The following is a 45,111-nucleotide window of genomic DNA, read 5'->3' on the forward strand; positions in this document are numbered from 1 at the left end:
CCCGCCCCCCCCCCCCCACAGCAAGCCCACGATATCCGCCCCAGGTAATCTCGCGGGCCGCCCCGAGGGCAAAGCTACCACCGAGTTACCATTCTTCGTCGGGTATCGAGCCTACGGGCCTCCGCCTCCACTCCCCCGGCCTTAAATAGCGAATGCGCGCCAATCCGGAGACTGGCACGCATTCGCCGCTGAGTTAAGTGAATAGCCTTTGGCAGGCCGGGAGCCCCTGGTATAGAAGCTCTTCGTGTTGGACGAAGGGGTAGAAATCCGCGTTTTAGAAGCGGCATCGTCCAAATCTTGGGAGTTACCACCCGCGCACGGACGGTAACCACGGGCTTACGCCACACAGGACGTATCCCCGGGGGAAGGGCAGATGACACCACCCGGTCGCGGCCGACTCCTTGAGGATCCGTGCCGCGGAGTCGCCCTCCTACTCGTAAGTAGGCATGGCCGACTCGACGAGAGTCGCATGCAGCTGCAGGCAGAGCTTGCGAATCTTATCGGCTCGGTCCTGTGCCTGAGCCTGCGACGCCGCATCGCGACGGGAGGCCAGGGGGGCCACGGCGATTTCCACGAGGGAAATCTCGCGATCAGCGGCCGACTTGAAGGCGCGCAGGTGACGAGGCTGAATACCGTGCTGGGTCAGTTCCGCGCTAACGCGGGCAATCAGCACGTCGTAGTCGGTGTACTCGTGGTCCGCTCCGTCTTCCAAAAGACCGAAGTCAATCAGGTCACGGATGAGCTCGGGAGTGGTGTTCGCGTACTCGGCCAACTCGCGTAGGGTGTAGGTACGGCCCTCCTGTGCGTTGGTACCGAGGACGCTGTCCAGGACTTCCTCGCTGACGGTGGTCGGCATGGAGTTCAGGACTCGACCGGCCTCCAGGTCATCCAGGTGCTGACGGATTACCTTCAGCGGCATGTAGTGATCGCGCTGCATGGTGAGGATGTAGCGCAGGCGCTCGATATCCGTCTGGGAGTACTTGCGGTATCCGGTTTCGGTACGGCTGGGATGCACCAGGCCTCGCTCCTCCAGGAATCGGATCTTGGAGGCGCTGATCCCGGGGAATTCCAGGTCGAGCTGGCTTAGAACCTGACCGATGGTTCGGCTCTTCACCTCGCGCGGGTTACGGTCAGAGGCACCGTGCTCCGCGCTGTCCAGTGCGGCCTCAGACTTGCTGAAGCCATCATCGATGCGTGAGGTCATCTATGTCTTTCGGGTATGTACCGGCCGATTACGTTACGCACCGAGTTGAGTGAGTAGTGCGCCCTTTCGAGGAAAAGGTATCGCTTCGTGCCGGTTGTCTTTGCTTCTTGTGTTGAGAGTGTGATAGATCGGCCCATTTGTTTATCACGAAATGATAAACCGTGAACCTTCCAGATAATCTTATAGCCTCACAAGGCATTTCGCTATTCAGAAGGGTCATTTCAAGCCCTTCTGAACCCCAAAAATAACCACAAATTCAAACACAATTCCGCAGTAACGGTACCAATTTTAGCAAGAAACCCGAAAGCTAAACATACCCTCCAAATATTGGACTGCTTTACGAGGAAAATTTTATCTTCTCGCGATGGTTGAAGTTTTCATCACATTTAACCTAAAAGAGCCCCCCACTTGGGGTTTAGCACTATTTCACCCTCCTTCAACGACTTCATAAACCCTCGCGAAGAACCTTAAAGATGCCCGTTTATTTGCGTTTGTGTGCATTTTAAAAGAAAAACGGCGAGACCAATCGGTCTCGCCGTCTCACCACTACATACCTCTTATCCGAGGCCTATAGAAGGTCTTAGAGTCTATCGACTTAGAGCTTGTCCAGCTCAGCCTTGTACGCCTCTGCATCCAGCAGGTTCGCCAGGTCATCAGCGTTCTCGGGGCGAATCTCAATGATCCAGCCCTCGCCGTAGGGATCGGAGTTAACCAGTGCGGGGTCATCCTCCAGGCCCTCGTTCACTGCGACAATCTCGCCCGCAATGGGAGCGAAAAGATCAGAGACAGACTTGGTGGACTCAATCTCACCGAAGCTATCCTCAGCAGCTACAGAATCGCCGACAGAGGGAAGGTCGACGTAGACGACGTCACCCAGTGCATCCTGAGCGTGGTCGGTAATACCAACACGTACGGTGCCCTCGGCGGTGAGAGCGGAAACCCACTCGTGCTCAGAAGTGTACGAGAGTTCTGCGGGAACGTTGCTCATAGCAGCGGTGTCCTTTCAGTGTGTTCTTGCGTAGCGCGGACCGTCCCGCGCACGGTGTCGTTCCGTATGTGGGATGACGGAACGTCCTACACCAATTATCACATAAGAAGTAACGCGGGGCACGTCCAAACACCCCCGTACCACTTCTATGACACTATATTTTCCTTATCCTATCTAACCGCTCAACAAGCGCCCCTTCCCAAGGCCCTAGAAGCACCCCTATTACTCACCTCCAGCAGGGAGCCATCAGACACACCAAAAGGCTCAGGGCCCCACACCATGATGGTGCAGGGCCCTGAGCCTTAGGCTAGAGAGCTAAACTCTCACAGCGCCTTAGCGGGAAGAAATGACGCGCTCGGAGAAGCGGTTCGGGTTACCGAAACGGTGTGCGGTAATCGAAACAGCCTGCTCGCGGAGGAAGGGCAGCATCTCGATACGGCCAGCCTCGGTGACGGGTGCGAAGTACACTGCAACGTCCGGGCGACCACCCAGTGCGGTGTAGAGGGACTTCTCATCGTTACCGATGTAGCGGATACGGGTGCCTTCCAGCGGGGTACCAGCCAGTGCGCGAACCGGGGTCTTAGCGTTCGAAGCCAGGTACTCGCGGAACTGAGCGTCCGACTTGACTTCGTACTTGATGCCCTTGTTCTCGAGGACGCCACGGACGTCGACCGGCAGGTCCTTACCGACGGACAGAGCAACCGGTGCGTTAGCTGCCAGACCGGCGAGCACAACGCGCAGGGTCTCTGCTGCGGATGCGGACTCGTCTGCACGAACCAGAACCTGGGTGGGTACGTAGCGCAGGATGTTGCGCTCCACGCCCAGCTTCGAGGGATCGTGGCCGAAGCCGAACTCGGTGTCCCAAGCGTGTGCGTCAGAGGAGACACCGCGCTTGATGAATGCGAAGTCCTCGCGCTTGCCCAGCTCGGAGTTCTCGATGGTAGCCAGGGTCTCGCGGACGGTCACGGACTGGGTGACAGCGGTTGCGGTTGCCTGTGCGGGCTCCCAATCGGACAGAGCGATCAGGTAGCTGGGGCCACCAGCCTTGGTACCGGAGCCAACGGTGGACTTCTTCCAACCGCCGAAGGGCTGACGCTGAACGATTGCACCGGTAATTGCACGGTTGACGTACAGGTTACCTGCCTGGACCTTGGAGAGCCACAGCTCGAGCTCGTCAGCATCCAGCGAGTGCAGACCTGCGGTCAGGCCGTAATCGGGTGCGTTCTGCAGCTCGATTGCCTCTTCCAGGGTGTCAGCGGTCATGATGCCCAGGATGGGGCCGAAGTATTCGGTCATGTGGTACTCGGAACCGGGCTTGACGCCTTCGCGAACACCGGGGCTCCACAGGCGACCGGTCTCGTCCAGTTCCTTGGGCTGGATGAGCCAGCGCTCGCCCGGGCCGAGGGTGGTCAGACCGCGCAGCAGCTTCTCTTCCGGCTTCTGAACAACGGGGCCCATCTCGGACTCGATGTCCTGCGGGTGTGCCACGTGCAGGGAGCTGACAGAGTCAATCAGCTGACGACGGAAACGCTCGGACTGTGCAACGGAGCCAACCAGGATGACGGTCGAACCAGCGGAGCACTTCTGACCTGCGTGACCGAATGCCGAGTAGACGACGTCCTTGACGGCGAGGTCGATGTCAGCGTTCGGGGTGACGATGATGGAGTTCTTACCCGAGGTCTCACCGAACAGGGGCAGGTCATCACGCCAGGAGCGGAAGAGCTCAGCGGTCTCGTAACCACCGGTCAGGATCAGGCGGTCAACCTCGGGGTGCGAGATGAGCAGCTTACCTGCAGCGCGGTCAACAACCTTGACGAGCTTCAGAACTTCCTTGGGAACGCCTGCATCCCACATGATCTCTGCGATCAGGGCACCGGTGCGAGCGGTGATGGTTGCGGGCTTGAAGATGACAGCAGAACCTGCAGCCAGACCAGCCAGAACACCACCGGCGGGAATAGCGGTCGGGAAGTTCCACGGGGGAACAACCAGGGTCAGGTCAACAGACTTGGGCTTTGCGCCGTCGATCTTCTCGAGGTCCTCAGCCAGCATTGCGTAGTAGTATGCGAAGTCGATTGCCTCGGAGACCTCGGTGTCGCCCTGCTCCAGGGTCTTGCCAGCCTCAGCTGCCATAACCTCCAGCAGGTCACCGCGGCGCAGTGCGATAGCCTTACCGACCTTGCGCAGAATCTCTGCACGCTCGTGGCCGGAGAGCTTGCCCCATGCCTTACCAGCTTCCTCAGTTTCCTTGATCAGCTTCTCAGCGTCAGCTTCGCTGGTCAGCTCGTTAGCCTTGAGGGTTTCGATGCCCAGCTTGGTGGTCTTGGAACGCTCGAGGATTGCGCGGCCCCACTCGCGGTTACCGGAGAGTGCAGGGTCGGTGTCGGGGGTGTTCTCGAAGCGGCCTGCCGGTACGAAGACGTTGTCCTCGTTCTCGGTCAGACGGTTCTGGGTGCGCTTGGATGCGGGAACCTCGTCGGTGACGGAGTTCAGCGCACGCATGAAGCGGTCCTCTTCGCGCTTGAAGATGGACTCGTCGGTTGCCAGGTCGAAGATACCGGACATGAAGTTCTCGGAGGAAGCGTTCTCCTCGAGACGACGGATCAGGTATGCGATAGCAACGTCGAATTCCTTGGGGTTCACGACGGGCACGTACAGCAGCAGGTGGCCAACGCGACGGCGGATGATCTCTGCCTGCTGCTCAGCCATACCGATCAGCATCTCGAACTCGACGCGATCCTTAACACCGCGGTCCTCGGACAGCAGCAGTGCGAAAGCAACGTCGAAGAGGTTGTGGCCTGCAATACCGAGGCGGATGTTCTTCACGTGCTCGGGGCGCAGTGCGTAGTCCAGAACGCGCTTGTAGTTGGTGTCAGCAGCCTGCTTGGTGTCCCAGGTGGTCAGCGGCCAGCCGTGCATAACAGCTTCCACGATTTCCATGGAGAGGTTTGCACCCTTAACCAGACGGACCTTGACGCCTGCGCCGCCAGCAGCAACGCGCTTTGCAGCCCACTCCTGCAGGTGCTGCATTGCAGCCAGGGTGTCGGGCAGGTATGCCTGGAGCACGATGCCTGCTTCCAGGTCCTTCAGCTGGGGCTGGTCCAGGATCTTGGTGAATACCTCAATGGTGAGGTCCAGGTCCTTGTACTCCTCCATGTCCAGGTTGATGAACTTCTTGGGGGAGGAAGAAGCAGCCAGCTCGTACAGCGGGGTCAGGCGGCGAACAGCAGTCTCAACAACCTCGTCGAATGCCCAGTGCTGGTGGGGGCCGGAAACTGCGGACACCTTGATGGAGACGTAGTCAACGTCGTCACGTGCCAGCAGGCGCTTGGTCTCAGCCAGGCGGTGCTCTGCTTCCTTGTCACCCAGAACTGCTTCACCGAGTAGGTTAACGTTCAGGCGGTTACCGGTCTTGGTCAGCTCTGCGATAGCGTCGCCCAGCTTCTCCTCAGAAGCGTCAACAATCAGGTGACCGACCATCTCGCGCAGCACGCGACGTGCAACGGGAACGGTGGGCCATGCAACCTTGCCAGCCAGCTTGCCGCCGAAGCCAACAGCGGACTTCATGTACCAGGGCAGGAAGGAAGGTGCCAGGCCAGCGATGCGGGACAGGTTACGACCGGAGACGTTGTCATCCTCGGGGCGAATCACGCCATCGACGAAGCCGACGGTGAAGGGAAGACCGTTCGGGTCCTTCAGAACGCCTGCCAGCTGCTCAGCCGCGAAGGTGGGCTTGATCGACTGGGACTCGTTTACCCACTGACGAACAAGCTGACGAGCTTCCAGAGCCATCTTCTGGTAGTGCTCAGATGCGAAAGGATGGGTCATCCTTGACTCCTAACTATCTTACTGTGTGCGGTGCACACCACGTTTGGCGATGTCTCTATTTCACCACAAAAGGGTAATAAATACCTCATTAGAAAAACTGAATGTTTTTTCCAAAATTCATTTAGATTTTCTTAATGATTGTGCGGTGAGGTTTTCACCCCGCGCCCCTTACGAACCTCCTGCTCGAAGAGACGAGGTGAAGTTTGTAGCGACATCGCTATCCATCCCTCTCAGGCTAGCACTTTCAGAGCGCAAATATCGAACCCATTTCGCAACAAACGAACACCTCAAAACCATTCCCAGAAGCATCTTCACCCCCGAGGATCATCCCATCAACGCGAAAATACTCGCTACACAAGCCAACATGCCACCATCCCACTTCAAGCGTCTCAAAAAGAGCCGGCCGAAAGCCCGCGCGGTACCATAGACAAGAGTCCACGATGAGAGACGCGCCACGGAAGAGTTCGGGAGCACAACCCACCCGAACAACCGGGCGCACCAGGGAGGAAAAACGTGTCAATCTACGATATCCGACGCATGCAAATGCTCCTCGAAATCCAAGAACGCGGCACCGTCATCGCCGCAGCCGAAGCACTCAGCCTCACCCCCTCCGCCGTCTCCCAGCAAATCGCCACCCTCGAAAAAGAAACCGGCACCCCGCTGCTGCAGCGCATCGGCAGGCGCGTACAGCTCACCAGCGCCGGACTCATCATCGTCGACAGCGCCCGCAGCATCCTGCGCGAACTCGACCGCATGCAAACCTCCGTCGCCAACCTCACCGGCGAACCGGCTGGCATGGTACGCCTCGCCATCTTCCAGTCCGCCGCCTTCGCACTGCTACCGGAAACCCTCAGCTACCTTGCCGAACACGCACCCGCACTCACCCTGCAGGTGTTGCAAATCGACCCCGAAACCGGCACCTCCCTAACCCGAAGCCGCGAATACGACATGGTGCTCTCCGAAGCTTACCCGCACCACCACATCCCCGAATACCCCGAACTACACTCCGAACTGCTCACCGAAGACCCACTCAGTCTCATCGTGCCCAGTACCTCCACCATCACCTCAATCGAGGAAGCGCACGCACTGCCCTGGGTTCTCGAAATGGAACAGAACACCTCCCGCAGCTGGGCGCTCAACCAGTGCCGCACCGCAGGATTCGAGCCGGTCATCCGCTACAGCGCCAATGACATGATTACGAACTCCAACCTCGTCAAAGCAGGATTCGCCGTCACCATCGTGCCCGGATTCATCCTCTCCTCCCTCTCCACCACCGAGGGGCTACGCATCGTAGAGCTACCCGGCAAGCCCTGCCGCAAAATCTTTACCGCCGTACGCCGAGAGTCCGCCGCCAACCCCGCCATCGCCATGGTGCGCGAAGCACTGCACCACGCGGTCAAGGTAGCATTCGGCGAACACGAAAAGACCGAAACCGTATAGGAAAAATCAGCCGCCACCCATGCCGGCGCGCTAGACGACACAAAGGTCGGGGCCGTTCCCACGAACGACCCCGACCTTTCACCATGCCTTTTTGAACAGGCGCCTATATATAGAGGTATAAAAGCACACAACAGCGGAGCTACTCCCCCGCCGTGCCCCTCCTTCGTAGGAGCCATAGGAGCCAGCTTAACTGCTAGTTCAGCGAAGCCACCACAGCCGGGCTCTGCACCTCGTAGAACGAAGAGGACAAACCGGCTGCCGTCATATCCAGCACAGCGCTCACATGAACCTGCTTCAACGCAGAACCGGCAACACCCGAAGCCACCTGATAATTCAGCTGAACATCCAGGCGATGACCGCGAGGAATAGCGGTACGCAACTCCAGAACATTCTCGCTACCGGCACCAGCCTGACCGGTCTGCTCGCTACGGCGCACCGCATCAAGATTCAGAGCATCCACAGGAGCCACCAAAGCCGAAGCGCCCAGGATACCCGAAGGCAACACCGCCTGACCCGAGGTAACACGAAGAGTCACCGCGGGATTCAACAACAAACCGGTCTTCGGATCCTGCGCGCGAGCGCGCACCATCAGGCGAGTACCCACCGGCAGCGTCGAATTACCCTCGTTAATAATGCTCAGGCGAGTCGGCAAATTCCGGAAAGCAACAGTACGCGCCGGCTGACTCTGCATAGACACAGCCTGCACACCAGACGTTGCCTTCAACTCCAGGCGGATGCACGACTCGTTATAGCGCATCGGCACCTGCATCAGCGCAGAACTCGCCGCGCCACCGTGCTGTCCACCGCCGCCGCGCTGCCCGCCACGCTGTCCACCAGGACGCTGGGTCACCGGGCTCACGCGAGCGCGCTTACCGCCCGAACGAGTTGCCGCCTCCGCAGCACTCACGCCGCCAGCCACGAGGGCAGCCGAAGCGCCCGCAACCTTCAACGCGGTACGGCGAGAAGCGTTCATCAGATTATTCTTAGTCATTTTCTACTCCCCTAAGCCTTCGCGATACGGTACACGCCGCTAATCGTGCCCTGCCACCAGGTGCCGTAACGGTCAATCGTGCCCACCATCTGCAGGGTGTCACCACCGCCAAGCAGCAGGCTCACGTGCTGAGGCAGGCGCTGCTCGTGCATCGTCTTACCGGTTTCCATGTCCAGCGCGACAGCCCACGCGTAGGCGCCATTCGCCAAACCAGCCGGACCGCGGCGACGCTCACAGGTGTAAATCAGCCCGTCGGCGGCGGAATAGCGAGGAACAGCCGAAGAGTACACATCCTTACGATCCCAAATCTTACGCAGACCGCGGTCGGTAATATCCCAACGCTCCATACCGGGAGCAAAAAGCGCGTTCGCAGGCACCGACGGACCGGCGCCCTCCGGGTACTTCGGGTAGGGGTAGCCGTAGGTGCTTGCACCGACCATCGTGTTACCCACACCGATCATGGAGTTCTCAGTGCCAGAGGTACCGGCAGTAAACAGGCCGGCGCTACCGACCTTCGCGCCATTATTGGTGCGGTACACAATGACCGACTCCTGAATATCAGAGTTATCGGTCAGCATCACGTAATCGGAGCCGTTCGGACCAAAGAACGTCGGGGAGGCACCGGAGCCCCACGCGAGCTTACCCGGCTTGCGGGCGCTACCGCGGTCATAGGCATGCCACCATTTGAGGACGGGGGCACCGGTTGCGGTAGCGTTCAGCATATAAATCGCGTGGGAGGTCACCACGCTCACACCCTGCGGGCACGCCGAAATCGAGTTATCGATACGCTCACCAGCAATCGACGCCTTATTCAGACGCATAGAACGAATCGTGCCGCGGGCAGAGTCAATCACCGCAATGTAACCGTTCTTCGTGGCAACCCAAATGCGACCGGACCAGTCGGGCACCAGGCCAACCACAGCGTCATTGGCGCTCTGGGCGAGCATGCGGCTCAGGTCAATACGCTCATCAACTCGGATGCTGCGTCCGTCAGCAGAGTGGGAGAGGCGCAGCAGGCACTGAGAGCCATCCACCAGAACCATGCGGTCCTGCGCGTCAAGGTAGGCATACACACCACCGAGCAGCGCGCCCTTCGGGATGTCCAAGTGGGAGAGCTCGCGGCCGGTATGAGGGTCAAGGATAGAGAGCTTCGGGGTGATGAACTCGCCGTGGGCGAAGACCTGGGTGCAGAGCACCTGAATGAAGCCGTCGCGTCCGGCAAGGATCGTCGGGCAGGCGCCGCCGAGCTTCGTGCCGGTAATCTTCCAGTCGCCAGCGCCGGGGCCGGCAAGAGGAGTAGCGTCAGAGGACTGGGCATCACCGTGCATCGTGGTAATGCCGGGTGCGCCCAGGTGCGGATTCGCCTGGGCGTTATAGGTGGGGGTCATGGTTGGTTCTTTCTAACGGTGAGTGGCGCACACCTTCATTGGATTCAATGGAGTGCACTAATATGCACTTTCACATGCGCAAACGTTTCACATTGTAGGGTCAGAAAACAGTTTTTGACGACACTAAAGGGCACCTTGAAACATTGTTCAGGCGGCGCTTGAGAGCTTCACCAGGAAAACTCTCAGCACTACCCTTTCAGATCAAGGTGCCCCTTTAACCCATCACTACGGGCTCTCATACCCGCGGCGATTATTTTTAGCTACTTCTCCATGAGCGCCTTTGCCAGGGCATCATCAAGAACCAAATCGGTAATCGCACCCGTACGCAACGCACCGCGCAAAGCACGCACACGGTGAGTACCGGACGCAACGCAAATACGGCGCGGAATACGAGCCAGCTCCTTCGGAGTCGGACCAGACGCACGCTTATTCAACTCAAGATCAGCCCACGAGCCGTCCTCACGCAGAAGAATCGTGCACATATCCCCCACAACGCCCAACTCACGCAACTGACGCTGCTCCTGCACCTCAAAATAGCCACCCGAATACACGTGAGAAGGAATAGGTCCGCCAAAAGCACCCACGCCAAAAATAGCAAGGTCAACATTCTGCTGGGCATGCAGATTCTTCTGCACGCTACGCTCACGCCACATGGCAGTCTTCGTGTCCGCATAGTCAAAGAACGCGGGAACCGGAAAATGGATAGTCTGCGCATCATAGGCATTCACCAGCTGCCCCAGCAGGGAACCCAGGTACGGAATGCCCGAATGGTGAGCGTTACCGGCACCGTTCATCTGCACCACAGTCACGCCCTTCAGCGGGCGGCGCGGCAGATGACGAGAAATCTCAGTCATCGTTGAACCCCACGCCACACCCAGGCTCGTTCCATTGTCAACCAGGGAATCAAGTAGAGCCGCCGCAGTACGGGATACCTGGCTCATGCGGGCAATGGGGGTGGCGTCCGAACGGACATTCACGAGGGTAACGCGCACCTTATAGCGCTCACCGATGCGGCGCTCAAGCTCGCTACGGGCGCGGAAGGAATCATCTAGACGGATCTGCACCATGCCGCTTTCACGAGCACTTTTAAGGAGGCGCGATACAGTGGCGCGGGAGACTCCCAGACGAGCCGCGATAGCATCCATCGTCATGTTGTGGATGTAGTACAGCTGCGCTGCCTCATAGGTATGGTTAGCGCGTTCGTTCATCTGCCACAGACCCCCAGTGAAAATCCGTTCATACTGCTTGGTTATTATTTCACCATTGGGTTTTACTAAATGCAAGATGAAACCCCCACGCCGCACAAGCGGCAATACAGGAAAGAGCAGTACATGAGCTCCCAGCACATTGCACAGCAGTCTCAGCTGACCGCCGAGTCCCGCGCCAAGGCGCTCAAGAGCATGGTCAACGAAGAACTCGACATCTTGGTCGTCGGCGGCGGCATCACCGGTGCAGGCATTGCCCTCGACGCAGCAACCCGCGGTCTGCGCACCGGTATCGTCGAAGCAGGCGACTGGGCTGCAGGCACCAGCGCATGGTCTTCCAAGCTCGTTCACGGCGGCCTGCGCTACCTCTACAACCTCGACTTCAAGCTCGTGACCGAAGCACTGACCGAGCGCGGCCTGCTGCTGAACAAGATCGCACCCCACCTGGTGCACGCACAGCCCTTCCTGTGGCCCCTGAAGATGCCCGTCATCGAGCGCGCATACTCCGCAATCGGCATCGGCATGTACGACACCCTCGCATTCCTCGGTTCCCGCGGCAACAAGGGCGTCCCCTCCCAGCGTCACTTCACCAAGACCGGCACCAAGGCCGTCTTCCCCGACATCAAGGACTCCGCATTCAGCGGCGCAATCCAGTTCTACGATGCACGCGTTGACGACGCACGCCTCGTCATCGACGTCGTCCGCACCGCTGCAGGCTACGGCGCACTGGCTGCATCCCGCACCCAGGTTGTCGGCTTCACCAAGGATGCATCCGGCCGCGTCATCGGCGCAGAGCTGGCAGACTTGGAGACCGGCGAGCGCCTGAACGTACGCGCAAAGCACATCATCAACGCAACCGGTGTGTGGACCGAAGAGTCCGAGTCCCTGGCTAACCCCGATGCAGGCCTGGAGGTTCTCGCATCCAAGGGTATCCACATCGTGGTTCCTCGCGACCGCATCAACGCAACCAGCGGTATCTTCACCAAGACCGAAAAGTCTGTTCTCTTCATCATCCCCTGGCAGCGTTACTGGATCATCGGTACCACCGACACCCCCTACACCGAGGACCGCGAGCGCCCCGTCGCCACCAGCAAGGACATCGACTACGTGCTGATGCAGGCGAACAAGCTGATCGCTAACCCGCTGACCCGCGAAGACATCATCGGCACCTACACCGGCCTGCGCCCGCTGCTGCAGCCCAAGGTAAAGGACGGCGCAGCATCCACCAAGGTTTCCCGCGAGCACACCGTGACCGAGGTTGCACCCGGCATGAGCGCAATCGCAGGCGGCAAGCTCACCACCTACCGTGTCATGGCTGCCGACGCTGTCGACTTCGCGCTGGGCGAGCAGGCTAAGCAGAACCCCTCCGTGACCGCCAACATCGGCCTGGTCGGTGCAGACGGCTACCACGCAATCGCTGCTAACCGTGCACGCTACGCAGAGCGTTACGGCTGGGATGAGGACCGTATCACCCACTTGCTCGAGCGTTACGGCGCGCAGATTGAGGACCTCGGCGCTCTCATCGACGCTGACCCCTCCCTCGGTGCTCCCCTGGCTAAGGCACCCCAGTTCCTGCGTGCAGACGTCGTCTTCGCTGTCCGCTACGAAGGCGCCCTGCACCTGGAGGACGTGCTGGTCCGCCGCGTACGCCTCGACCTCGAGCAGCGCGACCGCGGCCTGGCAGCAGCAGACGAAATCCTCGACATCATGCGTGCCGAGCTCGGCTGGGACGACAAGAAGGTCAAGGAAGAGCGCGACCTCTACGCCGCACGCGTGCAGGCTATCCGCGAGGCGGAGTCCACCTCCACCGACGCCGAGGCTTCGGCCAAGATTGAGGCCGTCCCCGCGGTTGGTCCCCGCATCAAGCTCTAATCGCTAGAGATTCCACACCCCTCGTAACCGGTTCACCCGGTACGAACCTGCCGCCCTCCCCTCACAGGGCATGGACTAGTCCAAATCCTGTCAGGGGAGGACGAAAGGTGAGGTAACCGTTACGATATTCCCCTTACTAAAACCCCAACTCAAGAAGTAGAAACCCATCAACGGGTCCGTTCCCCAGATACATTCTGCTTCTTACCCCATTTTTACCAACTTGTTCGTAGCAATCCGCTACGTATATCAGCACAGCGTTGTGCCCCGATCCGCCCGTGCGGTGAGGACGCACGGGAATGCGCAAGCAAAGGTTCGCTTGCCTTCCAGACGCTTCGTCTTCAAGGAGCATCAATGTCTCTTCTTGCTTCCGCAGGAACTGTACTTGCAGCCGGCTCTTCCGCTCTCGTGGATGCATCCGGCGCCCCCACCACCCTCGGAATCTTCGCTTCCGAGTTCTTCGGTACCTTCATCCTGATTCTGCTCGGTGCCGGCGTATGCGCCGCAGTGACCCTCAAGAAGTCCTACGCTAAGGACGCAGGCTGGGGTGTTATCACCTTCGGATGGGGTCTGGCAGTGTTCACCGCCGTGTACCTCTCCTTCCATTCCGGTGCACACCTGAACCCCGCAGTGACCGTCGGCCTGGCAACCGCAGGCCGCGACCTGGCAACCGGTGTTCCCGCAACCGCAGGCAACATCGCCCTGTACATCATCGCTCAGATGCTCGGCGCAATGGCCGGCGCAACCGGAGCGTACCTCACCTACAAGAAGCACTTCGATGAGGACCCGGGCGACCGCCTCGGCATCTTCGCAACCGGCCCCGCCATCAAGTCCTACGGCTGGAACTTGCTCACCGAGATTATCGGCACCTTCGTCCTGATTGGCTGGATCATCGCATCCGGTAAGACCCCCGCCCAGACTGGCCCCTTGGCTGTTGCCCTGGTCGTTGTATCCATCAGTATGAGCCTCGGTGGCGCAACCGGTTCCGCTATCAACCCCGCACGTGACCTCGGCCCCCGTATCGCCTACACCTTCCTGCCCATCCCCGGTAAGACCGGTTCCAACTGGTCTTACGCATGGGTTCCGGTTGTTGGCCCAATCATCGGCGCTATCCTCGCAGGCCTGATCGTTCCGGCAGTTCTGCCCCTCTAAACCTCTCTAATACCCCCGTTCTTTTGTTCTAAGGAAAAATCAATGACGACTTCTCTGCACTCCGCAACCCTCAACGTCGAACGCAAGTACATCCTCTCCATCGACCAGGGCACCACCAGCTCCCGCGCGATCCTGTTCAACAAGGCGGGCGAGAACGTGGCTCAGGGCCAGCTCGAGCACGAGCAGATCTTCCCCAAGGCCGGCTGGGTCGAGCACAACGCAACCGAAATTTGGCAGAACGTCCGTAAGGTCGTAGCAATGGCTATGGCAAACGGCGAAGTCAACCACCACGAAATCGCTGCAGTCGGCATCACCAACCAGCGCGAAACCACCGTCGTGTGGGACAAGAACACCGGTGAGCCCGTCTACAACGCAATCGTCTGGCAGGACACCCGCACCCAGGAAATCGTTGAAGAGCTCGCAGGCGAAGAGGGCGTTGGCAAGTACCACGACATCGTCGGCCTGAACCTCTCTACCTACTTCTCCGGCCCCAAGATCAAGTGGATCCTGGACAACGTTGAAGGCGCACGCGAGCGCGCAGAACGCGGCGACCTGCTCTTCGGCAACACCGACACCTGGCTGGTCTGGAACCTGACCGGTGGTGTTGACGGCGGCGTGCACGTCACCGACGTAACCAACGCATCCCGCACCCTGCTGATGGACATCCGCACCCTCGAATGGGATCCGCAGATTGCTGCAGATATGGGTATCCCCATGAGCATGCTGCCCGAGATCAAGTCCTCCTCCGAGGTGTACGGCTTCGGTCGCGCAACCGGTCTGCTCAGCGGCACCCCCATCGCGGGTATCCTCGGCGACCAGCAGGCTGCAACCTTCGGTCAGGCTTGCTTCGAGAAGGGCATGGCGAAGAACACCTACGGTACCGGTAACTTCATGCTCATGAACACCGGCAACGAGCCCGTCTTCTCCAACAATGGTCTGCTGACCACCGTCGCATACAAGATTGGCGATGCAGCACCCGTCTACGCTCTGGAAGGCTCGGTCGCAATGAGCGGCTCCCTGATCCAGTGGCTGCGCGACAACCTGCGCATGATTGAGCACGCTGCAGAGTCTGAGGAACTGGCCACCTCCGTCAAGGACTCCGGCGGCTGCTACGTTGTTCCCGCATTCTCCGGCCTGTTCGCACCTCACTGGCGTTCCGACGCTCGCGGCGTCATCGTTGGTCTGACCCGCTACGTGAACCGTGCACACATCGTGCGTGCGGCGCTGGAAGCAACCGCATTCCAGACCCGCGAGGTTCTGGACGCAATGAACGCTGACTCCGGTGTTGAGCTCTCCGAGTTGCGCGTGGACGGCGGCATGACCGCTAACGAGTTCCTCATGCAGTTCCAGGCTGACATCCTCGGCGTTCCCGTAATCCGCCCGAAGGTTGTTGAGACCACCGCTCTGGGCGCAGCATACGCTGCAGGTATCGCTGTTGGTTTCTGGAGCGGCGAGCAGGACGTTGTGGACAACTGGGCTGAGGACAAGCGCTGGCTGCCCTCCATGGAGCCCGCCGAGGTTGAGCGCCAGTACCGTCTGTGGAAGAAGGCTGTCTCCCGCACCCTCGAGTGGGTTGACGAGGACGTTCCGACTGCCTAATCAATCTGGAGCGCTGGCGTTCGTTTAGCGCTCTTTCCCTCAAGCATGTGCTAGGGCCGGGCACCCGCTACGGGTGCCCGGCCCTTTCGCATACCCTTTCAACTGTGGAAGGCACCCCGCACTGGGGCCTAGGACCGAGAGAGCGGCCGATGTCCCAGTGCCTCAGCGCCAGACCTTTTATGACGTAGCGTTTAGCGTTTGTTGCAAGGCAATTTCTAATACTCTCAATGCCGTTGTAACGTTAGTGAATGTAGATGTAGCATCTTCCGGTGATTACATAATGCTGCGCTGTTCGTGAGGTGTCAGTGTCGCACGGGTCTTTTGCATGGTTTTCATGCGTTTCCCCGCTGGATTCACCGGTTCGCGCTATTGCTGCATGTACAGCTCCTATCGCCGTCCGCCGCGCCGTCTCGTACGCCGCGGCGGACGGGTCTTTAACCGCCCGGCCGGCATCACCCCGGGCAAACATTCCGCCTTCATCTTGCGATACGGACTGCCGCAACGGCCCGTCGTTGCCCGCCTTCTCTGTCTATTGAAAGCGCCGTACAATGGATATATCAGCAAATAGGGGCGCGCTCATGGTCATCGATAACGATAGGCGCGCACACGATGCATACCGATGTTTACCGTAGCGGAGCATAGGCTCCCGAAAGGAGGAAGCGGCTTAGGCCGCGCCACCCATGGTCGATGTTCGTCGCCGCAAGCTTGCCATTATCGCCATGAACGTTTCGGTTCTCGCCGCCGCACTATCCTGGCTACTCGTTATCTTCTCGCTGATTTATTCCGCCGCGGCCGTACCCTGGGCCCTTGGCGTGGCTATTGTTCTGAGCGTGATTGGTGCTTACGCCATCTACCGCTATTACTCTAAGTACTCGCATGTGCTCCCCGTTGAGGACCCCGATGCGCACGACGTGCTCGGTCACGATCTGCACTCGACTCACCTGCCGCACCTGCACCACGAGCATAAGGATGCGCAGCCCGAGCACTAGGATGACGGCGCACAAGTGCCCCTCCCCTATGATGGATGGAGGGGCACCGCCCTTTAACCGCGCCCGCAAGCCCACCGAGGAAGACCATGACCGAAGCGACCGCATCCCCGCACTCGCAGGATCCCCAGCCCGCCGATCTCCCAACGGGTGAAGCCCCGTCAGTCGAAAACCCACCCGCCGAGATTCAGCCCCCGCACATCGCGCCGCCGGCTTCGGAGGAAGAGGAAACTGCACGATGGTACACCCGGTACGACAGCCCCGTCGGCACGCTCTACATCGCGGCCAAGGCCGACGCCATCACGGGCCTCTGGTACGAGGAGCAGAAGCACTTCCCTCTCCCCCACGAGCTGGGCACACGCATCGAAAATCATGAGGCCTACCTGCGAGAACACGGCACGGTGGAAGATGACGAACCGGCCGGCGAATACGCCGCCGCACAGCTACTCGCGCTGGCTTGTACGCAACTGGACGAGTACTTCACCCGCGAGCGCACATCCTTTGACCTCCCTCTCGACCCGGAGGGCACGGACTTTCAGCTCATCGTCTGGGAGCATCTAAAGACCGTCCCGGCCGGGTACACCACCACGTACGGCGCCATTTCGCGGGCCGTGGGTCCGGGAGCCCCCGCGCAAGCGGTGGGCCAGGCTGTGGGCCGCAATAAGATTTCCATCATGATCCCCTGCCATCGCGTGGTTGGTGCCGACGGTAGCATGACCGGCTACGCCGGAGGCGTGGACCGCAAGCGTTTCCTGCTGGCTCTGGAGGAGCCCGCCGAGGTGCGGGAGGCGCGGCTCTTCTAACGCCAGCTGCGTTCGTCGGGCGAGACAGGGCTGAAGAAAGAATCCGCGCAGAGGGTGGGATGTACACCGCTTATCGGTGGGCATCCCACCCTTTTTGCCTACCCATATTCCTGCACTCGTATTCGATTCCAAGCCCTCACACAACACTGCATCGAATATACTTGCGAAATTACCGCGCGGAGCGTTAGTGTTTAAATAGAACATATCTCCGGAATAACTTTCGGGGCACGCGAATTGACCGAGATTCTCAGAGAGGAGCAATCATGATTTCGCAGGTTCCCAATAACGTCACCGCCAAGAGCTCCCCGAGCTACCCCGCGTGGGTCACCGATGAGCTCCTGCGCGACTACTACGACACGGAGTGGGGCGTTCCCGTCACCGATGAGCGCGGGCTCTTCGAGGCTCTCAGCCTCGAAGCGTTCCAGGTGGGTCTCTCTTGGCGTACGATTCTCGCTCGCAGGGAGGCCTTCCGACGAGCTTTTGAGGGGTTCGACCCCGAGCGTGTGGCTTTCTTTAACGAGCGAGATGTTGCGCGACTGCTCGAGGATGGGGACATTATCCGCAACGAACGCAAGATTCGGGCGGTAATTTCCAACGCCAAGCTCACCCTGCAGATGCGCGAGCTGGCCGAAGCTTCCGATAGCTTTCCCGCCGAGGGTATCCCGCTCCCCCTCATCGCATCTTCCTCCGCACCCAACGAGGCGGGCCGCACCGAACCTCCACAGGCCGAGGTACCGCGCACGGTTCGTCGCCGGGGCCGAACGCTAAGCATTGAAGAGCTGGAACGGATGCGCGAGCGCACCCTACCCGACGGTACGCGCGTTCCGGGTGGGCTCCCCGCATGGCTGTGGTCCTTTGCGCCGAACGAGACCATTGCACCGCGCACTCTGGAGGAGATTCCAACCGATACCGCCGAGTCCGCGGTGCTCGCCAAGTCTTTCAAAGCGTTGGGTGGGGTCTTCCTGGGGCCGGTGACCGCGTACGCGCTCATGTGCGCGGTGGGCATGGTGGATGCGCATCTGCTCGATTCGCACCGGCGCGGATGCTCAGGCCTCTTCAACTAGCCGCGCCTCTACACCCATGGTGCGATCAGCCGTGGCGCGACCGCGGAGGGCATAGAAAAACCGCGCGTCGCATCTTTCGATGCAGCGCGCGGCCTGAAGATTAGCGTTCCTCTGCGAGCCCGACAGGTCTTAGCGGATGGTCACGAAGAGGAAAATCAGGGACAGCAGCGGCGGAACCAGCTGAATCAACGCGGGCTTACGCTTAGCCGGGGAGGTCAGGAACAGGTAGATGCCGGCGATAGCCATGGCGCCCAGGCCCGCGAAGAGCAGAGCCACGCCAACCTGCGGGGAACCAAACCAGAAAGCCAGCAGGCCGGTTGCCGCAATCCACGCAATCATCAGGTTGTACAGGCCCTGGTTAGCCGCCATTTCCCTGGTGGATTCCGCGAATTCCTCGGTCATGCCGAAGATTTCACGGCCCTTGGGCTTGGTCCAGAGGAAGGACTCAATAACCCAGATGTAGATGTGAATTGCGATTGCCACGAAGGCGAAAACGGTGGTAACCGTTGCAAGGCTCTGCATCGCCGTCTCCTCATGCTAGTAGGTCGTCTGTCAGGTGTGCATCCATCGCAATATACGGGCGGGTAACTGTCTGACCGGCAGCCCGGCGGCCGCCTCCGCACCCGTCGTCTTCGGTGCATGGGCACAAGCACCCATTTTACTCTTCCCCGGTAATGCCTGCATTGCACCGCCGCACATGCTCAGATTCGGACATCCGAGCATACGGTGAACGCCCGCCGCTACGGCGTGTAGCAACGGGCGCTCGAGAAGCCTTCAGCCCTCGTACTTCTTCAGAGGAGAAGTCGGGGACGGGCTAGTGCATGAACAGAGAGAGGAGGTAGGTCCAGATGCACAGTAGCACCAGCAGGAAGAGGCTGTACTTGATGGTAATTGAGGTAACCTTCGACTCCTGACCGGCCTGGTTCACGGCGGCTACCGCCACCGCAATCGACTGCGGGGAAACGATCTTACCCATCACACCACCGGAGGTATTGGCGGCCACCAGTATAGCGGGGTCCACGCCAATCTGCTGCGCGGTGCTTGCTTGCAATCCGGCAAAGAGCACGTTGTTGTTGGTGACCGAACCGGTCACGAACACACCGACCCAGCCGATGGCGGGAGAGAAGAGCGGGAAGAATGCACCGGCGGAAGCTACCGCAAGCGCGATAGAAGAGGTCATGCCTGCGTAGTTCATCAGGTTTGCCACGGACATCACCAGGCAAATCATATAGATGGGCTTCTTCAGCTGCTGCCAGGATCCGTTGAGCTCCTGCAGGGTCTCACGCACGGTAATCTTCGAGGTCAGGGCGGAGAGCAGAGCCGCCACCAGAATCGCGGTACCTGCGGCACCCAGAATGTTCCAGTTGAAGACCGCGTGAATTGCCAGGCCCTCGCCATCACCAATCTGGTGGTGAATACCGGGCACGTGGAAGCTAAGGTTTGCAAAGCCCAGCGGCCCATTAGCGTCGAAGACGGGCTTCAGCACGGTGGACCAGAGCAGGATGGTCGCGGAAAGGAAGATGAAAGGGCTCCAAGCGCTGACAATTTCACGCAGGCTGTATACCGGGTCCTTCTTCCCCGCCAGCTCCTCCAAGGTTGGGGCGGTGGGCTCGCGGTAGATGTGCTTGGGCTGCCAGAAACGCATGACGGTCGCCAGGAAGACCAGACCGACCAGCGGAGGCAGAATACCGATGAGTTCGGGGGACTGAAGGACCCACAGCATGATGCTCTGCAGGCCGGAAATCACGATGCCGGTAGCCAGAGCAATCGGGCCGACTTCTCGGACGCCCCGCAGGCCGTCCTGAATGGCGACCACGAGTACGGGCACGAGGGCCGCAAAAATCTGCAGAACCCAGACCAACTGGTCGGAGAGATGTCCCAGGTCCACGTTACCGATGGCGGCACCGGTGGTCACCGGAATGCCGACCGCGCCGTACGCGCCCACGGTAGCGTTGGCGACCAGGGAGAGCATGGCGGCCTTGAGCGGGTTGAATCCCAGGGCTACCAGTAGCGCCACTGAGATAGCAATCGGGATGCCGAAACCAGCCGCGCCCTCGATAAATCCGGCAAAGCAGAGGGCGATGAGCAGCACCTGGATGCGCTGGTCCGGTGAAATAGAGGAAACCGAGGCTCGCACGACGGCAAATTTTCCGCTACGCACCGTGATGCGGTAAAGCCACACAGCCATGAGCACAATCCAGCCGATGGGCCAGAACGCGGAGAGGAAACCATAGAGGATTGAACCGGCCGCCGCCGTCACGGGTAGCCGAAAAACACCCAGTGCAATACCCAGGGTGAGGACAAGGGTAATCAGGGCTGATTTAATGCCGCTGAGTTTGAATACCGTAAGGCAGAGCAGAAAAAGAATGATGGGGGATGCCGCCACGAGTGCCGAAAGCACCGGGGCATTGAGAGGGTCATAGGTCTGAGACCACATATGCTGTCCTTCCCCGCCGCAGGAGTACCTACAGCGGCTTGGATGTCGCTTTAAGGTACGCCCGTTTACCGTTTTGGGGTGCGCGGAGACGCAACCTCACGCCGCCTCTGCTACTGCGATTTTCGCCCGGAAGGCGTAGCAACATCATGTCTGTGTGTTGGGCTCTGACGGAAGGCGTAGCGCGGGAAAGGATAGGCACGATATGGGGGCATCGGTTCTCTCGCCGGAGGCCTCGAGGCTAAAATCTCTTAGCCCGTAGCTCGCCTTCGGCGCCAATGCCCATATAGAAGGTTATCACCATCGTTTGTTGAATGTTAGGAGCTTTTACAGAGCGAAATATCATTTAAGTATCATTATCATTTATTGATTATCTATGCTCTGTATTCCGCGTCCCCGGGCTGGGAGTACCGGGCTGGGAGGGCAGCGCAAGCCTTACGCCATCTTCATACTCCCCGCTTCAACACGAAGGCCCCTTCCCGACCGTCGACGATTGGGAAGGGGGCCGGTGCATTGCGGCTTGTCGGGAGGCTATCGTGCCGCCGCCCCACAAGCCGCACCCATGAGCGGCATTAGCCCACCATGAGCGAGAGAGCGTAGGACCAGACACACACCAGGACCAGCAGAATAGCACTGTACTTGATAGACATGGAGGTAATCTTCGATTCCTCGCCGGCGCTATTCACAGCCGCCGCCGCAATGGCAATCGACTGCGGGGAGACGATCTTGCCCATCACACCACCGGCGGTATTAGCGGCCACCAGCAGGGTCGGGTCAACACCGATCTGGGTCGCGGTGGTGGACTGCAGGCCGGCGAAGAGCACGTTCGCGTTGGTCACCGAACCGGTCACGAACACGCCAATCCAACCGATGATCGGCGAGAGCAGCGGGAAGAGCGAACCGGCCGCAGCCAGCGCAAGCGCGATGGAGGTGGTCATGCCGGCGTAGTTCATCACGTTAGCCACGGACATCACCAGGCAGATCATGAGAATCGGCATCTTCAGCTGGTTCCAGGTGCCGCCAAGCTCCTCGAACGCCTCAGCCCAGCTAATCTTCGAGGTCAGTACGGTAATCAGTGCCGCCACCAGAATTGCGGTGCCGGAAGCCCCCAGGGTGTTCCAGGAGAAGGTCGCCGTTACGGTCTTACCCGCCCCGGTAACGATAGCTTCGTGCACCCCGGGAATGGGGAAGGTCAGGGTTGCGGCACCCAGCGGGCCGTTAGCAGCAAAGAGCGGCTTGAGGGCGGTGGACCACAGCAGAATGGTCACGGAGAGGTAAATAAAGGGGCTCCACGCCTTGACGATTTCACCGGCGGAGTGCTTGACGCCCTGCTGGGCCTTGACCTCTTCGAGGGTGGGAGCGGTGGGCTCGCGGTAAATGTGCCTGGGCTGCCACTTGCTCATGATCAGGGCCAGTACCACTAGGGCCAGCAGCGGCGGGATGATATCGGCCAGCTCAGAGGAACCCAGGAAGAGCAGTACGCCGACCTGTCCACCGGAGAAGATGACGCCGGTCAGCAGCGCTACGAGACCGACCTCGCGGATGCCGCGCAGGCCGTCCTGAATGGCGACCATGAGCAGGGGCACGATGGCCACAAAGATATGCAGGACCGGGACCATACCGGCGGAAAGGTGCGCGGTGTCAAGGTTGGCGACCTTAGCCGCGGTGGTCACGGGAATACCGATGGCGCCGTACGCGCCGGATGCAGCGTTAGCGACCAGCGCCAGCATTGAGGCCTTGAGCGGGTTGAAGCCCAGGGATACCAGCAGGGCGGCACAAATAGCGATAGGGATACCGAAACCAGCCGCACCCTCGATGAATCCGCCAAAGCAGAAGGCAATCAGCAGCACCTGGATGCGCTGGTCATCGGTAATAGACGAGACGGAGGCTCGCACGGTGTCGAAGTTACCGGCGCGCACGGCGATGCGGTAGAGCCACACGGCCATGAGCACGATCCATCCGATAGGCCAGGCGCCGGAGAGGAAGCCGGAGAGCACGGAGCCCGCGCCGGCGGCAATCGGCAGGCCGAAGACGGCGCAACCGATGACGAGGGTCACGACGAGGGTCAGGATGGCCGACTTGAGACCGCTGAGCTTCAGAACGGTGAGGCTCAGCAGAAAGAGAATAACGGGGATTGCTGCCACGAGTGCTGAGAGCACCGGTGCGTTGAGCGGGTCATAGACTTGCTGCCACATAGGGGCGGGGCGTTCCTTTCGGTCTGTGCTGTATGTGGCATCCTCCCCGCCGGGGCGCGTCTACCCGGGCTACCGGGTGTTCCGTGAGCGGTAAAGCAGGCGGTAAAAAGGCCGCATAAAACCGATGGCCCCGTCCTGTGCGTCGTGGACGGGTCCATCGGTAAAGCATGGTAATTAAGCACGCGATGGAGGCTTGAGCCGACGGCTCCGCGCCTCCGCTCAACCCGGGGCGACCGCCTCCGAGTTCTGGGTGCTTTTGACTTTATCCCCTAACGCTAACAGGTCTCATGGGCTACTTCAGGATAGGTTTACCTTAAATCTGCACAGATGGGGCACATCCGCATTTTTACGCCCGAATAGCTCCCGGTTTTCCTCTTCATTTTCTTCCCCACAGGGTGTTCAGCAGACATGTTCGCGCTCGCCAGAAATACCCCTACTCCCCCACCCGTGCACGGGTGATGGTCCTCCAATACGCGCGTGAGCCCCCGTCCACACAGGTGGACGGGGGCTCACGCCGCGGTTCTTAGGTTCCCGGCAGGGGTACCCCGAACCAATATTAGGAAGGCATAACCAGCGACAGCACGTATACCCAAACACAGGTGACAACCAGCAGGGCTGCACTGTACTTGATCGCCATCGAGGTAATCTTCGATTCCTCGCCAGAGCTGTTCACAGCAGCGGCCGCAATAGCAATCGACTGCGGGGACACAATCTTTGCCATCACACCACCGGCGGTGTTAGATGCAACCAGCAGGGTCTGGCTGACGCCAATCTGCTGTGCGGTGGTAGCCTGCAGGCCAGCGAAGAGGATGTTGTTGTTCACCACGGAGCCGGTCACGAACACGCCGATCCAACCGATGATCGGGGACAGCAGCGGGAAGATTGCGCCCACAGCGGCAACAGCCAGTGCGATGGAGGTAATCATACCGGCGTAGTTCATGACGTTAGCGACGGACATGACCAGGCAGATCATGATGATCGGGGTCTGCAGCTGCTTCCAGGTTGCGCCGAGCTCCTCGATGGCCTCACCCCAGCTGATGGAGGAGGTCAGGATGGTGATGATAGCAGCCACCAGAATTGCGGTACCGGAAGCACCGATGATGTTCCAGGTGAAGGTCACATCAAATGCCTTGGGTGCAGGAACAATCGGGGCAACCTGCTGGATGCTCTGGTGCAGCCCCGGAATGTTGAAGCTCAGGTTGCTGAAGGCCAACAGACCACCCTTAGCGAAGAGCGGCTTGAAGGCGGTGGACCAGAGCAGAATCACGACGGACAGGTAGATGAAGGGGCTCCATGCCTTGATAACCTCGCCGGCGGAAGCGCTCTTCTTGTTCTTCTGCTCCGCCTGGACCTCTTCGAGGGTGGGGGCGGTGGGTTCGCGGAAGATGTGCTTGGGCTGCCACTTCTGCATGATGAGGGCCAGGGCGACCAGGGCCAGCAGCGGCGGGATGACGTCGACGAGCTCGGGGTTGCCGAGGCCTGCAAGCAGGACGGACTGGCCGCCGGAGTAGACGAGGCCCACAATCAGGGCCACCAGACCGACCTCGCGGATACCGCGGATGCCGTCCTGAATAGCAACGAGCAGAACGGGGATGAGAGCCGCGATAATCTGGATGACCAGAACCAGCTCGGTGGAGAGGCCGTGCAGGTCAACGCCGCCGCGGGTTGCCGCGGTGGTCACGGGAATACCGATGGCGCCGTACGCACCGGAGCTCACGTTAGCAATCAGCGCGAACATTGCGGCCTTGAGCGGGTTGAAGCCCAGGGACACCAGCAGTGCCGCACAGATAGCAATCGGGATACCGAAGCCTGCGGCACCTTCGAGGAAGCCGCCGAAGCAAAAGGCGATCAGCAGCATCTGGATGCGCTGGTCGGTCGAGATTGCGGAGATGGAGGAGCGGACGGTCTCAAAGCCGCCGGACCGCACCGAGATGCGGTACAGCCACACTGCCATGAGGACGATCCAGCCAATGGGCCACATGCCCGAAAGGAAACCGTAGAGGATGGAGCCGGCACCGGCGGTCACGGGCAGGCCGAAGACTGCACAGCCGATGACGAGTGCGAGCGCCAGGGAGATGACGGCAGATTTAATACCGCTGAGCTTCAGGACGGTGAGGCCCAGAAGGAAGAAAATAATCGGGACTGCTGCCACGAGTGCGGAGAGAGCACTCGAGTGTAGCGGGTCGTAGACTTGCTGCCACATGATTGTATTGCGTTCCTTTCCACGCCCCGAGGGGCGGGATCGTTATGCCGTAAACCTGCCCGGTTCCCCGCCCTGCGGGATATACCGAGAGCGTCCTTCTCGTCGTGCCAGAAAGGTACCGTGCGAAGAGGTGTCTTCGCGTGGGTTTATGTTGGTTTTACGGCTGTGAATTCTGAGTGTGCCAAACCGTGTTTAGGTCACATAAACCTAAATATTCCTTGATATATCAAGGAAATCTAACCCCGGGAAGGGCGGTTTGCGTAACATTGAACACGGTTCCTTGATATCCAATGTACCATCGAATACCCACATATTCAGACGTATTCCAACATTTAGATTCAAGCTCATATTTACATTTCTACCCAAACTACCCGTACCATCGGCAGTTTTGCGGCTCGGGCTCTCCCTCCCCCATCCGAATCCGCGCCCGCAGGAGGTAACATAACGCAACATACACTTGGCACGCCAAGCGGCCGATACTCGCGAATCGGATAAATGGCCCGTATAAGATTCAGAGCATACAAAAAAGCTCCGGAAGGAAAATCCTCCCGGAGCTTTATCTGTCGGGTTGACAGGATTTGAACCTGCGACCCCTTGACCCCCAGTCAAGTGCGCTACCAAGCTGCGCCACAACCCGATTCGTTATTCACGATTAGCCCGGGGTTTCCCCCCGAACACTCGAATAACTATACCGGTGTTTTCGGCACCTCGCAAGCCAGATTCACAATTTTTAGAAAAAATCTTAAAAATCTTTTGGACGCGCCTGCTGTCGGTCCGCCGACCCCGTTCTCAAAAACGCAACCGGCGCCGAACGCGCCGCGCGCCGGGGCCACGGCACAACCCGTCACCCCGGCACACGAACCGTTCCGGTCCTAATGGGCCAGGCCTCCGCTAACGGCGTCCGCCCTTACCCTTCTTAGCCTTCGCGCTCTGGCGCTCCCCCAGGGTGCGGCGCTCACGCACGCGCATCGAAATCTCAATTGGGGTGCCGGTGAAATCAAAGGTCTCACGCAGACGACGCATGATGAAGCGGCGGTAGCCCGGATCCAGGAAGCCGGTCGTAAACAGCACAAACTTCGGCGGGCGCGAAGACACCTGAGTACCGAACAGGATGCGCGGCTGCTTACCACCGCGCAGCGGGTGCGGATGCGCGGCCACAATCTCACCCAGGAATGCGTTCAGGCGGCCGGTCGGAATACGCGAATCCCACGACTCCAGCGAGTGCTCCAGGGCCGGGACCAGCTTGTCCTTGTGCCAACCGGTCTTCGCCGAAATATTCACACGAGGAGCCCACTTCACGTGCGCCAGGTCGCGCTCAATCTCGCGCTCCAGCATCTCGCGGCGATCCTCGTCGAGGGTATCCCACTTGTTGAAGGCCAGAACCATCGCGCGGCCCGAGTCAATCACGGTCTGCACGATGCGCACATCCTGCTCAGAAATCGGCTCGGAAACATCCAGCAGCACCACGGCAACCTCGGAACGCTCCAGGGCGGTCTGGGTACGCAGCGAGGAGTAGAACTCCGCGCCCTTCGCCATGTGCTGGCGACGGCGAATACCCGCGGTATCCACAAAACGCCAGGGGTAGCCGCCCAGCTCGATGATCTCGTCAATCGGGTCGCGGGTGGTACCGGCCAGGTCGTTCACCACGGCACGCTCAGAGCCCGCCAGCTTGTTCAGCAGCGAGGACTTACCCACGTTCGGGCGACCCACCAGAGCCACACGACGCGGGCCGCCCAGCGCCTCCGGCTGAGCGAACTGCGAGTGCTCCGGCATGACCTCAAGGATCTCGTCCAGGGCATCCGCCAGGCCGCGGCCGTGCAGACCCGAAACGGGGAACGGCTGACCCATGCCCAGCGACCAGAGGTTATAAATCTCCGGCTCCAGGTGGGCGTCGTCAATCTTGTTGGCAATCAGAATGATCGGCTTCTTCACACGGCGCAGCATGCGCACGATCTGCTCATCCGAGGCGGTCACGCCCACGCGGGCATCCACCACCAGGACCACAACATCGGCCTGCTCCACCGCAATCTCGGCCTGATCGGCCACCTGAGCATCAATACCGCGGGCATCAGACTCCCAGCCACCGGTATCCACCAGGGTGAAGCTCTTGCCCAACCACTCGGCCTTGTAGGACACGCGGTCGCGGGTCACGCCCGGCTTATCCTCCACCACGGCCTCACGGCGGCCCAGAATACGGTTGATGATGGTCGACTTACCCACGTTCGGGCGGCCAACAATCGCCACCACCGGGTCGGCCAGCTGCTCTTCATCTTCCTCGATGTCGAAGCCCCAGGCACCCAGCAGGGCGCGGTCCTCTTCATCCAGGTCGTAGTCTTCCAGGCCCTCCAACAGGGCCTGGGCACGCTGGTCGGCGGTTTCGTCGTCAATCTCAGCCAGGCGCTCGGTAACGTCGTCCTCGCCACCGCCCAGGTACTTCTCTTCGTAATCGTCGCGGATAGCGTCCTCAGCCATGCGCGCTCCTTTCTCTACCCGCCCCGCGACCAACCCATCGGTCAGCACGCGAGCGCGGCTCAACGTCTTCTCGGGAGCGAATACCCCGCTCCCCCGGCGTTTCCGCGGAGCCTAGCCCGCGCGCTTCGCCTTCAACTGGTCGTTCACGGCGTTAATCACCGCGGAGACCGTCTCATTAAAATCAAGGTCCGAGCTGTCCACCAGGGTCACGCCCTCGGCGGCCTCCATGAAGTTATTGACCTTCGCATCCTTCGCGTCACGCTCGGCGATCTGCTTGCTCAGATCACCCGAAGCGCCGGACTTCTCGGAGTTCTCCAGGCCGCGGCGAGCCATGCGTACTTCCTCGGAGGCGGTCAGCAGGATGCGTGCGTCAGCATCGGGAGCCACCACGGTCGTAATATCGCGGCCCTCGGCGACCATACCGTTCACGGCGTGGTCAATCGTCCAACGCTGCAGACCGATGAGGTACTCGCGAACCGCCGGAACCGAAGCCACGGCAGACACGGCCGAAGAAATGCGCTCGCTACGAATCTCCTCACGGATATCGGTGGAGCCCATCATGATCTCTTCCTCGTTGATGTTCGTGCCGAACACCAGGGGCATCTCCTTGACGGCCTTCGCGATGGCCTCGGCATCATTCAGGTCAATGCCGAGCTCCAGCACACGGTAGGTTGCGGCGCGGTACATCGCACCGGTATCCAGGTAGGCCAGGCCAAAGTGACGGGCCACTTCCTTAGACACAGACGACTTGCCGGAGCCGGAAGGTCCGTCGATAGCAATCGTCAGTTTAGGGTTCTCGTGCATTGCACTCCTTTAATTCGTCTCGCTCCATGCCGGAAAATACAGCATTAACTCTACTTCACCACGCGCCAGCCGCGGGCCGACAAATCGCGGACCAGCGACTCCAGAATCGAGGGGTTGACCGAGATTTCAGCCATACCCACCGGAGCACCCGTCGAGTGTTCCAGCCGCAGGTCCTCAATATTAGCGCCCAGCTCACCAATCTCGGCGAGCAACCGGGCCAGGGTGCCGGGGGTATCGTCCACCAGCACCGTCATCGTCGCGAAGGCCGCCGGAGCCGTACCGTGCTTACCAGGGATGCGGGCGACACCAGCATTACCCTCGCTCATCAGCTGCGCCAAATCCAGGCGAGCGCCGGAAGCCGTCGGGTTCTCCAGCGTCGAGATGAGCCGGTTCAGGTCATCGCGAACCCCGTAGAGGGTCTGCACAATCGGCTCGGAATTCGCCGCAAAGATCTGAACCCACAGCGTCGGGTCAGAAGCCGCGATACGCACCGTATCGCGTAGCCCCTGACCCGCCAGGGACAGCGCGTACAACGGGGTATCCTGCAGGCGCGAGGCCAGCAACGAGCTCATCGCCTGCGGAACATGAGAAATCAGGGCCACCGTCTGATCGTGCTCCTGCACGCTCAGCGCCGTCACAATCGCACCCAGCTCCACCGCCACGGAACGCACCAGGCGCACGCACTCGGGGCGAACCGAATCGTGCTCGCAGATAATCCACGGACGCGCCTGGAACAGCTCACCACGGGCCGCCACCGGCCCGGACTTCTCGCGACCGGCCATCGGATGCGAACCCACGTAACGGGACGCATCCGCACCCGAGGCAAGCACATCCGCCAGGGGCCGCACCTTCACCGAGGCAACATCCGTCACCGTGGCGCCGGGGTAGCCGGTCTCGGGACGCGGCCCGTACGCCCGCAGGGCCTGCGCGCACACGGTGCCGGCCACATCCGGAGGGGCGGCCACGACCACCAGCTGCGGCTCAAAGCGGGCCCGCTGGTCCTCCGTCAGTGAGGAGAAGCTTGTGCCGGCGCCAATATCCTGCGCCACGGCCTCGGCGGTGGGTGAAATGTCCTGAACGTACACGTCCTCGTACCCGGCCGCGTGCAGACCCAAGCCAATCGAGGCGCCCAGCAGGCCGGAACCGATAATGAGCACCGGGCCGTTCAGGGTCGGGCTCATCGGCAACTCCGGCGGAAGGGATGTCGTAGAGGGGCTCATGACACTCTCCTCTGGGTTCCTACATGTCCACCGAAGCAAGCAGGTGACCAATCTCAACCTTCGAGAGGTTACGAATCGTGCCCTGCTTCTGCGAACCGATACGGATCGGGCCCATCTCGACGCGGACCAGGCGCTCGACCGGGTAGCCGACGGCGTCGAAGAGGCGGCGCACGATACGGTTCTTACCGGAGTGGATGGTCACCTCAACGAGCACGTGGCCGGGGGTGGAATCCACCAGCTTGAACTCGTCCACGCGGGTCACGCCGTCCTCCAGGCGAATACCCTTCTTCATGGCTGCGCCCACGCCGGGCTCCATGGGGCCGGGCACCTGCACCAGGTAGGTCTTAGGCACCTCGTAGGAGGGGTGGGTCAGGCGGTTCGCCAGTTCACCGTCGTTGGTCAGCAGCAGCAGACCCTCGGTCTCAACGTCCAGGCGGCCCACGTGGAACACGCGCTCGCTCATGGAGGAACGCAGGAAGTCAGAGATGCAGGGGCGACCTTCGGGGTCTTCCATGGTGGAGACCACGCCGGCGGGCTTGTTGAATGCCATGTAGACGAGCTTGTCGTTGGTCTGAACGGTCATGCCGTCCACCTGCACGGTCACCTTGGAGGGGTCCACGCGCACGCCCAGCTCGGTCACGACTTCACCGTTGACGGTGACGCGGCCCTCGGTAATCATTTCCTCACACACACGGCGGGAGGCCACGCCGGCCTGAGCCAGCAGCTTCTGCAGGCGCACACCGTCGTGGTCGTAAAACTCGTAGTGGTCGACCGGCGCGTTGCGGGGGCGGCGGGGACGGTGCGGGCCGGCGTAGTTGCTGACGCGGTACTCGCCGCGCTCGTGGGCGAAAGCTTCGCCGGAGCGGTAGGGGCGGCCCGGTGCGCGGCGTTCGCGCTTGGGCAGTTCGGTGCCGCGGCCTCGGCCGGAACCTGCGCGGCCTGCGCCGAACTTCTTCTCGCCAAACTTCTTGTCACCGAACTTCTTCTCGCCGAAGCCCTTTGCGCCGCCCTTGCCTGCGCCACTCTTCGGTGCGCCGGGACGACCACCGCGTGCGGATGCGCCCTTAGCGCCGGGCTTACCGCCCTGACCGGGACGAGCAGCGCCGGGACGGCCACCGCGGGAGTTCTGGGGGCGACCGGATGCAGAGCGGCCGCCGCGGGAGGAGTTTCCATATGCCATGGTGTTCTTCTCTTTTCTGTCGTATAGTGCGAACGTTTCAGGCTTTTCCCGAACGTTCGTTCGTCTTATTGATTCGTTGTCTTAGTCGTTGCCCTCGGCAAGCACTGCAGCTTCCGTGTCATCGGGCAGGAAGGGCGCGAGCGCCGGCAGCTCCTCCAGGGAGTTCAACCCGAGCTTCGCCAGTAGCAGCTCCGTGGTTTCGTAGAGGGTCGCGCCGGTTCCGATTTCTCGCCCGGCCTCGCGAATCAACTGCCGTTGCAGCAGCTGGCGGATGGCCGCGTCCGCGTTCACGCCGCGAATCGAGGCGACCCTCGCGCGGGTCACCGGCTGCCGGTAGGCAATCACGGCAAGCGTCTCGTAGGCGGGCTTGCTCAGGGTCGCGCTCTTGGAGCGAGTCACGAAGCGCGCCACCCAGGGGGCGAAGTCGTCGCGGGCGTAGAGCTTCCAGCCACCGGCGATGCGGCGCAGCTGGAATCCGCGCGGCTCGGGTGAGATGCCTTCCTCGCCGTATTCCGTCTCCTCGCCGTTGTACTCGCGGTACAGCTGATCGAGGGCGTGTTCGACGGCCCGCTCGCTCACGATGAGCGCGGCAGAAAGCTCGCGCACGCTCACGGGGGCCTCGGCGACGGCGAGGATTGCTTCGATGGCGCTTTTGACGCCGCCGGGGATAGCCTCGACACGCGAGAACTCGGCGTCGGGGTCGACCGCCACGCTGGGTGCTGTGGAGGGCCCTCCCGCGGGTATTTTCACCGCGCTCTTCTCTGCACGAGGTGCAGGTTCCTGCGGTGCTTCCGGGCTGTCGGGGGCCTCCGCCGTTTCAGGCCCTTCCGGTTCCTCGGCGGGTTCGGCATCGGGCTCAGCCGGTTCAGCCGTTACCGGCTCTCGGCTCTCAGCCGCCGGTTCGACCGTGGACTCGACCGTAGACCCAACCGGTGCCGAGGCGGTCGGCTCCGTATCGTCCTCAGCGTTCGGGTCCCAGTAGCCCAGGTTCACGATGGCCAGGTCATCGGGGGTGAACTCGCGGTTGAAGCGCGATCCGTTCTCGGGGTTAGTCACGTTCCTCCTCCGGGTCGATGCCGTTCTCGGTGAACTCCGCCTCCGAGGTTTCGCGGGCTTCCGCGCTCTCGGGGTGTACAGGTGCCGAGCCGTCCCGCGCTGCAGAGAGCTCCTCGGGGCGAATCACGAAGCTTCCCGCCGTGGCGCTGGCTCGCACCAGAATCTCGCCCAGGGGATGCTCCTGTTCCACGTGCAGAGCCCCCTCCTTATAGAGCTCCAGCAGGGCCAAGAAACGAACCACCGCAATTTCCAGGTCGCCCGCGCCCCGCACAAGTTCGTCAAAGCGCAGTTCGCGCCCGGAGGCGTCAAGCAGGGTGTGCAGCAGATAGTGTTCTTCGGCGGCGATGGTGGTGACCGGAACATGCAGGTGCTCGTTCAGCTCCTCCACGATTTCTTCCGCGGCGGGCTCGGGTTCGGCGGGCTGCCGGCTCAGCGCGGCGGCCGCAATGCGCGCAAACTCTTCGGCGCCTCCGGCCAGAACCAGTTCGGGTAGGGCGTGGGCAAAGCGTTCTTCGAGGGCGACCGCGCGGGGAAAACGCCGCGCTTCCTGCGCCCAGCGTTCGGCAAAGATATCGGCGACCTCACGGTAGGCGCGGTACTGCAGCAGACGCGCAAAGAGTAGGTCGCGGGCCTCGAGCAGGGCGACATCTTCCTCAAGGGGTTCGCGGTGCTGCGGTAGCAGGCGCGCGGTCTTGAGCTCGAGGAGGGTTGCGGCGGTGACCAGAAATTCGCTGGCCTCGTCCAGGGCTCGCTCCGTACCCTCGGCGTAGAGGGCCTGCAGGTAGGCGAGGAACTCATCGGTCACTTCGGCGAGCGCAACGTCGGTAATGTCGAGTTTGCGGCGCGAAATGAGGGTCAGCAGAAGGTCAAAGGGACCCTCAAAATTACTGAGGGTGAGGGTGAAACCGCGTTCCGGGTTCTGCAGGCCGCGGCCCTCGGATCGGGCGTTCTGGGCGGCCTCTGCGTTCGGTGTCGGTACCCTCACGGCAGCGACGTGTGTGGTCATAAAGACCTGTTCTCCTTATGTGTTTTTCCGTCCCGCGGTCTGGGCGTTACATCCGATCGATGCGCCGGGCAAGCCTGCCAGTATCGGGAGGCTCGCGTTCTCGGCGATTTCTCGGCGTTTTCTCGGTGGCATCTTCGGTCGTCAATCGGCGAAGTAGCCGGTGCGGGCGGGAATGAATCCCCATAATTATACGCCCCCTATCGGCGCGGCTCAAGGGGTCGTGCAAGCCGCATCGGTAGGGGGCGCGTCGAGGGAAGGGCTAGCGTGCGCCGCCCTTGTAGATCAGTTCGCGTGCCACCTGGCGGTACGCCTCTGCGCCGGGGTGGCTGGAGGCGTAGCTGAGAATCGGCTCAGCAGACACCGATGCGTCCGGGAACTTCACGGTACGCTTGATGACAGTGTCGAACACCTTGTCGCCGAAAGCGTCCACGATGCGCGCCAGAACTTCCTTGGAGTGGATAGTGCGCGCATCGAACATGGTAGCCAGCACGCCAACAATCTCGAGGTTCGGGTTCAGGCGGTCCTGCACCTTCTCGATGGAATCCACGAGCAGGGCCACGGCACGCAGGGCAAAGAACTCACAAATCAGCGGAATAATCACGCCGTCGGAGGCGGTCAGCGCGTTGACGGTCAGCAGGCCCAGGGAGGGCTGGCAGTCGATGAGGATAACGTCGTACTCATCGCGCACCTTGCGCAGTGCCGAAGCGAGAACCTGCTCGCGAGCCACCTCGTTGACCAGCTGCACCTCGGCTGCGGAAAGGTCGATGTTCGCGGGCAGCAGGTCGATGTTCTCCACGTCGGTGGGCAGGATAACGTCCTTAATGTCGACCTTGCGGTCCATCATGACGTTGTAGACGGTCAGGTCCAGCTCATGCGGGTTCGCGCCGAAACCGGCGGAAAGGGCACCCTGCGGGTCGAAGTCGACCAGCAGCACCTTGCGGCCACATTCTGCCAGTGCCGCACCCAGGTTAATGGTGGAGGTGGTCTTACCCACGCCGCCCTTCTGATTCACCATAGAAATAATGCGGGCGGGACCGTGGCCGCTCAGCGGAGCCGGGTCGGGGTACACGCGCAGGGGTCGACCGGTGGGGCCGAGTTCTTGTGCCTGAGCTTCAGTCAATGGTTCACCTTCATCAATGAATTCGAAGTTTTAAGTTTAAGCGTTGTCTATAAGGTTACCTCAAGAGCGGCTGTTCCGCGGATTGGCGGGGTTTTATCCCCGCTCGTGGGCACGCGGATGCGCCATGCGGTAGACCTCCATGAGCCCCTCGGGCGTGACCTTGGTGTACACCTGCGTGGTCGCGATGGAGGCGTGCCCCAGCAGCTCCTGCACCACGCGAATATCGGCGCCGCCCTGCAGCAGATGGGTTGCGAAGCTGTGCCGCATGGAGTGCGGAGAGAAGTCCGCGCTGAGGCCCGCCGCCTCGGCAGCTTCCTTGAGGATGAGCCACGCACCCTGGCGCCCCAGCCTACCGCCTCGCCCGTTGACGAAGAGCGCGGCGGTGCCTTTGCCGTGGGCCACGAGCGCGGGCCGCCCGCGCACCAGGTAATCCTGAATGGCCTTGTGGGCGTAATTTCCGAGGGGCACGAGGCGTTCTTTGCTCCCCTTGCCGAAGAGCCGCACGTACCCGGGGAGGGTGGTGTCGTTGCCGTCCTCGTCGGTCAGGGTTTCTTCGCTGTGTACGTCGTCGATATCGGCGTTGAGCATTTCGCTCACACGGGCACCGGTGGCGTACAGGAATTCAAGTATGGCGCGGTTTCGCAGGCCGATGGGAGTGTCTCGATCCGGCACGGCGAGGAGGCGCTGCATCTGCTCCACAGTAATAGCTTTGGGTAGGCGCTTGACGTTTTTGGGCGGTGTCACGGTCGCGGCGGGGTCTTTTTCCACCAGAAAGGCAGAGACCCAGAAGGCGTGGGCTCCGCGCACGGCGGCCATGGTGCGGGCAATGGAGTTAGGGCCTAGAGGCAACGGGATGCTTCCCTCGCCGCTCTCCCGCTCCCCCGCCGCGGTACCGCGGCCCCCTTCGGCGGCGATGAGGACGGCCAGGGATTCTGCGGCCTCCTCGGCATCCACGGAGTTCTCTTCCCCCGGCTGCTTTTTAGCTGGAGCGGCCAGGCCGGGTATGGGCACGGTGGGTGCGGCAAGCTCGCGCATAAATGAACGCACCTGCGCGGTCGTAATGCGTTCGGGGTCGATTACCCCGAGGGTGGAGAGGTACGCGGCGTAGCGGCGCAAGTCTCGCGCGTACGAGGCGATGGTGTTCTCGCTGCTACCCCGCTCGACCCGCAGATGCACCAGGTACTGGTCGATGGCCCGCTCCAGGGGGGTCTGTTCGCCGGCCCCCTCAACCGCGGGGGTAGCGCCCTTCAGTGCGGGCTGTGCCATATCTCTTCCCTTCTCACGCGGTCGTTCGGGTTTGTTCGGATGCGCACGGTAGCGCGAAATGCCTCTTCGAGGGATCGGGCGAGAAGATTCCGAACCCTAACGGAAGGTCTGCGGCTTCTGTCGGCGATGCCCCATGTAGGGGTGGAATTCCCAGCCGCCGGCGGCTTCGCGCAAGCCTTCGAAGCCGCGCGCTGAGGCGGCGTAAGTGGCCAGAATCGCCTGGATGGCCAGCGCGTTGTGCACTTTACCGTCCAGAACCAACTGCACCGCATCCTGCAGGGGAACCCAGCGGTAGGTCATCTCCGCCTCTTCTTCGGTGCGGTCGGTACGCTCCTGGCGGGGCAGCTCGCTCAGGTCGCGGGCCAGGTAGACGCGACCCGCCTCGCTGGTTGCGCCGGGGCTGCTGAAGTAGTCGGTCAGGGCGTGCCAGCTGGCGGCTCGCAGGTCGGCTTCTTCGGCGAGCTCGCGCTGTGCGGCGTGGAGGGGGTCCTCACCGTCGATGTCGAGCAGGCCGGCGGGCACCTCCCAGAGGTTCATGCGCACCGGGTGCCGGTACTGGTTGAGCATCAGCAATTCGTTGCGTTCGTTGAGAACCGCTACGGCCACGGCACCGGGCATCTCCACGACGTCGCGGGTGAGTACGGTGTCCTCGTTCAGCTCGTATTCCTCGACCACGGTTTCGATGACGTATCCGCTGTATTTGACGGTCCGGGTGCGAATCGTACGTTCTGAGGGTTCGTCGATAATATGCTGGTTTTCGCTCATATTTCTATTCTAGAGGGTTCGTTTCGGAACTCCCTCGCACTTCTCCCCGTTACTCGGCGCCTCCCCCGATGGATTAAGACGGTTAAACGGCGAGCGCCCCAGCCGCCGAGGGGACGGATGGGGCGCTCAACGCGTTCGGTCGCCTTATGCGCCGCGGCGCTCCAGGGCAGCCTTAATCAGGCCTGCAAAGAGCGGGTGCGGGCGGGTCGGGCGGGAGCGGTACTCGGGGTGTGCCTGAGTTGCCACGTAGTAGGGGTGAACCTCTGCGGGCAGCTCCACGTACTCAACCAGCGAGGAGTCCGGGGAGGTACCGGAGATCACGAGACCAGCCTCTTCGAGCTGCTCGCGGTACTCGTTGTTCACCTCGTAGCGGTGGCGGTGACGCTCTGCAACCTCGGTTGCGCCGTATGCCTTAGCTACCTGAGAGCCGGGCACCAGGTTTGCCTTGTACAGGCCCAGGCGCATGGTGCCGCCCAGGTCGCCGGCACCCTCGACGAACTGCTTCTGCTCTTCGATGGTGGCGATAACGGGTACGGGGGTCTCGGGGTCGAACTCGGTGGAGGACGCCTCGGGCAGACCCAGCACGTTACGCGCGTACTCAATCACCATGGACTGCAGACCCAGGCAGATACCCAGGGTCGGGATCTTGTGCTCGCGTGCGTACTTGAGGGCGCCAATCTTGCCGTCCAGGCCGCGGATGCCGAAGCCGCCGGGCACCAGGATGGCGTCCATGCCGCGCAGCTGGTGGTCTGCGTCCTCGTCGGTTGCGCACAGGTCGGCGGCAACCCACTTGATGTTGACCTTCACGTTGTTTGCGAAGCCGCCGGCGCGCAGAGCCTCGGAGACCGAGAGGTATGCGTCGGGCAGGTCGATGTACTTACCGACCAGGGCCACGTTCACCTCTGCGGCGGGGCGGTGCACTGCGTCGAGCAGGCGGTCCCACTGGGTGAAGTCGGGCTCGGGTGCCTCGATGCCGAAGTAGTCGAGGATGTAGTCGTCGAGCTTCTGGCTGTGCAGGGTCTTGGGGATGTCGTAGATGCTGGGGGCATCGGCGCAGGAGATGACGGCGTCGGTGTCCACGTCGCAGGCGTTACCGATCTTGGAGCGGTGCGATGCGGGAACCTCGCGCTCACAGCGCAGAATCAGGCCGTCAGGCTGAATACCCAGGCCGCGCAGTGCTGCGACGGAGTGCTGGGTAGGCTTGGTCTTCAGCTCGCCGGAGGGGCCGATGTAGGGCACCAGGGAGACGTGCAGGAAGAAGACGTTCTTGCGTCCGACATCGCGGCGTACCTGACGTGCGGCTTCCATGAAGGGCAGGGATTCGATATCGCCAACGGTGCCGCCGATTTCGGTAATGATGATGTCGGGGGCGTTGTCGATTTCCGCTGCGTGACGCATGCGGGACTTGATTTCGTCGGTGATGTGAGGAATCACCTGGACGGTGTCGCCGAGGTATTCGCCGCGGCGCTCCTTCGCGATAACGGAGGAGTAAACCTGACCGGTGGTCACGTTAGCGGACTGGTCGAGGTTCTCATCCAGGAAACGCTCGTAGTGTCCGATGTCCAGGTCGGTTTCTGCACCGTCGTCGGTGACAAAGACTTCACCGTGCTGGAAGGGGTTCATCGTACCGGGGTCGACGTTCAGGTAGGGGTCGAACTTCTGCATGGTCACAGAGAGGCCGCGAGAGCGAAGAAGCTGACCGAGGGAAGAGGCCGACAGGCCCTTACCGAGAGAAGATGCAACACCGCCGGTCACGAAAATCTGGCGGGTTACCTTGTCGTTAGAGGACGCGTTCTGAGCGTTATTTTTTTCATTCACCACGGAATTCAAGCCTACCATTTTCTTGTCTGCTATCCAAGCAGAGAACTACGCCGCGAGATGATTCTCGCAGGCCGGAGCTCTCCCCTCGGGTTCTGTCTCCACTGTAACGTCTGCGGGGGTTTATATTCCCGCAACTCCGTTCATAGATTTTCCTCAAGTACCCCTTGAGTATCTCATACCCTCCGCCCCACGTGCGCCGGGTTTGGTCGTCCGGCACGCCCGTTTTCAGGCGGTGGATTTCGAGGTACATTACTTGCGGTTCGGGGTGTTTCACCCCTGGTTCTGGGACACCTGCCGCCCGGCTTCCAATAGCTCCCGAGCGTGCTCGCGAGCCGACTCGGATTGGTCGTGACCGGAGAGCATACGAGCCAACTCCACCACGCGCTCTTCCTCCGTGAGCACCTGCACTTTAGACAGCGAGGCATCGTCGTTCTTGAGCACCAGGATGTGCTGGTCGGCGAAGGCTGCCACCTGCGGCAGGTGGGTCACCACCAGCACCTGAACGTGCCGGGCGAGCATGGCCAGTCGGCGACCAATCTCGATGGCGGCCTTGCCGCCCACACCCGAGTCGACTTCGTCAAAGATGAAGGTGGGCACGGGATCCACTTCGGCGAGCACCACTTCGAGGGCGAGCATCACGCGGGAGAGCTCACCGCCGGATGCACCCTTGCCGAGCGGGCGGGGCACGGCGGTGCGGTGGGGTGCCAGCATGAAGGTGACGGTGTCGCGGCCGTGTACCGAGAATTTCTCCGCCTCGGCAACTTCCACCACAAGGGAGGCGTTCGGCATAGCCAGGGCGGTCAGCTCCTCGCTCACCGCATCGGCAAGTTTTTGGGCGGCCGCGCGGCGCATGTTTGTCAGCTCTTCTGCCTGTTCCCCCAAGACCTTGCGCAACTGCACGAGTTCCGTTTCGAGAGTTTCCTGGCGCTGCGGGTCGTCAACGAGGGTGTCCAGGCGGGCGCGGGATTCCTCGGCCCATTCAAGCACCTCGGCGATATCCGCCCCGTACTTGCGCATGAGCGTTGCCAGCTGGGCGCGGCGGGTCTGCACCTGCGCCAGACGCTCGGGCCCCTCCACATCCAGGGAAGCCGCATAGGAGGAAAGATCCGAGGCGATATCGGTGGTCAGGATCATGAGCTCGTTGACACGAGCTTCCAGGGCGGCAAGCTCTTCATCGGCAGAGGCCTGTCCCTGCAGGGCGCTACGGGCGGCATCGAGCAGACCCATAACGTTGGCTTCCTCGCCGCTCGAGTATTCGCTACCGCTCAGCGCGGTCAGGGCGGTCGCGGAGGCAATCCGCAGAGCCTCAACGTTCATGAGCTTCACCATTTCGGCCTTGAGCTCGTCCTCTTCACCCGCGCGGGGGTTGACGGCGGCGATCTCCTCGAGCGCCCCCTGCAGGCTCTGCGCCTCTAGTGCGCGAGCGCGAGAGTTCTCCCGAACTTCCTTGAGTTCCGCGGCAGCGGCACGGTAGCGTTCGTAGTTCTCTCGATACTTCTCCAGTAGGGAGGCCAGCTCCTCCCCCGCATACAGGTCGAGGGATTGGCGCTGTTCTGTGGGCGATTTGAGGCGTAGCTGGTCCGACTGGCCGTGCACGGCCACGAGGCTCTGCCCAATCTGGGCGAGAGTGCCGATGGGTGCGGAGCAACCGCCGACGTGGGCACGCGAGCGTCCGGAAGCGTTGACGGTGCGAGCCAGCAACAGCTCCGAGCTCTGTTCGTCAATCTCTTCGGTGGTTCCGCCGGCTTCTTCGGCCAGGGCGAGGGCACGGTGGCCTCGCGGCAGGCGGATGACGGCCTCGGCGAGTGCATTCTTGGCACCGTTGCGCACGCTGGTGGCGTCCGAGCGAGCGCCCAGAAGCATTCCGAGGGCGGTGACAACCATGGTTTTACCCGCACCGGTTTCACCGGTCAGAACGGAGAACCCCGGTTCGAGGGGGAGCCTCGCATCGGTAATGATGCCGAGGTCTCGAATATGAATTTCCTCAATCACGAACGTTCATTCCTTTTCTTTTGACCGTCTCGAACTTTTCTCGCCCCCCTCTGCAGAGGTGACAATTGCCGCCGCGCAGCGAATATTGTAAGTAGCCTCCCCTACTTGGAGGACTGCGTCTCAGCCTCCTGCGGACCGCGCCAGCCGCGGATGGGCAACTCAAATTTGCGCACCAGACGCTCCGAGAAGGGCGCGGGGTGGATACGGGCCAGCAGCACGGGCTTCTCGGATCGACGCACCTCAATACGCGAGCCAGGGTCAAGCTCCACAGTACGGCGACCGTCGCACCACAACACACCGGAGGCACCATTTTCGGGCATGAGCTCTACCGCCAGGGTTGAGGTAGGAGCCGCCACGAGCGGGCGCGCAAAGAGCGCATGGGCCGAGAGCGGAACCATCAGGATCGCTTCAACCTCGGGCCAGACCACCGGGCCACCACCCGAGAAAGCGTAGGCGGTCGAGCCAGTGGGGGTCCCCATGACCACGCCGTCACAGCCGAAGGTACTCAGCGGCCGGCAGTCAACCTCAATGATGACCTCGATCATCTTTTCGCGGTTGCCCTTTTCGACGCTGGCTTCGTTCAGCGCCCAGTCGCTATGCACGCGCTTGCCATCGCTCCAGACTTCAACGTCAATAGCCATGCGTTCTTCGACCGTGTACTCGCTGTTAACGATGTGGCGCACCGTCTCACTCAGATCGCTCTCTTCGGATTCGGCGAGGAAGCCGACGTGTCCCAGGTTTACGCCAATCAGGGGAATGCTGGTTCGGCGCACCATCTCGGCGGCACGCAGAATCGAGCCGTCGCCGCCCAGCACCACGCCAAGCTCAATATCGATAAGGGCCACCGATTCATGCACCACCTGCACGGGAACGGGCTCATCCCAGTTCTCGCTCAGGGTTTCCAGATCGGAGCGAGTCATGACCGGGGTCAGCCCGGCCTTATAGAGCTGGGCACAGGCCTGGCGAGCGGCATCTCGTGCTTCTTTGCGCCCCACGTGCGCAAAGACCAAGATCTTTCGCCCGCGATTGGCCGAACGTTCCGCCGCGTGATGCTCACCCTCCGGCTGCATCTGCGCGAGAGCAGCTCCCTTTTCTGCATGGCTCTTTTGTTCTGCCATAACGACTCTCTCCCGTTCATGGTTGGGGTATTGAGTTGGTGTATCTACACCCATCATACCGAATACGTTCTCGAAAATTTTCTAAAATACTCTATTTTTAGAAAATTATTTCGAATAATCTGCGGAGACCCGTTGCCAAGGCGCCTCGATAGCGCGATAGCCTGAGAAGTCCTCGGCCGTAGCGCTTCACTCACGCTCAACTGGAGTCCTCTCAGACTATCTCAACGCTATTTATTTTCTTTTCGACACCATAGGAAATACTCCACGTTGCCGTCCTGGCCGGGGAGCGGGCTGGGCTCCATGCCCATCACCCGCAGCCCGTGGCTGATGGCGGAGGCTTGTACCTTCTCCACCGCTTCACGGCGGGCGGATTCTTCGTGCACTACTCCCCCGCGCCCGATGCGGTGCTTGCCGACCTCGAACTGCGGTTTGACCATGAGCACCAGATCACCGCCGGTTTCGGTGGTGTTCGCTAGCGCCTCCATGACCAGGGTCAACGAGATGAACGACAGGTCCGAGACCGTCAGCTCAACCTGTCCGCCGATATCTTCGGGCTTCAGGTAACGAACGTTGAGGCCTTCGTACACACCAACTCGGGGATCTTCGCGCAGCGCGTCCACGAGCTGTCCGTGCCCCACATCCACGGCCGCCACATGCCGGGCCCCTCGACGAAGTAGCACGTCGGTAAAGCCTCCGGTGGATGCGCCCGCATCCAGGCAACGCTTACCTTCCACCTCGATATCGGGGAACGCGTCGAGGGCACCCGCGAGCTTGTGGCCTGCGCGGCTGACGTATTCGGTCAGCTCGCTCTGACGCACGTAGAGGGTATCCTCCGGTCCCACGAGCATGGATGCTTTGCGCGCGGCCTTGCCGTTGACCTGTACGTCTCCAGCGGCAATGAGTTTTGCGGCGAGGGTTCGGGAGCTCACGAATCCGGCTTCGACCAGGTACTTATCGAGGCGCGCGGTGTCCTTGCCCATATCTTCTTTCTGTCGTCGTGTAGTGCCGTGAACCCTCAGGACATTACCGCCTGAGGGTTCACCTCCGCGAGGCTAGGAGAGGTTCTCGAGATCCTTTTCCAGATGCTCGCTCATCGTTTCGAGACGCTTGACGCGTTCTACCGGGTCCATGGCGAGGGTCGCCGCCAATTGCCGCTCAAATTCGGTATCCGCGATAGAACGGTCGTTCTCGGTGGTCTCTGCGTTCATAGTTTCGTTCTGTTTAGGCACCGGGAAGACCCTCGATGACGGGTACGGCGGCCTGCTCGGGGTTGGCTGCCCACCAGGCGGCGTAGGCGACGCGCCAGGCCTCTGCTTCGCTCTCGCTTCCGGCGAAGGTGCCCTCGTCGAGGTTCTCGGGGCCTGTGAGAATCAGGTTCTCGCCTCGCACCCGTGCCTGCCAGGTAGGGCCGGTTGCAATCACCTCGTAGCCTTCGAAGAGCACCTCAATCTCGGGGTAGGGTGCGAAGAAGTCGTCCAGGGTACGCAGCACGTAGGTCGGACGCTGTTCGGGTACGGCTTCGATGACGTCGCGGTAGGTCTGCACGCCGGTGAGCACGAGCGCGCCGTCCATCTGCGCGTTATTAGCGCCGAGAATATCGGTATCCAGACGGTCACCCACAATGACGGGACGCTCGGAGTTCAGTGCCTGTGCTGCGGTATGGAAGATGGGGGCTTCGGGCTTGCCCGCAACGAGCGGGGCACGGCGCGAAGCGGTTGCCACGGCTGCGACGAGGGTGCCGTTGCCGGGGGCCTGGCCGCGTTCCTTGGGGATGGTCTGGTCGGTGTTAGTGGCGATCCACAGCACTTCAGGGTTAGCGAGGGTGTAGGCGGCTTCCGCGAGATCCTCCCATCCCATCTTCGGGTCAAAGCCCTGAATGAGGGCTACTGGCCCCTCGGCCTCGGTGCGTACGGGTTCCAGGCCTGCGTCGCGCACACAGTCGGCGAGGGCCTCGGTACCGGTAATCAGCACTTTGGAGCCCGCGGGAATCTTTTGCGCGAGAAGCTTTGCGCCGGCCTGCGCGGAGCTGACGACTCGTTCTGCCCGGGTGTGCACTCCAAGGTCGCGCAGGTGTTCTGCGACGGATTCTACCGAACGGGAAGCATTGTTAGTCACGAAGATGACCGGTACGTTGAGCTCTTCCTCCGCACGGTTGAGGGCTTCGGGAGCTCCCTCGATGGCGAAGGGGCCAGCGTAGACAACGCCGTCCAGGTCTGAGAGGAGCGCGTCGTATCGGGCAAGGAGTGCGGTCGTGGTCATAGGAACCTCTTCCGGGGTCTGAGCGGCTAGTATTTCCTCTATCGTACCCGCTCCGCACTACAGGGGCCTATCGTTCGTCACGGGCAGTTCCTATTCGGACGGGCAACCTCTCCGTTATAGCGCGAACCGCCGGAGGCGAGCTCTCGGGGAGCCGCATCCGGCGGTTCGGTATGTACAGGCTATTACTCTGCGTCAGCCTCGGCCTTTTCCTCGGTTTCAGAGTCTTCAGGTGCTTCCGCGGCGGAGTCCTCGGAAGTATTCTCTTCGGAGCCGGTTGCTTCTGCTTTCTCGGAGGCTTCCTTATCTGCAGCCTTGACCGGGCGTTCTGCGGGCTTCTCTTCCTTCTCGAAGAGGTCTGCCTCGCCAAAAATGTCGAAGATTTCGGGCTCCGCGAAGTTGCCCTGGCCCAGCGCTGCCTCAGCCACGACAGACAGGCGTGCCCAACGCTCGGCTTCCTGATCGCGGCCAGCGTTGGCGAGAGCATCGGCGTAGGCGCTAAAGAGACGCGGGCTGTATTCGAAGGCGCGCTTCGGGTTCAGCTGGGGAATCTGAAGGGCTACCACGGCCTGGCTCTTCTTGCCCTGATCGGTCAGGATGCCGGACTCGACGATAGCCAGTTCCACACGCACCTCGGCGGGCAACTCTTCACGCTTGAATTCGGCAATCATTTCCTGTGCCTTGGGCAGTCGTCCCAGTGCACGTTCGCAGTCCACCAGCAGCGCAAGGTGGTCCACGGAACCGCTGATGCGACGGTGAGTACGCAGCTCACGCAGGGCCAGTTCGTAGTCCTCTGCCACGTAGGCAGCGATACCCACGGCTTCACGTACGGCGGCGATACGACCGGCGCTACGGGAGGCGGCAACGGCGTGTGCCAGCGCGAATTCGGGGTCGATGTCAAGGTAACGACCCGCCATCACCAGGTGCTTGGCAACGGTCTCAGCGTTACGAGGTTCCAGGGCACGCAGCTGACGGTAGGTTGCGCCGTCCAGTTCGCGACCGGTCACATCGCTGTCAATCTCGGGTGCTTTGGGCTTAGCGGGACGGTAGCCTGCACGGCCACCGATGCTACGTACCTCTTCACGGGGTGCGTCACCCTCGGGTCCGTTGGAGCGGGGTGCCTTCGAACGCGAGTCAGAGCGGCGACCGTCGAACTTCTTACCTCCGCAATCGTTACGCTTGAAACCGCCCTTACCGCCGAAGTTCTTGCCGCCCTTCTTGGAGCGGAAATCCTTGCCGCCGTTGTTCTTGCGGTGCTGACGGGGGCCGGAGCCGTTAGACTCGTGGCGGGGGGTCTCAGACATGAATCTCCTTGGGAGGTATCCGCTCGTGGCGGGTCGTGGATGCAGTCGGTCCGGACGGTCCGCTGCCTGAGGCATCAACTCTATGGAGGGGCGCTTTGCCCGTCTTTAATGCCCAATATAAGCCATACCATTCTAGTATAGAGGGCGGCTTTCGTGCACCTGTAGCGATGCGGATCCACGGTCTCTCTAGGCGTTTGAGTGACCTCGACCGTGGACGTTAGGGAGGAGAAGCGCCTCTCCCCTATTATTCTCTGCCCGGAGTTTCTTCCACCGGGCGCGCTGCCCATCAAGCAGAATAGTTTGTTAAACAAAAATAGCCCCGGCGGAGCCGGGGCTATTGAATAATAAAGCGGCGACGACCTACTCTCCCACACCCACAAAAGTG

The 45,111-nt window shown here is 61.3% G+C and carries 33 protein-coding genes and 1 tRNA gene; 7 read left to right on the plus strand and 27 right to left on the minus strand.

Annotated features, from left to right (window positions below; genetic code table 11):
- Positions 1-430 precede the first annotated feature (430 nt).
- From HMPREF2874_RS04545 to HMPREF2874_RS04555, 3 genes are all read right to left on the minus strand, one after another.
- Positions 431-1,204 carry a transcriptional regulator FtsR gene (locus HMPREF2874_RS04545; RefSeq protein ID WP_049332614.1) on the minus strand — a complete coding sequence of 258 codons (774 nt, stop codon included), beginning with the start codon at positions 1,202-1,204 and terminating at the stop codon, positions 431-433.
- A 595-nt stretch (positions 1,205-1,799) separates the two neighbouring features.
- On the minus strand, positions 1,800-2,192 hold the full coding sequence (gene gcvH / locus HMPREF2874_RS04550; protein WP_049337538.1) for a glycine cleavage system protein GcvH: 393 nt from the start codon (positions 2,190-2,192) through the stop codon (positions 1,800-1,802).
- Between the two features lie 333 nt (positions 2,193-2,525).
- Positions 2,526-6,017: a bifunctional proline dehydrogenase/L-glutamate gamma-semialdehyde dehydrogenase gene (locus HMPREF2874_RS04555; protein ID WP_070649088.1), complete on the minus strand. Its 3,492-nt coding sequence runs from the start codon at positions 6,015-6,017 to the stop codon at positions 2,526-2,528.
- Positions 6,018-6,530: 513 nt separating this feature from the next.
- Between HMPREF2874_RS04555 and HMPREF2874_RS04560 the strand changes: the two genes are divergently transcribed.
- Positions 6,531-7,457, plus strand: coding sequence for a LysR family transcriptional regulator (locus tag HMPREF2874_RS04560; protein ID WP_070543365.1), 927 nt, complete (start codon positions 6,531-6,533; stop codon positions 7,455-7,457).
- A gap of 193 nt (positions 7,458-7,650) precedes the next feature.
- Here the strand turns inward: HMPREF2874_RS04560 and HMPREF2874_RS04565 are convergent, their stop codons facing one another.
- From HMPREF2874_RS04565 to HMPREF2874_RS04575, 3 genes are all read right to left on the minus strand, one after another.
- Positions 7,651-8,448: a transcriptional initiation protein Tat gene (locus HMPREF2874_RS04565; RefSeq protein WP_070543367.1), complete on the minus strand. Its 798-nt coding sequence runs from the start codon at positions 8,446-8,448 to the stop codon at positions 7,651-7,653.
- 11 nt (positions 8,449-8,459) lie between these two features.
- Positions 8,460-9,836: a 6-pyruvoyl tetrahydrobiopterin synthase gene (locus tag HMPREF2874_RS04570; RefSeq protein WP_070635133.1), complete on the minus strand. Its 1,377-nt coding sequence runs from the start codon at positions 9,834-9,836 to the stop codon at positions 8,460-8,462.
- Positions 9,837-10,096: 260 nt separating this feature from the next.
- Positions 10,097-11,044, minus strand: a complete 948-nt coding sequence (locus HMPREF2874_RS04575; RefSeq protein ID WP_070649089.1) for a sugar-binding transcriptional regulator — start codon at positions 11,042-11,044, stop codon at positions 10,097-10,099.
- Between the two features lie 123 nt (positions 11,045-11,167).
- On the opposite strand from HMPREF2874_RS04575, the gene HMPREF2874_RS04580 reads away from it, so the two are divergent.
- The 6 genes from HMPREF2874_RS04580 (at position 11,168) to HMPREF2874_RS04605 (ending at position 18,514) form a co-directional block, all read left to right on the plus strand.
- Positions 11,168-12,913, plus strand: a complete 1,746-nt coding sequence (locus HMPREF2874_RS04580; RefSeq protein ID WP_070649090.1) for a glycerol-3-phosphate dehydrogenase/oxidase — start codon at positions 11,168-11,170, stop codon at positions 12,911-12,913.
- Between the two features lie 351 nt (positions 12,914-13,264).
- The gene (locus tag HMPREF2874_RS04585) at positions 13,265-14,062 is read left to right on the plus strand and encodes an MIP/aquaporin family protein (protein WP_049332597.1); all 798 of its coding nucleotides are present in this window, start codon (positions 13,265-13,267) and stop codon (positions 14,060-14,062) included.
- 42 nt (positions 14,063-14,104) lie between these two features.
- Positions 14,105-15,661 carry a glycerol kinase GlpK gene (gene glpK / locus HMPREF2874_RS04590; protein WP_070649091.1) on the plus strand — a complete coding sequence of 519 codons (1,557 nt, stop codon included), beginning with the start codon at positions 14,105-14,107 and terminating at the stop codon, positions 15,659-15,661.
- A 680-nt stretch (positions 15,662-16,341) separates the two neighbouring features.
- A complete protein-coding gene (locus HMPREF2874_RS04595) occupies positions 16,342-16,650 on the plus strand; it encodes an N-acyl-D-glutamate deacylase (protein ID WP_070649092.1) in 309 nt (102 codons plus the stop codon).
- A gap of 86 nt (positions 16,651-16,736) precedes the next feature.
- A complete protein-coding gene (locus HMPREF2874_RS04600) occupies positions 16,737-17,450 on the plus strand; it encodes a methylated-DNA--[protein]-cysteine S-methyltransferase (RefSeq protein WP_083309844.1) in 714 nt (237 codons plus the stop codon).
- Positions 17,451-17,713: 263 nt separating this feature from the next.
- Positions 17,714-18,514 (plus strand): DNA-3-methyladenine glycosylase I, encoded by an 801-nt coding sequence (locus tag HMPREF2874_RS04605; protein ID WP_070649093.1) that lies wholly within the window; start codon positions 17,714-17,716, stop codon positions 18,512-18,514.
- Between the two features lie 129 nt (positions 18,515-18,643).
- Here the strand turns inward: HMPREF2874_RS04605 and HMPREF2874_RS04610 are convergent, their stop codons facing one another.
- The 21 genes from HMPREF2874_RS04610 to HMPREF2874_RS04710 form a co-directional block, all read right to left on the minus strand.
- On the minus strand, positions 18,644-19,036 hold the full coding sequence (locus HMPREF2874_RS04610; protein WP_049332590.1) for a DUF1304 domain-containing protein: 393 nt from the start codon (positions 19,034-19,036) through the stop codon (positions 18,644-18,646).
- Positions 19,037-19,328: 292 nt separating this feature from the next.
- Positions 19,329-20,951: an L-lactate permease gene (locus tag HMPREF2874_RS04615; RefSeq protein ID WP_070649094.1), complete on the minus strand. Its 1,623-nt coding sequence runs from the start codon at positions 20,949-20,951 to the stop codon at positions 19,329-19,331.
- 569 nt (positions 20,952-21,520) lie between these two features.
- Positions 21,521-23,143: an L-lactate permease gene (locus tag HMPREF2874_RS04620; protein WP_070649095.1), complete on the minus strand. Its 1,623-nt coding sequence runs from the start codon at positions 23,141-23,143 to the stop codon at positions 21,521-21,523.
- A 556-nt stretch (positions 23,144-23,699) separates the two neighbouring features.
- Positions 23,700-25,346, minus strand: a complete 1,647-nt coding sequence (locus HMPREF2874_RS04625; RefSeq protein ID WP_070649096.1) for an L-lactate permease — start codon at positions 25,344-25,346, stop codon at positions 23,700-23,702.
- Between the two features lie 563 nt (positions 25,347-25,909).
- Positions 25,910-25,983, minus strand: a tRNA-Pro gene (locus tag HMPREF2874_RS04630).
- 254 nt (positions 25,984-26,237) lie between these two features.
- Positions 26,238-27,818 carry a ribosome biogenesis GTPase Der gene (gene der, locus HMPREF2874_RS04635; protein WP_070649097.1) on the minus strand — a complete coding sequence of 527 codons (1,581 nt, stop codon included), beginning with the start codon at positions 27,816-27,818 and terminating at the stop codon, positions 26,238-26,240.
- Positions 27,819-27,929: 111 nt separating this feature from the next.
- On the minus strand, positions 27,930-28,622 hold the full coding sequence (gene cmk, locus HMPREF2874_RS09375; RefSeq protein ID WP_049332579.1) for a (d)CMP kinase: 693 nt from the start codon (positions 28,620-28,622) through the stop codon (positions 27,930-27,932).
- 50 nt (positions 28,623-28,672) lie between these two features.
- The gene (locus HMPREF2874_RS04645; RefSeq protein ID WP_083309845.1) at positions 28,673-29,842 is read right to left on the minus strand and encodes a prephenate dehydrogenase; all 1,170 of its coding nucleotides are present in this window, start codon (positions 29,840-29,842) and stop codon (positions 28,673-28,675) included.
- 19 nt (positions 29,843-29,861) lie between these two features.
- A complete protein-coding gene (locus HMPREF2874_RS04650) occupies positions 29,862-31,022 on the minus strand; it encodes a pseudouridine synthase (protein ID WP_070649099.1) in 1,161 nt (386 codons plus the stop codon).
- An 81-nt stretch (positions 31,023-31,103) separates the two neighbouring features.
- Entirely contained in the window at positions 31,104-32,078 is a 975-nt protein-coding gene (gene scpB / locus HMPREF2874_RS04655) for an SMC-Scp complex subunit ScpB (protein WP_070649100.1), read from the minus strand.
- Positions 32,071-33,084 (minus strand): segregation and condensation protein A, encoded by a 1,014-nt coding sequence (locus tag HMPREF2874_RS04660; RefSeq protein ID WP_070649101.1) that lies wholly within the window; start codon positions 33,082-33,084, stop codon positions 32,071-32,073. The genes scpB and HMPREF2874_RS04660 overlap by 8 nt, the downstream gene beginning before the upstream one ends.
- A gap of 259 nt (positions 33,085-33,343) precedes the next feature.
- On the minus strand, positions 33,344-34,204 hold the full coding sequence (locus HMPREF2874_RS04665) for a ParA family protein (RefSeq protein ID WP_070649102.1): 861 nt from the start codon (positions 34,202-34,204) through the stop codon (positions 33,344-33,346).
- A gap of 93 nt (positions 34,205-34,297) precedes the next feature.
- Entirely contained in the window at positions 34,298-35,470 is a 1,173-nt protein-coding gene (locus tag HMPREF2874_RS04670; RefSeq protein ID WP_070649103.1) for a site-specific tyrosine recombinase XerD, read from the minus strand.
- 96 nt (positions 35,471-35,566) lie between these two features.
- Positions 35,567-36,235, minus strand: coding sequence for an NUDIX domain-containing protein (locus HMPREF2874_RS04675; RefSeq protein WP_070649104.1), 669 nt, complete (start codon positions 36,233-36,235; stop codon positions 35,567-35,569).
- Between the two features lie 144 nt (positions 36,236-36,379).
- Positions 36,380-38,074, minus strand: a complete 1,695-nt coding sequence (locus HMPREF2874_RS04680) for a CTP synthase (protein ID WP_049343492.1) — start codon at positions 38,072-38,074, stop codon at positions 36,380-36,382.
- 252 nt (positions 38,075-38,326) lie between these two features.
- The gene (gene recN / locus HMPREF2874_RS04685) at positions 38,327-40,048 is read right to left on the minus strand and encodes a DNA repair protein RecN (protein ID WP_070649105.1); all 1,722 of its coding nucleotides are present in this window, start codon (positions 40,046-40,048) and stop codon (positions 38,327-38,329) included.
- Between the two features lie 101 nt (positions 40,049-40,149).
- Positions 40,150-41,166 (minus strand): NAD kinase, encoded by a 1,017-nt coding sequence (locus HMPREF2874_RS04690; protein ID WP_371440543.1) that lies wholly within the window; start codon positions 41,164-41,166, stop codon positions 40,150-40,152.
- A gap of 227 nt (positions 41,167-41,393) precedes the next feature.
- Positions 41,394-42,146, minus strand: a complete 753-nt coding sequence (locus HMPREF2874_RS04695; RefSeq protein WP_070649106.1) for a TlyA family RNA methyltransferase — start codon at positions 42,144-42,146, stop codon at positions 41,394-41,396.
- Between the two features lie 72 nt (positions 42,147-42,218).
- On the minus strand, positions 42,219-42,374 hold the full coding sequence (locus HMPREF2874_RS04700; protein WP_246823776.1) for a GTPase: 156 nt from the start codon (positions 42,372-42,374) through the stop codon (positions 42,219-42,221).
- A 13-nt stretch (positions 42,375-42,387) separates the two neighbouring features.
- Positions 42,388-43,425 carry an HAD-IIA family hydrolase gene (locus tag HMPREF2874_RS04705; RefSeq protein WP_070649108.1) on the minus strand — a complete coding sequence of 346 codons (1,038 nt, stop codon included), beginning with the start codon at positions 43,423-43,425 and terminating at the stop codon, positions 42,388-42,390.
- 182 nt (positions 43,426-43,607) lie between these two features.
- The gene (locus HMPREF2874_RS04710; RefSeq protein ID WP_070649109.1) at positions 43,608-44,726 is read right to left on the minus strand and encodes a tetratricopeptide repeat protein; all 1,119 of its coding nucleotides are present in this window, start codon (positions 44,724-44,726) and stop codon (positions 43,608-43,610) included.
- Positions 44,727-45,111 lie beyond the last annotated feature (385 nt).

The sequence above is a fragment of the Rothia sp. HMSC068F09 genome (genome assembly GCF_001812775.1).
GTDB lineage: Bacteria > Actinomycetota > Actinomycetes > Actinomycetales > Micrococcaceae > Rothia > Rothia mucilaginosa_A.

Excerpts from the sequence above, each read along its gene's own strand:
- HMPREF2874_RS04545 (WP_049332614.1), bottom strand. The coding sequence starts at position 1,204 with ATGACCTCACGCATCGATGATGGCTTCAGCAAGTCTGAGGCCGCACTG.
- gcvH (WP_049337538.1), bottom strand. The coding sequence starts at position 2,192 with ATGAGCAACGTTCCCGCAGAACTCTCGTACACTTCTGAGCACGAGTGG.
- HMPREF2874_RS04555 (WP_070649088.1), bottom strand. The coding sequence starts at position 6,017 with ATGACCCATCCTTTCGCATCTGAGCACTACCAGAAGATGGCTCTGGAA.
- HMPREF2874_RS04565 (WP_070543367.1), bottom strand. The coding sequence starts at position 8,448 with ATGACTAAGAATAATCTGATGAACGCTTCTCGCCGTACCGCGTTGAAG.
- HMPREF2874_RS04570 (WP_070635133.1), bottom strand. The coding sequence starts at position 9,836 with ATGACCCCCACCTATAACGCCCAGGCGAATCCGCACCTGGGCGCACCC.
- HMPREF2874_RS04575 (WP_070649089.1), bottom strand. The coding sequence starts at position 11,044 with ATGAACGAACGCGCTAACCATACCTATGAGGCAGCGCAGCTGTACTAC.
- HMPREF2874_RS04580 (WP_070649090.1), top strand. The coding sequence starts at position 11,168 with ATGAGCTCCCAGCACATTGCACAGCAGTCTCAGCTGACCGCCGAGTCC.
- HMPREF2874_RS04585 (WP_049332597.1), top strand. The coding sequence starts at position 13,265 with ATGTCTCTTCTTGCTTCCGCAGGAACTGTACTTGCAGCCGGCTCTTCC.
- glpK (WP_070649091.1), top strand. The coding sequence starts at position 14,105 with ATGACGACTTCTCTGCACTCCGCAACCCTCAACGTCGAACGCAAGTAC.
- HMPREF2874_RS04595 (WP_070649092.1), top strand. The coding sequence starts at position 16,342 with ATGGTCGATGTTCGTCGCCGCAAGCTTGCCATTATCGCCATGAACGTT.
- HMPREF2874_RS04600 (WP_083309844.1), top strand. The coding sequence starts at position 16,737 with ATGACCGAAGCGACCGCATCCCCGCACTCGCAGGATCCCCAGCCCGCC.
- HMPREF2874_RS04605 (WP_070649093.1), top strand. The coding sequence starts at position 17,714 with ATGATTTCGCAGGTTCCCAATAACGTCACCGCCAAGAGCTCCCCGAGC.
- HMPREF2874_RS04610 (WP_049332590.1), bottom strand. The coding sequence starts at position 19,036 with ATGCAGAGCCTTGCAACGGTTACCACCGTTTTCGCCTTCGTGGCAATC.
- HMPREF2874_RS04615 (WP_070649094.1), bottom strand. The coding sequence starts at position 20,951 with ATGTGGTCTCAGACCTATGACCCTCTCAATGCCCCGGTGCTTTCGGCA.
- HMPREF2874_RS04620 (WP_070649095.1), bottom strand. The coding sequence starts at position 23,143 with ATGTGGCAGCAAGTCTATGACCCGCTCAACGCACCGGTGCTCTCAGCA.
- HMPREF2874_RS04625 (WP_070649096.1), bottom strand. The coding sequence starts at position 25,346 with ATGTGGCAGCAAGTCTACGACCCGCTACACTCGAGTGCTCTCTCCGCA.
- der (WP_070649097.1), bottom strand. The coding sequence starts at position 27,818 with ATGGCTGAGGACGCTATCCGCGACGATTACGAAGAGAAGTACCTGGGC.
- cmk (WP_049332579.1), bottom strand. The coding sequence starts at position 28,622 with ATGCACGAGAACCCTAAACTGACGATTGCTATCGACGGACCTTCCGGC.
- HMPREF2874_RS04645 (WP_083309845.1), bottom strand. The coding sequence starts at position 29,842 with ATGAGCCCCTCTACGACATCCCTTCCGCCGGAGTTGCCGATGAGCCCG.
- HMPREF2874_RS04650 (WP_070649099.1), bottom strand. The coding sequence starts at position 31,022 with ATGGCATATGGAAACTCCTCCCGCGGCGGCCGCTCTGCATCCGGTCGC.
- HMPREF2874_RS04660 (WP_070649101.1), bottom strand. The coding sequence starts at position 33,084 with ATGACCACACACGTCGCTGCCGTGAGGGTACCGACACCGAACGCAGAG.
- HMPREF2874_RS04670 (WP_070649103.1), bottom strand. The coding sequence starts at position 35,470 with ATGGCACAGCCCGCACTGAAGGGCGCTACCCCCGCGGTTGAGGGGGCC.
- HMPREF2874_RS04675 (WP_070649104.1), bottom strand. The coding sequence starts at position 36,235 with ATGAGCGAAAACCAGCATATTATCGACGAACCCTCAGAACGTACGATT.
- HMPREF2874_RS04680 (WP_049343492.1), bottom strand. The coding sequence starts at position 38,074 with ATGGTAGGCTTGAATTCCGTGGTGAATGAAAAAAATAACGCTCAGAAC.
- HMPREF2874_RS04690 (WP_371440543.1), bottom strand. The coding sequence starts at position 41,166 with ATGGCAGAACAAAAGAGCCATGCAGAAAAGGGAGCTGCTCTCGCGCAG.
- HMPREF2874_RS04695 (WP_070649106.1), bottom strand. The coding sequence starts at position 42,146 with ATGGGCAAGGACACCGCGCGCCTCGATAAGTACCTGGTCGAAGCCGGA.
- HMPREF2874_RS04700 (WP_246823776.1), bottom strand. The coding sequence starts at position 42,374 with ATGAACGCAGAGACCACCGAGAACGACCGTTCTATCGCGGATACCGAA.
- HMPREF2874_RS04705 (WP_070649108.1), bottom strand. The coding sequence starts at position 43,425 with ATGACCACGACCGCACTCCTTGCCCGATACGACGCGCTCCTCTCAGAC.
- HMPREF2874_RS04710 (WP_070649109.1), bottom strand. The coding sequence starts at position 44,726 with ATGTCTGAGACCCCCCGCCACGAGTCTAACGGCTCCGGCCCCCGTCAG.